Genomic DNA, 53952 nt, shown 5'->3' on the forward strand with positions numbered 1-53952 from the left:
TTCGTCTTTCCGGCCGAAATAGAATCGAGCTTCGCCGAAAAGCGCAACCGACATGTGTGAATGCGATAGGTCACTATACGGGGAGAAGGTGCCGGCAGGCGGATGAGCGGCAGCGCAAACTTTGACAATGGTCGCCCCACATCCTGCCTTGGGACGTCATTCACTAAACCAGCACCAGGCCTTGCCGCATGGCGATGGCGATGGCGTCGGTGCGGTTGGCCGCACCTAGCTTGATCAGGATCGCCGCGACGTGGAACTTGGCCGTATGCACAGAAATGTTCAGGCGCCGCGCGATCACCTTGTTGGGTGCGCCCTCGGCCAAAAGCGCCAGCACTTCGCTCTCGCGCGGCGACAGCACCGGCCGGCCGGCGCTGTCGCCGACCGGCTCCTCGTCGGAGAGATCGTCGTCATGGAAGGCGAAATCGTCATGTCGATCGGACAAGGGGCGGCCCTCGCCCGAGATCCGATAGCCAGCCGCCGCCAGTCGGGCGGCGGCAGCGATCAGCAGATCGTCCACTGCCGACGGCAGCACGGCAAACACGGTATCGGCCGGCCGCTGCTGGCTCGCTCGTTGCGACAGGAGCACCCGAGGTATGACGGGATCGTTGGCCCCGCCTGCCAGGCCGCCTCTTTCCAGGTAAACGCCATCGACGATCGCGACATCCGCTCTGTCGGCGCTATTGCTGCTACCGGCCACAATCGGCAGCAGATCGCCGGTCGCGGCAAGAGCGGTGGACAGGTGCTCGGCGCGCACGACGTCATCGAGCGCGATCAGCACCGTCAGCCGCCGCCCCGTGATCCTGTGACTTGCCATCGATCCTCTCAGTTTAGCGGCTTTTCGCCGATGGTCAGCACGACGTCGCGCCGTTCGCCGCCGCGCACCACGCCGAGCGTCACCGACGCGCCGGCGCTGTCCGGCCCGAGCCTGCGGATCAGCTCGCGCGGGCCGTGCACGGCCTCGCCGTTCCACGACGCGATGATGTCGCCAAGATGCAGGCCGGCCGCCTTTGCCGGGCCGTTGTCGTCGAGGCTCATCACCATCGCGCCATGCGTGTCGCCGTTGCGGATCGGGTGCAGGCCGGCGCCGAGATAGCCGCGCGCGACATGGCCCTTCTCGCGCAGCGTCGCCACCGCCCGTTCGATCGTCTCGTAGGGCATGACCAGCGCCCGCCGGCGCGGCCCGAACAAAAGCATGCCGATCAGTGCGCCCTTGGCGTCGAGCACCGGGCCGCCCTCGAAACGGCCGCCGGCATTGACGGCCAGATTGATCCGCCGGTCGATCGTGCCGCCGCGCATCGAGCGCCAGGCCGGACCGACCTCACCAACCGTTCCGAATGCAGCGAGCAACGCACCGTCGCTATTGCCGACGGCAATGGCCAGATGGCCCGGCCGCGCCGTGCCTGCCTCGGCCAGCGGCGGCACGTCCGGTGCGCCGGTCGGCTTCAGAAGGGCGGTCCCGGTGGATGGATCGCGGCCGACCAGCTCAGCCTTCACCTTGTCGCCCGAAGAAAGCGTCAGCTCGATCTCCTCGCCGGCCTCCACCGCCTCCTCGGCAGCGACAAAATAGCCGTCGCGCCAATGGAAGGCGGTCGCGGTGCGATGCTGATGCGTGGCAAAGCTCGCCGTCGCCGGCGCCGCTGCGGCGGCGATATCGGCGATGGCGTCGGAAAATGCGCTTAGATTAAAGTCGCTCATGTCGGTCTCCTGGGTCTTTTTCGCCTCGGCCCGAAAATCGGCATCGATTTGTCGGAAAGCACGATGCGAGAACTCAAAGTCTTAGAGCGCACTTTGAGCGTCCAATGGACGCTCGTCGCTCTACCCCAGATATCGCTCGGCAGCGCGTTGGCGGGTACTCGCCTGACGGCTAGTTGGGCGTTGGACTGGCCATCTGGTCAGGTCGCGGCCGATCCGGCCGCTCCGCACATATAGGCATCGTTCATCTTGCTCTAAAGACACGGAGCCCTGCCATGTCCCTCCCCGCCCAGCAATTGCAGTTCGACGATGCGCTGCTCGACGATTATTCGGCAACGGTCGCTGATGCCGTGGACCGCATCGGTCCCGCCGTCTGCCGCATCGAGCGCATCGGTGGTGCCGGCGGCCTGGGCTCCGGCTTCGTCATCACACCGGATGGGCTGGTCGTCACCAATTTCCACGTCGTTGGCGATGCCCGCAGCGTCCGTGTTACGATGCCGGACGGCGTCTCCAGAGAGGGCCGTGTTCTCGGCCGCGACCCCGACACCGACATCGCGCTGGTGCGTGCCGACGGCAGCTTCGCCGATATTGCGCCGCTCGGCGATTCCAAGCGCCTGCGGCGCGGCCAGATCGCCATTGCCATCGGCAACCCGCTCGGCTTCGAATGGACCGTCACATCAGGTGTCGTCTCGGCGCTCGGCCGCTCGATGCGTGCTTCCACCGGCCGGCTGATCGACGATGTCATCCAGACCGACGCAGCGCTCAACCCCGGCAATTCCGGCGGACCGCTGGTGTCGTCGGCGGGCGAGGTTATCGGCGTCAACACAGCCATGATCCATGGCGCGCAAGGCATCGCCTTCGCGGTTGCCTCCAACACCGCCAATTTCGTCATTTCCGAGATCATCCGCTTCGGCCGCGTCCGCCGCGCCTTCATCGGTGTCTCGGCCGACACGACAACCCTGCCGCGTCGCGCCGCCCTTTTGTCGCAAGTGTCGAGCAGCACAGCGGTGCGCCTGCGCAGTGTCGAGGCGAACAGCCCGGCCGCCAGAGCAGGCCTGAAAGAGGGCGACATCATCGCCGCCATCGACGGCCGCCCGGTCACCGGCGTCGACGATCTGGTGCGCATGCTCGACGCCGAGCGCATCGGCCGCGAAACGCTGTGCACAGTGGTGCGCCGCTCCGGCATTGCTCAGGTCACGGTGATGCCGGAGGCGCGGGCCTGACAACTATCGCATCGGCCCGAAAATCGAAACCGATTTTCGGAAAGCACGATGCGCAGATCCAAAGTGTTAGAGCGTACTTTGTGCGTCCAAGTGGACGCACGTCGCTCTAACGCGGCGCAAACATCTGGCCAAGCAGCGAAACCAGCAGCACCGCCAGCTCGCCGGTCGGATCGAGGTCCGGATCGAAAATCGTCATGTCCATTCCAGTGCAGCGCGGATCCGCCACCAGCGCCGCGAGGATGGCGACGAGATCGTCGGGATCGATGCCGGGACTGCCCGGTGAATCCACCGCCGGCATCACGGTCTGGTCGAGCGCATCGACGTCGAAATGCACCCAATAGGGCCAGCCGGTTCGCGCCAGCGTGGTCCAGGTCTTTTCCAGGACCTTTGCCGCGCCGAGCTCCCGCACGGCAAAAACATCGATCAGCGTCATCGCGGTCGAATTGATGTCGGGCCAGGCGAAGTCGGGGTCGCGGTTCTCGCGTTCGCCGATCTGAATCACCTGTTCGTCCGCAACAAGCGGGCTCGCGATCTCAGGCCAGTCGGTCAGCAACGGCTCACCACGTCCGGTGGCGAGCGCAAGGTCCATGCCGGCGGCCGAGCCGAGCGAAGCATCGACGTCGTAATTGCCCGGATGGCGGAAATCGCTGTGGCCGTCGACATGGACCAGTGCCAGCGGACCAGATCGCCGTGCGCCAGCCAGCGCGCCAAGCAGGACCGCGCAGTCGCCGCCGACGACCAGCGGGAACTCGCCTCGTCTGAGCGCGCCGGCAACCACTTCGGCGAGTCCGAGATTGAAGCTGCGTAACGCATTGCCGTTGCGCAGGCGGGTGCCAGGCTGCGGTTCCGTGCTATAGGCGGGCCGATCAAGATCAACCACTTTGAGGGGCGAACGCGTCTCGATCAGCCCGGCTTCGGTCAACGCCTGCGGCGCACGCCACGTCCCCGGTATATGATCCGGCCTCAGCGGACGGAGGCCAAGGTTTGAGGGCGCGCGGACAAGGCAGATTTCACGCATGGAATGGGCCCAGGCTGATGAGTTCAGCTTAGACCGCAAAGACGTGGTCGGCCACGCGGCTGGAGGCTTCAGCTGATATCTACAGACAATTCCTGCCAGCCGCTATCCAGCTCAGGCCGCCGCGCCTTCAACAAACTGCTCCAGAAACTCGGCGCTCGGCGGGATCGGCTTGATCACGTCGATCAGCACGCCATTGGGGTCTTTTGTGATGAAATGGCGCTGGCCGAAGGCTTCGTCGCGGAGCGTTCGCAGGATCGGCAGGCCGGCGGCGATGACCCGCTCATAAACCGCATCCGGGTTCTTGACCTCGAAATTGATCAGCAGGCCGGAGGTCCGGCCGCGCCCTTCCTCAGGAATGGTTTCATGATCGCCGTGGACGATGCCGAGATTGACGCGGCGATCTTCGGTCGATTGCAGATGCACATACCAGTCGCTCTCGAACAGCGGCTTGAAGCTGAAATGCGCGACATAGAAGGCCTTCGTGCCGGCAACGTCGCCGGTCATCAGCACCGGGTAATAGCTTGTCGTCTTCATCTTTCCTTCTCCCGTCAAATAACATACAGTCTGCATGCAAATATGCATTAACATACAGGCTGAATGTATGCAACAAAGAACCGCGCGCCGCTCCAACCGCGATCGCACCGAAGCGACGCGCGCCGACCTGATCGCTGCGGCGCGAAAACTGTTCACCGAGAAGTCCTATGCGGAGACCGGCACGCCAGAGATCGTGGCTGCGGCCGGCGTCACCCGCGGCGCGCTCTATCATCACTTTGCCGACAAGCAGGCGCTGTTCGCCGCAGTGGTCGAGCAGGAGGCGGCGGCTGTGGCGGAAGAGATCGAGCGCGCCTCGCCGCCCTCGCTGTTTGCCCGCGATGCGCTGATCGCCGGCTCGGATGCCTATCTTGCCGCCATGCGCGCACCCGGCCGCACCCGGCTGCTGTTGCTCGACGGGCCGGCCGTGCTCGGCCGCGCAGCCATGGACGAGATCGACGACCGCCACGGCAACCGCTCGTTGCGCGAAGGCCTGGTTGCCGCGATGCGCTCGCAGTCCATGATGAGATTGCCGGTGGAAGCGCTGACCGCGCTGCTTGCCGCCGCCTTCGACCGCGCGGCGCTCGCCATCGAAGCAGGCGATTCGACCGAGGACTACCGTGCCGTTCTCATGGCGCTGATTGATGGTCTGTCGCCCCAGGCCCCTGGTTCGGCTCGAACTCGTTGAAACAGCCAAGCTGGCGCTTGAACTGGTCGATCAGCCAGGCCGCAGCCGGCTTCGGGCTACGGTCGGCGCGGTGCATGGCATAAAGCGGCGCGCGGACTTCGCGATACGGCTCCAGATCGAGTTCCACCAGCCGGCCGTTGGCCACATCGTCAGCAATCAACCATCGCGGCAGTCCGCCCCAGCCCAACCCTTCGCGCATCAGCGCATGCTTGGTTCGCATATCCGTAAGTCGCCAGGTGCGGTAGGCATAGACGCCGTAGTCGCGCCCTTTGGTGCGCTCGGACTGGTCGCTGACGACAAGTTGGATGTGTTCGCGCACCTCCTCCAGCGGCACCGGCTTGGGAAGCAGCGCCAGCGGATGGCTTGGCGCGGCCGCCGGCACCATCGACATGAAGCCAATGCGCACAAGATGCGCGTCGACCTCGCCCAGCAGGCCGCCAATACCGAGATCGGCATGTCCATTGACGACATGATCGGGGATCAGCCCGAGCGTGCCGATATGCAGGCGCAGCATCACGGTTGGAAATTGCGCCTCGAACGCCTTCAACACGCGCACCAGCACGGTGGAAGGCAGCGTCGCATCGACCGACAGCGCGACTTCAGCCTCCAAGCCCTGCTTGTGGCTGTCGACGCGAGAGCGGATGCGCTGCAGTACGCCGACCATGCGCCGCGCATCTTCCAGCGTCGCCCGGCCGACATCGGTCAGATGCGGCTCGCGCGTGCCCTCGCGCTCGAACAGTTTCAGCCCAAGCTGCGCCTCGAGATTGGCGATGGCGTAGCTGATGACCGACTGCGCTCGGTTGAGCTTGCGGCCGGCGGCGGAGAAGCTGCCGGTGTCGGCGACGGTGACAAGGATCTGAAGCTGATCGAGCGTCGGGTTTGGCTGCATCGTTCTATCCACTATTTGGATGGAACATACATAAAATATACCGGTTTTTCAAATGGGTCAGCTCGCCCATATAGGTCGGGACAGTTCAGCCAACCCTGGAGACCGCCATGTCCATCCTTCTCGTCACATCCAGTCCGCGCGGCAATGCCTCGCATTCGACCCGCATCGCCACTGAACTTGCGGAAAAGCTGCTCGCCGCTGATCCTTCGGCCAAATTGGTCGCACGCGATCTCGTGGCAAACCCGCTGCCGCACATCGATCCGGACTATTCGACCGGCATCTATACGCCCGCCGAGGCCCGCACCCAGCGCCAGGCCGAGGTCGTCGGCGTTTCCGACGGCGTGCTCGATGAACTGTTTGCGGCCGACACCATTATCCTGGCCACCGGATTCATCAATTTCGGCATCTCGTCGACGCTGAAATCCTGGGTCGACCACGTCTCCCGCACCGGCAAGACTTTCTCTTATGGCGAGAATGGCCCGAAGGGCCTCGTCACCGGCAAGAAGGTCTACATCGTCCTGGCCTCGGGCGGCATCTATTCGGAAGGCGCTGCCGTACAGATGGACCACGCCATCCCTTACCTGCGCAGCGTGCTTGGCTTCATCGGCATGACCGACGTCGAAGTCATCCGCATCGAAGGCGTCGGCATGGGGCCGGATGCGGTCACTGCCGCTCTGGCCAAGGCATCAGCCAAGGTGGATGCCTTGGTGACATCGACAGTAAGCAAACAGGCTGCGGCGGCGTAGGCCGCCAGCCGTCGGCAACTTGAAATCAAAGGCAGGCGCCTGGCAGGGCGCTTGCCTTGTTCGTTTCAAGATGCGCCGGAGATCGATCGGGTCTCACCCGAACATCTTCTCGCCCTGTTCGTCGACCAGCTGAATGCCCTTTTTGATCGAGATGTCGACAGCGTCGTCGAGCCCGGCAAAACGATCGGCGCGGATGAATTTGTGCTCCTTCATCACGCCGTCGATCTCCTTGGAAACCACGCCGCAGGTCTGGTATTGGCCCTCCGCCTTGTACGGCGTGGCGCTGATCAAAAATCCCTTGTGCTCGATCTGCTTTGCCGGTGCAGCACTCTTTGGCTCGCCCGCGTCACCGCCGCCACCGCCGAAAAGACGTTTCAGAAAAGACATGGGCGCGCCCTCCAACGGCTATCATCCTGCATCACATAGCGTGGTGCAGGATGATTTCACTAGCGATCCTTAGGTAAACGGGCAAGACCCGCATCCGGCCTGGAAGTCAGTCGCGCGACAGCGCTTCGAGGGCTTCGGCCGCCCCTTTCAATATCGCGATCGCCTCGGCCTGTTTTTCAGCGGGCGCGTCGACAATGTCGCCGAGGGCTGCGCGTAGCCGCTGGCGCACGGCGCGGAATTCGTCGCGCTTTTTCGAACCGCCGCGGCCGCGACGTCCGCTATCCTCGCCATCGTCGTTCCAGCCGAACCAGTCACGCGCCTTTGCCATCTTGCGGCCGAAACGCTCGAGATGATCGAGCACATGGTCGATCATCTCGCGATTGTCATTGAGATGCGCCTGCCCTGCCTCGGTAATCGAAAACACCTTCTTGTTGCCTTCCGCCGACGAGACGGCATAGCCGGCCTCTTCCAGGAAGGTCAGCGTCGGATAGACCACGCCGGGGCTCGGGCTGTAGACGCCGCTGGTGCGTTCCTCCAGCGCCTTGATGATGTCATAGCCGTGGCGCGGCGCCTCGGCCAGCAGCGACAGCGTGATCAGCTTGAGATCGCCGTCGGCCAGCATACGCCCGGCGCGGAACATGTCGCCCGGCCCGCCGCGCCCGCCGCCCCTCATACCGTGGCCGAATGGGCCGAAGCCGCCGCCACGACCGCCGAACTTGCCGGCCATATGCATGAAAACGCGCTCGGCATGCTCGCCGAAATGATGATGTCCGTGCATTGTCTGCTCCTTGAGTTATGTCTTACGATATATCTCAATTATGCGAATGAGGCCGTTGAGTCAAGATATATCTTACGATGTATCTGAGAACGGTGCCACCAGATTGATTTCGTCACCGAGCTTGGCTAATACCGGTTACCAGCGGCCCTTGCGCCGGTTCCAGGCATAGAGAAGATCGGCGAAGCGATTATAGGCATAGCGCGTCAGCGGCAGCACGGCGCGATTGCCTAACAGCGCGGCCAGCCAGCCCTCGCCCGGCGTTCTTAGCCAGACGGCAATTGCGACGTCGGCGCCGACCAGCAGCCTGCCGTCCGCATCGGTTGCATGCAGCCGGCGGCGGATGTCGTCCAGCGACACGCCGTATCCGGCCAGCGCCGCCGGTTCGGCATTGATGTCGCGAAACGCGATCCGCCCGGCCTTGATCGCCTCGACCAGCCGCCGCTTCTGCCTGACGATGCCGGCATCGCAAACCGGACAACGGGTATTGTACCAGATGGTCAGCAGAGGCTTGGGCATGGGTCTCGATACGCGCGTGGAAGTGCTGTGCTGACTATCCGGGAAACACCTTTGCCCCGCAACATTTCGGGCCAGTCACTTCGGACCAGACACATTCCGCACCAAGCTGGCCAGGCGCCGTCGAGCGGCGCCTGACCGTCCGATGTCCGGCAGCTTGCGCGGGTCTATGGCCGCGCACGCCTCAGCCGAGCGAGGCGACGATTTCGCGATAGGCCAATTCCGGGAACGCCTTGAGCGTCCGCGTCCTCACGTTGCCGCCTGTCGCCAGCATAAGCGAGAAACGAGCGAGCACCGCATCGTCGGGCGCTTCGACGACCGCCACCATATCGCATTCGCCCATGGTGAGATAAAAAGCCTTGAACGAGCCGCCCATGTCTCCCAGCAGCTTCTTGGCGGCATCGAGCCGCTTCGGCGACTCGCGCACATTTCTGGCGCCCTGCTCAGTCCAGTTGATCAGCACGATATAGGTTGTCATGCACACCTCCCTCCGGAGGCCTCGGAGCGCGGCGTCACCGCCGGGGCGGGCATCCGGGTTTGTCGCCCAGAAAATGCATCCGACACCCGATTATCCTCCCGGCCGACACCATCTTCAAGAGCAGTGCGCAGAAACGAAAAAAGGCGCCGGTGGCACCCCTTTTGAGCTATTTGAGCCTGCTTGAGGAATGCAGTTAATGAACAACATCAATTTCGGCCGCAAAAAGCCCGTCAGCCGTGCCGCGCCCGGTCAACATCACCCGAATGCCCTGATGAAGTGTCTTACGAAAGTCGTCCGGGACACCGCATAGGGTGCCGGTCATTGTTGGCATGCCCGCCAGATCGACTCTATTTGGACAGCGAAACGACGGCCCCCCTACGTGATCGACGGAAAATTCGAGTTTCGTATCCTTCCCCATCAGTGCCGCGGCCCAAAGCGGGTATGCAGTTAGGACCGTTGCACGGACAACAATCCCGAAAATGAAAGGCAACAAAAGAACGCCGAAACCGGAAAGAATGAGGGTCTTGGCGGATACGTCCCAGGCTTCCCAGGCTTGAAAGTCGTTTGCGAACTTTCGGCAGCAAAGAACGAATATCAAGCAGCCACCGGATATCGCTACCGATTTCGCTACCAAATCGTGGCCGCTGACGTAGGTTTGCGACGGCACAAATGAATAGCCGAAAATCATGGCTCCAAGTAGAGCCCATGTTTGAATGGTAAGGCCAACCAGACAGAATATAAAAGTACGCAGAAGCCAGCGGCGCAACGGCCATCTCCCTCCTGCATTCTCCACGGAAGCCTAACTTAACTGTCCAGAAAGCTCCGCAGCTTGCGCGAGCGGCTCGGGTGCTTGAGCTTGCGCAGCGCCTTGGCTTCGATCTGGCGGATGCGCTCTCGGGTGACCGAGAACTGCTGGCCGACTTCCTCCAGCGTGTGGTCGGTGTTCATGCCGATGCCGAAGCGCATTCTGAGCACGCGCTCTTCACGCGGGGTGAGCGAAGCAAGCACCCGCGTCGTCGTCTCGCGGAGATTGGCCTGGATCGCCGCGTCGATCGGCAGGATCGCCATCTTGTCCTCGATGAAATCGCCCAGATGCGAATCCTCCTCGTCGCCGACCGGCGTTTCGAGCGAGATCGGTTCCTTGGCGATCTTCAGCACCTTGCGCACTTTTTCCAGCGGCATGGCGAGCTTTTCCGCCAGTTCCTCCGGCGTCGGCTCGCGGCCGATCTCGTGCAGCATCTGGCGCGAGGTGCGCACGATCTTGTTGATCGTCTCGATCATATGCACCGGAATGCGGATAGTGCGCGCCTGGTCGGCGATCGAGCGGGTGATCGCTTGCCGGATCCACCACGTCGCATAGGTCGAGAACTTGTAGCCGCGGCGATATTCGAATTTGTCGACCGCCTTCATCAGGCCGATATTGCCTTCCTGGATCAGATCGAGGAACTGCAGGCCGCGATTGGTGTATTTCTTGGCGATGGAAATGACGAGGCGCAGATTGGCCTCGACCATTTCCTTCTTGGCGATCGCGGCTTCGCGCTCGCCCTTCTGCACCTGGTTGACGATCCTGCGGAATTCCAGGATCGAGATCGCCGTTTCGGTGGCGAGGTTCTGGATCTCGGCGCGCAGGTCGCGGATCGCGTCCTTCTCGTTCTTGGTGAATTCCTTCCAGCCGCGCGAGGTCAGATTGCCGATCGAGCGCGTCCAGTTGGGATCGAGCTCCGAGCCCTGATACTCCTTCAGGAATTCCTCGCGGCGCACGCCATAGCTTTCGGCCAGCCGCAACAGCTTGCCTTCGTTCTGCACCAGGCGTTTGTTGATGTCGTAGAGTTGCTCGACCAATGCCTCGATGCGCGCCGTGTTCAAGGATAGCGACTTCACCGCCTTGATCAGCTGATCCTTCAGCTCCTTCAGCCGGCGGTCCTGGCTGGGCGACAGCGTGCCGGCGGCAGCCAGCCGGTTCTCGACCTGCTGGTCCTGCAGCTTGCGCAACTTCTTGTAGGTGTCGGCGATGACGTCGAGCGTCTCCATCACCTGCGGGCGCAGCTCCGCTTCCATCGCCGCCAGCGACAGGCTGGCTTCGTCCTCGTCTTCCTCGTCGTCATCAGTCAGACCGCGCGTGTCGCCGCCGACATTGGTGATGTCGTCCTCGTCCTCGCGCGAACGGCGCGGCTTGTCGTCGGTCTTGGCTTCCTCGATCCGCTCGACCACCGGCGCCTGCTTGGCCTCCGGTCCGGCATAGGTCGCTTCGAGGTCGATGATCTCGCGCAAGAGGATCTTCGATTCGTTGAGCTCGTCACGCCAGATGATGATGGCCTGGAAGGTCAGCGGGCTTTCGCACAGGCCCGCGATCATCGTCTCGCGGCCAGCCTCGATGCGCTTGGCAATCGCGATTTCGCCCTCGCGCGACAGAAGCTCGACCGAGCCCATCTCGCGCAGATACATGCGAACCGGATCGTCGGTGCGATCGGTCGGCTCTTTCTTGGTGGTCGTCGCAGCAACGGCGGTACCGGTCTGCTCGGCCAGTTCGTTGGCGTCTTCCTCGGCGTCGGCAGCCGCGTCGGCGGCTTCGGGCTCCTCGCCCTGCTCGTCGTCCTCGACCACGTTGATGCCCATGTCGGAGAGCATGGCCATCGTGTCCTCGATCTGCTCGGAGGTGACTTCCTCCGAGGGCAACACCGAATTCAGTTCGTCCATGGTGACATAGCCGCGCTTCTTGGCGGCCTTGATCATCTTCTTGACAGCATCGTCGGAAAGGTCGAGCAGAGGGCCATCGGTGGCGCCTTCACGTTCGGTCTCGACCTCTTCCTTTTCTTTTGTCGCCATTCTTTATTTTCTCCAAGCGGCCAGGTATCTAGCCGCATAAGTATCAAGCCGCGTAAGCTGCCGTACCGGTTTATCAGATGCGCTCGCGCTAGAACGCGTTTCCCCGGGCCAGTAACTGCATCTCTCGTTAAGTCCAGATTAACCCTGGTATCTGTGGCAGGCTGACTGCCTGTCCAGTGACCGGTACCTCACATCGCTGCATTTCCGTCGACGCCGGCGCGGGTTAACGTTTCGAATCGTCCTGATTCCGTCATTCTGCCAGAAGGTCAAGCGCCTCTCGCATGATTCGCATGAAAAAAGCGAATCAATTACCCGACTTAAAGCGCCGCGGCTGATTCGGCGCACAAGCACGGTCTGCACTTTCACTCTTTCGTAAGCTTCGACCTACACCCGCCCGGCCCTGCCCGAAGACACGCCGAACCCTTCGATCAGCGCCTCCGTTGCCTGCACATCACGAAATTGCGCCTGGATCTCGACGAGATGCCGGTAATTTTCGTCCGTGGGATCGCTGGCGAGCGCCGCTTCTGCCTGTTTCAGCTCCTTATGTAATGTGCGCGCGCTGCGCTGCAAGTGGAGCGCCTGGCTGAAGGCGTCGCGGGCATCGTCAAGTCCGGCTGTTTCCAGCGCCGGCCATTGCCGCGCCCGTTTGATCAGCGCCACCACGCGCGCCCAGATCTCGCCGCAGCCGGCACGTTCGATCGTCGCGATCACCGCGTTGCGGTCGTTGGCCATGTCATGCGCCATCGCATCGAGGATCGCCGCGTGCAATCGCTTCAGATCGGTGTTGGCGAGGTCGAGGAACTCGACATGCGCGAAATTCTCGTCGATCAGCGCCGGATGATTGACAAGAGCTGCGATGATCGTCGCCTCGCGCACCGACATCCCCTCGCTGCCGCGCTTGACCAGCGCCGAGCGGCCAAGGCTTTCGGTGATCGCGGTGCGTCCACCGGCATTGCCGCCGCGTGCGAACTGCCCGCCAGCAGCTGAGCCCTTGCCCTGAAAGCGCCCACCGGACCGCCCATCTTGGCGCCCCCCTTGATAGGTTTGGCGCGCGCCGCGCTGGGCGCCGAAAAAGCTTAGCACTCGCTCGCGCATTTCCTGTTGGTAGTGATAGCGCAAGCTCTCGTCGCGGATGCGGCTGGTCAGTTCGCGCAGCGTTTTTTCCAGTTCCGCCCGTCGTTCCGGCGTGTCGAAGATGCCGCCGGCCGTTTCGCGCATCCACAAAAGGTCGGCGAGCGGCCGCGCCTCGGAAAGCACGGCGCCAAACGCGTCCGGCCCTTCGGCCTTGACCAGATCGTCGGGGTCCTTGCCTTCGGGCAGAAGCGCAAAACGCACCGAGCGGCCTGCCTGGACCGCCGGCAGCGCCATGTCGGCGGCGCGCCATGCCGCCTTCAGTCCGGCCTGGTCGCCATCGAAGCACAGCACCGGCTCGCCAGCCATACGCCACAGCAGTTCAAGCTGGTTTTCGGTCAGCGCGGTGCCGAGCGGCGCCACGACATTTTCGAAACCGGCCTGCGCCAGCGCGATCACGTCCATATAGCCCTCGACGGCAATCACCGTGCCGCCCTTGGCCAGCGCCCCCTTTCCCAGCGCCCCCTTTCCCAGCGCTTGGCGCGCTCGGGCGAAATTATAGAGCACGTTGCCCTTGTGGAAGAGCTCGGTGTCGGGCGAATTCATGTATTTGGCGAGCGCATCGGCTGCCAGCGCCCGCCCGCCAAAGGCGATTATCTTGCCTCTGGAGTCCGGGATCGGGAACATGATGCGGTCGCGGAACCAATCGTAGGAAACCGGAACGCCGTCGCCATGGCGCACCAGCCCGCATGCCTCGATATCGGCCTTGGGCACGCCCTTGGCGGCAAGATGCTCCTTCAGCGCATTGCGACTGTCGGGCGCATAGCCGAGCCGGAACGACTGCTGCGTCGCCGCCGTCAGCCCGCGGTCGCGCAGATAGGCGCGGGCTTTTGCGCCTTCCGGTCCCTGCAGCCGCTCCTGGAAGAAGGCGGTCGCCATTTCCATGACTTCGGTCAGGCTGGCGCGTTCCTTTTCGCGCCGTTCCTCCTGGGCATCGCGCAACGGCATCGGCACCCCGGCCATGTCGGCGATCTTCTCGACCGCTTCGGGAAAGCTCATTCCGTCGAGTTCGGTGAGGAATTTGAAGTGGTCGCCCGAAACCGAGCAGCCGAAGCAATGATAGCGTCCCTTCTTGTCCTCGCAGTGAAAGGACGGGCTCTTCTCGCCATGGAAGGGACAGCACGCCCAATAGTCGCCGCGCGGCGCGTTGGTCTTCTTCCTGTCCCACGCCACGCGCTGGCCGATCACCGAGGAAATCGGCACGCGGTCGCGTATCTCGTCGAGGAAGGCAGGTGGAAAGCGCATCGGAAACGGCTCGTTTGCGTCCATATAATCATGCCGGCGAAACCCGACGACTCCTAATGCGAACCATACCCGGTTTTCACAGGGCAAAAAGAAGGCGGCCGTTGCAAGCCGCCTTCCTTCCTGTCCGGCATTGCGCCGGTCGACGTTTGACGGTCAGTGCGCGGCAATCGCGCCGAAGATGATGCCGGAGACGACGCTGACCAAGAGATAGTCGTTGCCGACGCGGATCCATTGCTGGCCACGGCCCGGACGACGCAGGCCATAGTGGCGATAGTCGCGGACCGGCTGGTGGCGCCTCCAACTCGAATATCTCTGGCCGTTGCGCCAATGGTTCCTCTTGACGACGACTTTCTTCTTCACCACGACGCGCGTCTTGACGTGCCTGTCCGGCTTCTTCCAGTCGACCTGGCTGTAGGTCGACTGCGGTGCATTCGGCGCGTTCAGCGGCGCTGCCTGGCCCTGCAGGGACGTCGCAGCCAGCATGGAGACGGCGATTGCGGAAAGAATGATACGTTTCATGACGGGGTACTCCTTGGTTGTCGATGCCCAAGCAATAGAGCCCGAAAAATGAACCGAAACTGAACACACGGATTACATTTTAGTAATGATTTCAAATATTTATGATAGCTAATTCAACACTCAGCTCAAACCTGACCTGAAGCGGTCGTCGGCACTTGACCGCGCGACCATCAAGAAGCCGGCCGGCGATGCAACCATTTTGCGATCCATCCATTTCCGACACGCCCTGTCGCGCAACAGCCGGCCGAATTGGGCAAAATTTATTATCCGGCTAAAAGTAATCGGAGTAGTATCGACCTTTGCAATGTCCTTGATTCGCCCCCTCTTTTGCCTCTTTGCCGTCACGGCTCCCATATTGCTGGTGGCTGTCGGAATGCGAGCCTGACATGAGCGGTTCGGTCGTTTTGCTGCATCTTGCCGGCGCGGTGGCGCTGATGCTGTTTGCCACCCGCCTGGTGAAGACAGGTGTCGAGCGCGCCTATGGCGATGTGCTGCGCCACAAGCTGCGCGCCACCATGCGCAATCCTTTCATGGCGGTTCTGGCCGGCTGCGGGCTGGCGATCGCCCTGCAAAGCTCCACCGCCGTCACCTTGCTGGTCGGGTCCTTCGCCGGCGCAGGCATCGTCAGCGGTATATCGGGCCAGCTTGCCGTGCGCGGCGCCGAGATCGGCTCGGCGCTGGTGGTCAAGCTGCTCACCTTCGACCTGTCGCTGCTGGTGCCGGTCTGTCTCGTCGCCGGCACCGTCATGTTCATGGCCACCGAGCGGCGCGACTGGCGCCAGTTCGGCCGCATCCTGGTCGGCATCGGCCTGCTGGTGTTGTCGCTGGAAATGATCGGCCAGGCCTCGGAGCCACTGCGCCAGAGCACGCTGATGCCGGTCGTCGTCGATTACTTCTCCAGCGATCCGGTCACCGCCTATCTGCTGGCGGCGCTGGTCACCTGGCTGTTCCATTCCTCGATCGCCGCGGTCCTTTTGATGGTGACGCTCGCCGGCCGCGGCTTCATCCCGCCCGAACTCGGCATCGTGCTGGTGCTCGGCGTCAATCTGGGTTCGTCGATCATCGCGCCGCTGCTCACCCGCAATGCGGAGCCTGGCGTGCGTGTCGTACCGATCGGCAATCTCCTGATGCGCGGCATGGGCTCGTTGGCCATGCTGATCCTGTTCCTGTGGTTGAAACCGTCGGTCGCCTTTCTCGGCGCCACCGTGCCCGACCAGATCGTCAACGCCCATATCCTCTTCAACATCCTGATCCTGGTTGCCGGCCTGCCATTGGCCGGCCTCGTCTACCGCGTTTCGGAAAAGATCGTGGCGCTCGGCACCAAACCGGCGCCGGCAGAAGCGCTCGACGTCGTCGAGTTGTCCGCGCTCAACGACAGCGCCCTCGATGTGCCGAGCCAGGCGCTGGCCAACGCCACCCGTGAGGTGGTGCGGGTCTGCGAGACGGTCGAGATCATGCTGAAGCGCATCATCGAGCTCTATGAAAGCGCCGACGCCGACAAGATCAAGGCGCTGGCCGCGCTCGACGACCGCGTCGACAAGAAACATGCGTCGATAAAGCTCTATCTGGCCAAGGTCACCAGGAACCCGCTGAGCGAGGACGAGGCGCTGCGTTGCCAGGAGTTGATCGGCGCCTGCGTCAAGCTCGAACAGGTCGGCGACATCATCGTGCGCAACATGCTGGTGCATGTCAGGAAGAAGCTCGAGCGCGGGCTGGCGTTCACGCCCGAGGGTTGGCGCGAGCTTAGCGCCTTCCACGCTTCGGTGCTCGCCAACGCGCGGCTTGCCTTCAACGTGCTGGTCTCGCGCGATCCGGAGACCGCCCGCCAGCTGGTGCTGGAAAAGGATCGGCTGCGCGACCGCGAGAAGGAGACCAGCGCCAGCCATTTCGTGCGGCTGCGCGACGGCACCGCCAAGAGCGTCGAGACCAGTTCCATCCATCTCGACACCATCCGCGACCTGAAGCAGATCAACTCGCTGCTCGCCTCGATGGCCTACCCCGTGCTCGAGGAACGCGGCCTGCTCACCGGCTCGCGGCTGAAAGCCGGATAGATTGGGCCCAGCGCGGGAATTGCCTGGAGCCGGCGCGCGAAAATTAGTCTTTGCTAACCCTCCCGTCTGTCGGCTAGAGCATTTTTCAGCCAACCGTCTTCGCATGGCGTCCGACCACACGCGTCAAGCAAAGACCTGGAGCGCGTTTTGGTCCCACCAGAACGCAAGGCGCTCTAAGGATCGGTTCAAATCCGCCGGGAGAAAAGTCGATGGATACCCATTCGCGCAGTTTCGCCAAGGCGCTTTCCTGGCGCGTCACCGGCACGGTCGACACGATAATCATTTCGCTCATCGTGACAGGCAGCATCAAGCTCGCTGCGGCCATCGGCGTGACCGAGGTCATCACCAAATCGCTGCTCTACTATTTTCACGAGCGAGCGTGGCTGAAAATCCCCTACGGAAGGAAGACGACGACCGTCTAGTCTTGTGCGGCCGGAGCCTAGCTGAACCGATGAAGAAAACCTAAAGCGGCGTCGAGAATTTCTGGATTGCCCGCCGCTCTCGTTCGTGGTTTGAGCCATCTCATTCAAGGATCGCCTTCCCGCGCCATGCTTCCCCTCATCGCCCTGTTCATCGCTGCGTTCGCATTCGGCACCACCGAGTTCGTCATCGCCGGCGTACTGCCGCAGGTGGCGGAAGGCCTTGGCGTCTCCATCCCGACGGCCGGCTATCTCGTCTCCGGCTACGCCGGCGGCATCGCGATCGGCGGACCGCTGTTGACGCTCGCTACCAAGACAATCTCCCGCAAGGCGTTGCTGCTTGGCCTTGCCGCAGCCTTCGCCATCGGCCAGGCCGCCTGCGCCCTTGCGCCCGACTTCGCCTCCATGTTGCTGTTGCGGATTGCAGTGGCCGTGGCGCACGGCGCCTATTTCGGCGTCGCGATGGTGGTTGCGGTCAGCCTGGTCCGCCAGGATCAGCGTGGAATGGCCGTGGCGCTCATCCTGTCGGGCCTCACGGTCTCCAATGTCATCGGCGTGCCGGCCGGCACGGCGATCGGCAATATTTGGGGGTGGCGCGCGACGTTCTGGGTGATGTGCGCGCTTGGTGTGGTTTCCATCGCCGCCATGGCCGCCCTCCTGCCGCGCCGGACGGGATCGTCGCGCCGGCCCGTCAGTTTCGGCAGCGAGGTCCGCGTGCTCGCACGCCAGCAGGTTTGGACGTCGCTAATCCTCATGCTGATGCTGATGATCGGCCAGTTCGGCCTGTTCACCTACATCACGCCGACGCTGCTTGAAGTCACCGGCCTCGGCGAGGGCCTGGTGCCCTGGGTGCTGCTACTCAACGGTGTCGGCGCGACGATCGGCGTCTTTCTTGGCGGACGACTCGCCGACTGGAAACTGATGCCATCGCTCATCACCATGCTTTTCATGCAGGCGGTGACACTTGCCGTCATTTACGCCGCCAGCCCGTACCCGGTGCCGATGGTCGTTGCGATCACTATCTGGGGTGGTCTCAGCTTTGCCATCGGCACCCCGATCCAGACCCGTATCCTGACCTGGACGGCGGACGCCTCCAATCTCGCCTCATCGCTTATCCCGGCCGGCTTCAATGTCGGCATCGCGCTGGCCGCCTCGCTCGGCGCCGCCATGCTCAATGCCGGTTATGGCTATCGCAGCCTGCCGGTGGTTGGCGCCATGGCCATGCTGGTCGCCGTGGCGGTAGCGCTCGCCTCACATATCTGGGAGTGGCGCCGAAACACGATGCCGCCGCTGCCGGCCGCTGCCGAATAGTCGGCAGGCGCTACAGGTCGATGCGATAGCGCAGGCTTTCGGCGCCGCCATAGGCAGCGTCCTCGAAGAATCGCCCAACGAGCCGTCCGCCATTGGCCAGGACCACCTTCTGCGAGGCGAGATTACCCGGCTTGGCGGTGATCTCGACGAAGGGCAGGCCGAGCGCCCTCGCCTCGCCGAGCATCAGCCTCACTGCCTCTGTCGCATGGCCGCGCCGCCGCTTCCATGGCACTACGGCATAGCCGATGTGGCCGAGCACATGTGGCGGCAGCTCGGCGGTGCCGCGCTGCCAGCGAAGGCCGATCGAGCCGGCGATTTCGCCGTCCCAGATCCAGCGCCGGAATCCCGGCAGGCGCGGCACTTTCGTCCCATCAGGCAAGGTGATCGGACCGCCCTTGGCATCGGGGTCGTCGAGATCGGCGAGGAAGGCCGTTGGATTCTTTTCGATGGCCGCAAGCTGCTCGCGCGTCGCCTCCATCAGCCGCACATTGTCCGGCGACCAGCCACGCTCAAGGGCGGCCTTGTACGACGGCAGATGTTCAAGCGCCGGTTTGACGAGTTCAACCATGACGTACGATCGCTCCGCTGCCGCCCTCGGATTCTGAAGTTGATCTTCAGGGGCGGCTTTCTAAAATCAAGTGTCATCGATTGGGTCCACCTACTTTGGAGTGAACACAATGGCCGACCACAGGTCCGAGAAGTCGGCGAAGGCCGCCGCCGAGCGGGGCGCGGCAACCAAACCGCGCAAGACGACGCCGAAGCCGCAGTCCGGCAAGGAAGCGAAGCCGGCACTCCTTGCAGGCGGCAACCCCCAGATCGCCAAGGCCGAAGGCGACGCTCCCGTGCAGGCCTACATCGCGGCCATGCCGGGCTGGAAAAGCGACGTCGGGCGCCGTCTCGACGCAACCATCGCGCGCACCGTCCCCGGCGTGCACAAGGCCGTCAAATGGAACTCGCCATTTTACGGCATCGAGGGCCAGGGCTGGTTCCTGTCGTTCCATGTCTTTACCCGCTACGTCAAAGTGACCTTCTTCCGGGGCACGTCGCTGCGTCCTGTCCCTCTCGGCGAGTCCAAGCACAAGGACGTGCGCTACCTCGACATTTATGAGGACCAGCTCGACGAAGCTCAATTTGCCGCCTGGGTGAAGCAAGCCAGCCAATTGCCCGGCGAGCGAATGTGAGATGCATCGCGAATTAGCCAAGGGCGTCCGCAAGCACCTCATTCAAGCGGGTGAACGCGGCGGTCTCGTCTGGCGCATGAGCCGGATTAACTTCTGTAATGGTCAGGCCGCGCCATTGCTGCAGGGCGGTCAACTGCCTTAGCGCGAAGGCGGCCTGCTCCAGTTTGAGACCGTCGCAACGGCGCACATTCTCCGCAATCGGGAATTCGATAAAGGAGAGTACATCGACATCGAAGTGAATAAGCACGCAGTCAAAGCGCGCCGCCCATTCGGTTGCGCGCGCGGCCGCCGCCTCGATATCAATCAAAGCTTCCTCACGCGATATGACCTTGATCGCATTATCCCTGATCGCGGCGGCTTCAGGCGCAGTGATATTCTCGACGCCGAAATAGAGGAGTTGCTGAGGCACGAGCATCGGACGCGTTGGGCCGAGCCCGGCGAGCGAAGGCTCGCATCCAGGAATATCGAGCAGATGAGCGATACCAGTCCAGTCCAAGGCGCCGTCGCTCGTGTCAGGTGTGTTGAGATCGGCGTCGAAGTCTATGTAGACGAGTCCGATCCGCGCTCCGGCCGCGTTCGCTCCAGCGACCGTTCCCAGTTCCACAGTACAGTCGCCGCCCAAAACAAGCACGTCTTCCTGCGCCGAAATCGCCGTCGCCACGTGGCTTGCGACCAAGTCACAAGCCCCGCGCACGGCCTCCAGGTTCATGGCCTGCGGCCGCGAAGAATCCGGCCGCCAGCGGAACGATGCAACATCGCCATGATCCCTGATGGTTCTGCCTCGGCTGGCGAGCCCCTCTGCGAGCCCATGCCGCCGAAAGGCCGCGGGGGCTTGTTCCTGCCCTGGCGAATAGGCGCCGGCGCTGGTGGCGGCGCCGAAAATGTTCAACAAACGCGCCGCCAAATCGAAGCTCCGTTTTTCGTATGATCCTGGTTGCAAAACGGGTCTGGAGCGACGAAGGTTCCTCCTCGACGTCGAGAGTTTGTTGCCCGCGCCGGAACGGCAAACGGCTCGTCGTATCGATGCCGTCGTGAGACGCCAGACGCCGACGTGCACAAAGCCACTGGGACCAATCATGACCAAAGCGACAACAGCCATGAAGAAGGGCGGCTCGACGGAGGGAGCAGGAGGAGACACTCCCTCTCAGTTGATAGATGCGAGAATCAACGAGCTGAGCGATTGGCGGGGCGAGATGCTCGCTCGGATCCGAACCCTCATCAAGCAGGTCGATCCCGAAGTGGTCGAGGCGTGGAAGTGGAGAGGGGTTCCAGTGTGGGAACACGCCGGAATTATCTGCACCGGTGAGACCTACAAGAATGTCGTGAAAATGACCTTCGCCAAGGGCGCCTCGCTGGAGGACCCTTCTGGCCTCTTCAACTCCAGCCTCGAAGGCAACACCAGGCGCGCCATCGACATCCATGAGGGCGACACGATCGATGACGAGGCGCTGAAGGCGCTCATTCGCGCCGCCGTGGCACTGAACCTGTCGGTGCGAGCTGCCGCCCGCCCCGCCCGCTCTCAGAAACCGAAGAGCGCCTGAGAATCAATCATATGCGGCCCAGGGCTGGTGCCTCGCTGTCGCCTCCTCCAATGCCTTACGAGCTCGCTGCAGCGGCAAAATCCTACTGCAGCAGTCCCTTGACGATGCCGCTCGCCTTGGAGAAATCCATCTGGCCGGCGTATTTCTCCTTGAGCACGGCCATAACCTTGGCCATGTCCTTGACGCCGCTGGCGCCGGTCTCGGCGATGGCGGCGCGGATCGCCGTTTCGGTCTCGGCCTGGCCCAGTTGTGTCGGCAGGAAATCGCGGATGATGGCCATCTCGTCGCGCTCCTGCGCGGCAAGCTCCGGCCGCTTGCCGTCGTCGAAAGCCTTGGCCGACTCCTCGCGCTGCTTCACCATCTTGGCCAGTATCTGCAGGATCTCGTCGTCGCTGGCCGGCTCCTTGCCGGCGCCGCGATTGGCGATGTCGCGATCGTGAATGGCCGCCTGGATCAACCGCAATGTCGGCAGCCGGCGCTTGTCCTGCGCCTTCATCGCGCTCTTCAGGGATTCGGCGATTTTGCCGCGCATGATGCTTTCTCCTTCGAATGCGACGGACAATAGCCGTGCCGAAAGCCCAAGGCAAATTCGACGCCGCCCGGCAAACCGCTGATATTGTTCGACGAAATAAATCGCGCCTGCGGGCGTAGCGTCATTGACCGCTCTGGCGCCTTCCCCTATGTACTGGGCCTTGCATGAACTGAGTTTTTGTTGCGCGCGCTGGCTGCGAAATCGCCGCTGCGCGCGGTTTGCTGCGCAGAATGGTTCGCCGGACCGATTGAAGGACGCAGCCTTTAGGAGTGCCGCCATGGCAACGATGACCGCCGCGTCGACCCCCCCTTGGGCCACCGAGAAGCCGACCGCCTTGCTGGTGCTGGCCGACGGCACCGTCATCGAGGGCCGCGGCCTTGGCGCCACTGGCTCCGCCGTCGCCGAAGTCTGCTTCAACACCGCGCTGACAGGCTATCAGGAAATCCTCACCGACCCGTCCTATGCCGGCCAGATCGTCACCTTCACCTTTCCGCATATCGGCAATATCGGCACCAATGACGAGGACATCGAGGATCTCAACCCGGTTGCCCGCGCCGGCGCAGTCGGCGCCGTGTTCAAGGCCGACGTCACCAATCCATCCAGCTATCGCGCCGCTTCTGGTCTCGACCAATGGCTGAAGAAACGTGGCATCGTGGCGCTTTCGGGCATCGACACCCGGGCGCTGACCGCGCTGATCCGCGAAAAGGGCATGCCCAACGCCGTCATCGCGCACGCGCCCGACGGCATCTTCGACATCGAGGAGCTGAAACGCCGCGCCGCTGCCTGGTCCGGCCTGATCGGGCTTGACCTGGCCAAGGACGTCACTTCCGGCCAGTCCTCGGTCTGGCGCGAGACGCCGTGGGTCTGGGACGAGGGCTTTGGCGAACAGACCGATCCGTCCATGCATGTCGTCGCCATCGACTACGGCGTAAAACGCAACATATTGCGCCTGCTTGCCGGCCTGGGCGCCAAGGTCACCGTAGTGCCGGCCAACACCGGCGCCGAGGATATCCTCGCCATGCGGCCCGACGGCATCTTTCTCTCCAACGGTCCCGGCGACCCGGAAGCCACCGGCGACTATGCCGTTCCGGTCATCCAGGACTTGCTGAAGACCGACATCCCGGTCTTCGGCATCTGCCTCGGCCACCAGATGCTGGCGCTGGCGCTTGGCGGCAAGACCGCCAAAATGCATCAAGGCCATCACGGCGCCAATCATCCGGTCAAGGATCACACCACCGGCAAGGTTGAGATCGTCTCGATGAACCACGGCTTTGCCGTCGATGCCGGCTCGTTGCCCACGGGCGTCGAAGAAACCCATGTCTCGCTGTTCGACGGCTCGAACTGCGGCATCACCCTGACCGGCAGGCCGGTGTTTTCGGTCCAGCACCATCCCGAAGCCTCGCCGGGCCCGCAGGACTCGCATTATCTGTTCCGCCGCTTCGTCAATCTCATCCGCGAAAAGCGCGGCGAGCCGGCGCTGGCAGAGCGCTGACTATCTGTACGCGAGAAGTCTCGGCAATAATATCGCTTAACTTTCGGCGATAAATCTGCGATATCATCACCGTGAAGACGATTATCCTCTCGGTATCGGCGGCTCGCGATCTCGACAACCTGCCGACAGATGTCCGCGAGCAGGTCTCCGAAGGCCTGATCTCCTATGCCGTCAGCGGGCGGGGAGATATCAAGCGCCTTGCCGGCAGGGACGGCTACAGACTGCGGATCGGTCGCTACCGGATCATATTCGATGAAGACCGCACGACGATCCTCGCGATCTACATCGGCAAACGAGAAACGACAACCTACCGTCGGTGATAGCAGGACAGGACATCATGAACGCCCCCCAAATCATAACGACGCCAACTGGCGAAGAACTTGTCGTTATCCCAAAAGCGGACTACGAGGCTCTGTTGCACGCGGCCGAAGAGGCTCTTGAAGACGCTGCCGATGTGGCGATCTACGACGAGCGAAAGGCTGATCTCAAAACGGAAAAACCCCTGCCCGCGGACGTGACAATGGAAATTTTGCGGGGCTCCAGCCGGCTCAAGGCGCTGCGCAACTGGCGGCGGCTGACGCAGGCCGAATTGGCGGCCACGATCGGCGTCAGCCAGGGTTTCCTGTCGGATCTTGAGTCCAATCGCCGAAAACCATCGGCGCAGACCAGGGCGCTGCTGACGAAGGCACTGGATATTCCGCGGCAGTGGATTGAACCCTAGGGCATGCCCCAATGCATGTCGCGCAAAGCATGCCCTCGGGCCTGACCCCGGGTGTGACCCGAGGGTGCGCAGCGGTTTTGCGATAACGAGATGCATCAAAACCAGAACTTAAAGCGCGTCGCATGAATCCGTTCAAACGCGACACGCTTTAGGCCACCGTCGCGGTCCTGACATCTTTCACCGCGGCCGGTCTTTCGACCCTAAGCACGAAAGCCACCAGCGACAGGGCGAGAAAGATACCGCCGAGCACAAAGGGCGCGCCGCCGAACGTCACCGGCGCGCTCGGCCCGGTGAACCAGGCGAAGATTCCCGTATAAAGCAGCGGCGTTATGATGCTGGTGATCGAAAACACGCTGGTCATCGCACCTTGCAATTCGCCCTGCGCGGAGGGCGGCACCTTGGCTGCCGCCAGGCTCCGCAGCGGCGGATCGGCCAGCGCCTCGAGGCAGGTCGCCACGATCACCGCATAGATCATCCAGCCCTTCCACGCCGCGGCATAGCCGAAGGCGGCGAGCGCGGTAAAAGCAAGACCGATGGCGGCGGTCCGCCATTCGCCGAGCCGTGGAATGACGCGCGGCAGGACAAAACCCATCACCAATGCCCCGCCGAGGCCGAAGACGCCGAGCGAGAAGCCGATCTGCTGTTCGCTCCAGCCGTAGCGGTAGCTGCCGACGAACGACCACACGGCAGGGTACATCATGTGGCCGAGCGTCATCAGGAAGAACACCAGCCCGATCCAGCCGATCCCCTTGTAATTGCGCATCTGCTTCAGGGCGCCGAGAGGATTGGCGCGGCGCCATTCGAAGCGGCGCCGGTGATGCTGCTCGAGCGTTTCCGGCAGGAAGAACCAGCCGACGATGAAGTTGATCAGAGCAAGCACCGCCGCGCCCCAGAACGGCACGCGCGGCCCGAATTCGCCGAGCAACCCGCCCAGCACCGGGCCGATGACGAAACCGACCCCGAAGGCGATGCCAAGCAGGCCGAAATTCTTCGCCCTGTTCTCGTCGGTGCTGACATCGGCGATGAAGGCGGAGGCGGTCGAATAGCTGGCGCCGCTGATGCCGGCCAGCACCCGGCCGATGAACAGGACCCAATAGGACCAGGCCACCGCGCAGATCAGATTGTCGACGGCGAAGGTCAGCACCGAGGCCAGCAGGATCGGACGACGGCCGAAGCGGTCGCTGAGATTGCCGACCAGCGGCGCGAACAGGAACTGCATGGCCGCATAGACGAAGAACAGCCAGCCGCCTTCGATCGCCGCTTCGCTGACCCCGACGCCGGTCAGTTCCTGCAGATAGGCCGGCAGCACCGGCATGATGATGCCGATGCCGGTGATGTCGAGCAGCAGCGTGGTGAAAACAAGCGCAAGGCCCCGCCTGGCGGTTTTGGCTTCGATCATGGCGGTATCGACTCCTGGAGCCGCCTCGCAGCGACGGCGGAAAGCTCGTTATAGGCGAGCAAGCCCCACAGAACAATAAGGGAACAGGCCAGGAATTTTCACATGAGCGCGGCTGCACCGCCGCCGCTTTCAACGCCATTTCAACGAGAGCCCAAACACCTCAGATCGGGGTGTTGAAGGTATCGCAGTCCGACAGCTTGCCGCTCTTGTAGCCGCGTGCCAGCCAGGTTTGACGCTGCTGCGAGGTGCCATGGTTGAAGCTTTCCGGCACGACATAGCCCTGCATCTTTTTCTGCATCGTGTCGTCGCCGATCTGCTGGGCGGCGTTCAGCGCCTCGTCCATGTCGCCCTGTTCCAGAATGCCTTTCTGCCCGGTGAAATGCGCCCAGACGCCGGCAAAGCAATCCGCCTGGAGCTCGACCTGCACCGACATTTGGTTGGCCTCGGCCTCGCCCATCTGCTGCCGCATCTGGTTGAACTTGGGCAGGATGCCGGTGAGGTTCTGGACATGGTGGCCGACCTCATGCGCGATCACATAGGCCTGGGCAAAATCGCCCGAAGCGCCGAATTGCTGGTCGAGCTGCTGGAAGAAGGTGGTGTCGAGATAGACCTTGCGGTCGCCGGGGCAGTAGAACGGGCCGGCCGCGGACGAGGCGAAGCCGCAAGCCGAACGGATTTGGCCGCTGAACAGGACCAACTTGGGGTCCTCGTAGGTCAGGCCCTCGGCCTGGAAAATGCCGGTCCAGGTGTCCTCGGTCTCGGCCAGGACGGTCGAAACGAACTGCTTCATCTCGTCGGAGGCGGGCGCCCCGGTGCCACCGCCCTGTTCTCCGCTGTTGTCGGTGATCTGACCGCCGCCACCCGGCACCAAGCCGCCACCGGCCAGGATCTGAAGCGGGTCGATGCCGATGGCCTTCAGCCCGAAATAGAGGACCACGAGAATGATGATGGTCGACAGCGACATTCCGCCGCCGGAGCGGCCGCCGATCGGGATGCGGAGACGGCCGGGGCCGCCGCGCGGCAGGTTGAGCCCGCCGCCCTGGCCGCGTTGGTCCTCGACGTTGTCACTTTGACGACGACCTTTCCAGAGCATGGCAACTCCCCGCGATGCACGTACCGGTATCTTGCCGATCTCATGGCCCGATCCGACCCAACAAACAATTATCCCAATGGTTGCGCCAAGTCACAGTATTTTTCGCATCAAGGGGCCGCCGGTTCTGGGGTCAGTCCCTGCACGACACCCGCGGCTGAGAGCCCTGCCGGCGCTTTTTTTTGGTCTTGGACTTGTCGGTCACGCTCAGATCTTCTGCTTGGTGCCCGCGCTCTTGCCGTCAGAGCTTTTCGAGCGCTCCTCGAAGCGGGCCCCGCCCTTCTTGAGCGGGCGTCCAGTATCCGCTTCGGTCTTGCGTTCGTCCTTCGCCGCAGCCTGCTTCAATCCCTTGGCCGCTTGCTTGCCCTTCGCTGTCGGTGCCTGTTCAACGCCCATCGTATCCTCCTCGGTCTCGCGCCAATTGCTGGCACGATCTCAAACGCCGCGGCAGCGCGGCGGTTCCGGCAGGACTGTCGGCCGCGTCAGCATCTTGGCCACCGTCGGCTGGGCGACGCCGAGCCGCGCCGCGATGTCGACCTGGCGGGCCTAGTTGCCGTTCTCGATCAGGTCGGCGACAAGCTGCACGACAATTCGGTCAATCGCGCTATCTTCTCACGCGACATGACCAGAATTGCCGAAGCCCGAAAATTCTACGCGCGACTGATGGCTGCCAATGCAGGTTCGGCCGATCCGCGTCTCGAGGACGTGTTCGCCGCGGTGCCGCGCGAAGCTTTTCTCGGGCCCGGCCCGTGGACGGTCGTCGCCGGCAACGGCAAGGTAGAAACGCCGAGCGCCGATCCTGTTCACATCTATCAGAACGTGCTGGTGTCACTCGACACCGAAAAGGGCATCAACAATGGCGAGCCGTTCCTGCATGCCATGTGGATCGGCAAGGTGGCGCCAAAACCCGGCGAGGTCGTCACTCATGTCGGCGCCGGCACCGGCTATTACACAGCTCTGCTGGCGAAACTGGTTTCGCCGGGCGGCGCAGTCACCGCCTTCGAACTGGATTCCGGTCTCGCCGACCGTGCAAGAAAGAATCTCGAAGCCTATGGCAATGTGACCGTCATCCATGGCGATGCGGTCGTCGGCGGCCTGCCACCGTCCGACATCATCTATGTCAATGCCGGCGTTGCGGCACCCGCAGCCGAATGGCTGAAGGCGCAGAAGCCCGGCGGCCGCATGGTCTTTCCGTGGCGTCCGGCCGAGCGCATTGGCCTCGCGGTGATGGTGACACGCACGGATAAGGGCTTTGCCTGCGATCCGTTCATGCGATCATGGTTTATCCCTTGCATCGGCGCCTCGGCGGCCTCGACGAAAATTCACCGTGACAAGGCGGCACGCAGCCGCAAGATCTGGCTGACGGCCGACAAGGCACCGGACCGCACCGCCACCGCCGTCATCGGCGACGTCTGGTTCTCGTCGCAAAGTGTTGGCGGCAGGCGGTCGCAATGACGTCGCCGCGTCGAGGCGTCCCGTGCTTGCCGCTCGACATGCGCCGGAGCCCAGAAATTTTCCGGCCCTGTCGGGCAGGCGTCCGCTCGCACGTCCTTTGGCCGAAATCCGGCGGCAACGGCTCGGATGATTAAAGGAGAATCCAATGAGGAAGATCACCACTGCGACATTCGTCAGCCTCGACGGCGTCATGCAGGCGCCCGGTGGGCCGCAAGAAGACCCGGTCGGCGGCTTCGAATTCGGTGGCTGGACGTTCCATTACTGGGACGACGTCGGGGGCGCCTTTATTGGTGAGACCTTCGCAAAACCCTTCGCGCTGCTCCTCGGCCGCAAGACCTACGACATCTTCGCCGCGCATTGGCCGTACCAGAAAGACGATCCGATCGCCGACCGTTTCAACGCCGTCACCAAATATGTGGCCACCCACCGGCCCGACACGCTGTCGTGGCAAAACAGCCAGTCGCTTGGCGACGATGCCGTGGCTACCCTGCGCCAGCTCAAGCAGGAGGACGGGCCGGACCTGCTCATCCAGGGATCGAGCGAACTCATCCAGACCTTGCTCGCCAACGACCTGATCGACGAGATTAGCCTGCTGACCTTCCCGCTGGTGCTGGGCAAGGGCAAGCGGCTGTTTGGCAGCGGCGCAATCCCGGCGGCTTTCAAGCTGAACCGCTCACAGGCATCGACCACCGGCGTCATCATAGCGAGCTATGAACGTGCCGGTGAGATCAAGACTGGATCGTTCGCCCAGCAACAGCCATCCGAAGCCGAGATCGAGAGGCGCCGGACCTGGAAGTAGTGTGGGGTTGCAGGACCTGGGTTCCTTGCTCGGCTAGATGTGAGTGGGGGGAGAGGAGCCCAAATTCTGCCTGGCAGCGCGATCAGGACAGCGCCACGCTTCTGCGATCTCCCTTTACTCCGCCGGCATGGCCACCGCCCGGGCGGCCCGGTGGCCGGCCAGCATGACGCCAAGACCCAGGATCGGGAACACCGCTGCGACCAGGCCGAGATCAGCCGGCGCGCCATAGCGCAGCACCGCGCCGCCGACGACGGCGCCCAGCGCCACGCCGAGATAGAGCGCCGAAGCGTTGAGCGACAGCACGATGGGCGCTGCGTCGGGCGCCAGCCTGATGATGCGGCTGGCCTGCGCCGGCGGGAAGGCCCAGCCGACGATGCCCCACGGCACCATCATGGCCATCAGCGCCGGCCCGGCGATGCTGTGCGGCAGGAGGGCCGGAATGACCGAAAGCATCACCAGCATGACGGCACTCAGCGCCAGCGACCAGCTGACGGTGCGCGTCGCGCCGAAGCGGTCGGCGGCCTGCCCGCCGGCAATGTTGCCGATGACGGCGCCGACGCCGAAGGCAAGCAGCATGCCGGGCAGCGCGATCGGGCTCAAGCCGCCACCTTCGATGGCTAGCGGCGCGACAAAGGCAAAGACCGTGAAGGCGCCGGTGAGCGCCAAAAGTGTAGTCAGCAGGATCGACGGCACGCCGGGGCGAAGCGTTGCGGCCAGCCGCTGCCTGAGCGGCAGCTTGGTGCCGACGATGCCGCGCGGCAGCCGGTACCACAGGATTGCGCCGGCCAGTGCGCCGAGCCCGGCGATGGCAAAGAACGTGCCGCGCCAGCCGGCAACCGTCGCGACAAGCGCGCCGAGCGGTGCGCCGACCGCCACCGCCACCGTAGTGCCGCCGACGACGACGGCAATGGCGCGGGCGCGGTGATGATCATCGACAAGCGCCACGGCCGTCCCCTGCGCCGTCGCCGCAAACAGGCCGGACGACAGCGCCATGACGATGCGCGCGATCAGCAGCAGTTCGAAGGAGGAACTGAGCGCCGCTGCCAGGTTGCCCAGCACGAAAAACACCAGCGTCCACAAGATGACGCGTCGCCGGTCCCATTCGCCGGTCAGCGTCGCCAGGATCGGCGCGCCGAGCGCATAGGCGAGCGCGAAGGCGGTGATCAGCGTGCCGGCGAGTGGAACGGAGATGGCGGCATCGGCCGCGATGTCGGGCAGCAGGCTTGAAATGACGAAGCCTTCGGTCGCGATCGTGAATGATCCGAGCGCAAGCCAGAAGAGGCGCTTGTCCATAGTGAAATCCTTAGTTCAAAAGTTATTGAACAATTGTACATAATGGCGCATGTTGTCAATGAGCCGTCCGAGAATAACCGAACCCTGCTGACAGCCCCATGTCAGGACAAGGTAGCGGGAGGTGGAAACTGAGGGCATCCACCAGGAGGAGATGCGTTGAAATCGGCCCTGATTGCGCTTAGTTCTCCGGCATGACGCTGCCCCACCCCACCGCCGACCAGATCAGCCTGCCGAACGTGCTTGCCGTGCTCGGCGATCCCACCCGGCTGGCCATCGTGCGCTATCTCGCCAGCAAGGAGGGCGTGCCGCTGAATTGCAGCCAGTTCCTCGATCTCGGCTCAAAGACCAATCTCAGTTACCACCTGGCCAAATTGCGCGAGGCTGGCGTCACCCGCACCGAGGTCGTCGGCACCAGCCGGCTGATCACGCTGCGCCGCGACGATCTCAATGCCCGCTTTCCCGGCCTGCTCGATAGCGTCATTGCCGCTGCCGTCGACGACCCGGCACTGCCCGCGGTCGGCGCCTCCGAGATCGAAGTCCGCGCCTGAGGCCGTAACTCGCCCCCGTGTAGCAGGCAGGGCAATCGCATTTTGGAATCTTGCGAAGGTGGCCCCCACCCTAACCCTCCCCACAAGGGGCAGGGAACGCCGCGCGGCGGACACGCCAACGTCACCGCTGAATGCCACGCCAATTTTTGCAGAACTTGACGCACACAACCAACTATTCAGCGCCAGCGGAAGTCTCCCTCCCCCTTGTGGGGAGGGTTAGGGGTGGGGGTACATCGTAGAGCGAAAGCCTCGGCTTTCCAGCTGCGATAGCCCTGGTGTAACAGAGGAGAGCAACCAAAGTCCTGCCAGGTCCGCCCTTCCCGACGCGTCATTCGTCGACCCAACGGAGCTTCCCATGCGCATTGCCGTTCTCGCCGATATCCACGGCAACATCCTCGCCCTGGACGCCGTGCTCGACGATCTGCGGCAGCGCGGTGGTGCTGACCTCATCGTCAATCTCGGCGATTGCGTCTCCGGCCCGCTCTGGCCGCGCGAAACCATGGAGCGGCTTGAAGCGCTCGCCCTGCCGACAGTTCGCGGCAACCACGACCGCCGCGTCGCCCGCGATACCGCGGATGAAGCCATGTGGCCGTCCGACCGCTATGCGCAGGAACGGCTGACATCGGTCCAGCGCGAGGCACTGTTGGCCTTGCCCCTCACGCTGGAGATCGCCCCAGCCGTGACCGCCTTTCATGCCCGACCCGACCATGACGAAAAATACCTGACCGATACGATGGCCGACGGCCGGCTGGCGCGCGCGCCGCTGGTCGCCATCAAGCGGCGGCTGGCCGCGCTCGATCCCGCTTGCCGCATCGTGCTGTGTGGCCACAGCCACCGCAGCGAACTGATCCGTATCCCCGACGGCCCGGTGGTCTTCAATCCGGGCAGCATCGGCTGCCCCGCTTATGGCGACGACACGCCACCGGCGCATGTCTCCGAGCAAGGCTCTCCGCATGCACGCTACGGCATCGTCGAATTGGGTGGGCCGGGCCGCTCCGACCGCTTCGAAGCCATCGCCGTCGACTATGACCATGAGGCGGCAGCGCGGCAGGCCGAACAGGCGGGACGGCCGGAATGGGCCTACGCGCTGCGCACCGGATTTATGTCCGACTGAACGCAACGCGTTCATGTCCGGCTGAACGCAACGCGTTCATGCCGCACGCTGAGCTTGCTCGTGCCGCGGACCGAACACCATTCCCCAGCCGCATTTTCCGGCTTACATAGCGCCATGTCGTCGCTTATAAAATCGTCCTGGAATGCGGTGGCGATTCGGTGCCTGGCCGCGCCTTCGGAAATGCTTCTATCGCCCACGGCCAAAATGATGAGGCGCACAGTTACGCTCCGGACGACGCTGCTGATTGCCGCCCCTCTCCTGCTGACGGCGCTGCTGCCGGCCAGGGCCGAGGAGGCGCCTTTCGTCTCCATCGTGACCGACCTTGCTCCGGGCGATCTCCTGAACGTCCGCGCCTCGGCATCGGCGATGGGCAAGATCAAGGCTCGGCTGCCGAATGGCACGAGCGTCAACAATCTCGGCTGCAACGACGTCAATGGCTATCGTTGGTGCAAGGTCGCAGAAATTGACAACCCGCAACTGGCGGGATGGGCTCCCGCGCGCTACCTGAACCCCGAGAATCCGGCGGCAGTTGCGGAGGTGGATATCGAAGCGACCGGTGAAAGCACGGCCGTTGCAGCCGGCGACTCGAACCCGGCAACTGCAGATCAGCCGCCGCCGGACCTGACGGCGCGCCTGGATGCGACCGGTCGCGAACCCACGATGACTGCCGTTGAGGCAATCGGCAGAGTGGCCATCGAGGATGCTTACCGCCTGGCGCTTTTTGCCAGCGAAAATCCTTCGGCCGGCGAGGCGCAGGCGCCCGCGGCAGCGGACAAGCCCATCCGCAATCGCGCCGCCAATGCGGCGCCTCCGGCCAACGCACAAACCGTTGCGCGGCTGCAGCCGCCAGGGCGGCCCGCGCCGGCGCTGGGTGCCCGCAACGAGATTCCTTGTGCGCGCCATGTCGGCCAGCCGATGACCAGTTGCAAGGCAGGCGTTGCCCACACGGGCGACAAAGCCGAGATCACCGTGACCTGGCCCGATGGCGGCACCCGGGTCATCAGATTCCAGGCCGGTCGGCCCGCCGGCTCGAACGCATCAGGCGAGTTCCGCTACACCCGCGAGGGCAGCCTGAACATGATCCGTGTCGGCGTTTCCGAACGCTTCGAGATCACGGATCAGTTGGCGCTGGGGGATTGGTGGCTAAGGGGAATAGGGCAGTAGGGCAGTAGGGCAATATGTTTAAAGGGCGCTCGAACTACTGCCCTACTGCCCTACTGCCCTACTGCCCTACTGCCCTACTGCCCTACTGCCCTACTGCCCTACTGCCCTACTCGCATTTTAGGGGGTTACATCCGGCAAAACTCTTCCCTATAAGGCCCTCCTAGCCTGATACCAGAATCGCGAGCACAACCGGCCGGGTCTTCCCGTCCGGTTTTTCGTGCAAGCCGCCTGCCGAACGGACCCTCGATATGCCAAGACGCACCGACATCAAGTCGATCCTGATCATCGGGGCCGGCCCCATTGTCATCGGTCAGGCCTGCGAATTCGACTATTCCGGCACCCAGGCCTGCAAGGCGCTCAAGGAAGAGGGTTTTCGCGTCATCCTGGTCAATTCCAACCCGGCCACCATCATGACCGACCCGGAACTGGCCGACGCCACCTATATCGAGCCGATCACGCCGGAAGTGGTGGCCAAGATCATCGCCAAGGAGCGGCCGGACGCGCTGCTGCCGACCATGGGCGGCCAGACCGCGCTCAACACCGCCCTGTCGCTGCGCCGCATGGGCGTGCTCGAACGCTACAATGTCGAGATGATCGGTGCCGACGCCACGGCAATAGACAAGGCCGAGGACCGGGCGCTGTTTCGCGAGGCGATGAAGAAGATCGGCCTGGAAACGCCGAAATCGATGCTGGCCAACGCCACCGACGTCAAGAATGCCGACCGCAAGACGCACGAGGCCGAACGCGCCGCGCTGAAGGCCGAGAAGCCCGAAAACCTCGACGCCGCGCTCGACGCGCTCGAAACGCGCTGGAACCTCGGCGAGGGCGACCGCAAGCAGCGCTACATCAGCCATGGCATGGCGATCGCCGCACAGGCGCTCGACCATGTCGGCCTGCCCGCCATCATCCGCCCGTCCTTCACCATGGGCGGCACCGGCGGCGGCATCGCCTACAACCGCGCCGAATTCTACGAGATCGTCCAGTCCGGCCTCGACGCCTCGCCGACCACCGAAGTGCTGATCGAGGAAAGCGTGCTCGGCTGGAAGGAGTACGAGATGGAGGTTGTCCGCGACAAGGCCGACAACTGCATCATCGTCTGCTCGATCGAGAACATCGACCCGATGGGCGTGCACACCGGCGATTCGATCACCGTCGCCCCTGCCCTGACCTTGACCGACAAAGAGTACCAGATGATGCGCAACGCCTCGATCGCGGTGCTGCGCGAGATCGGCGTCGAGACCGGCGGCTCCAACGTGCAGTTCGCCGTCAACCCCGCCGACGGCCGCCTGGTGGTGATCGAGATGAACCCGCGCGTCTCGCGCTCGTCGGCTCTCGCCTCCAAGGCGACCGGCTTTCCGATCGCCAAGATCGCGGCGAAGCTCGCCGTCGGCTACACGCTGGACGAGTTGGAGAACGACATCACCGGCGGCGCGACGCCGGCCTCGTTCGAGCCGTCGATCGATTACGTCGTCACCAAAATCCCGCGCTTTGCCTTCGAGAAATTCCCTGGCGCCGAGCCGGTGCTGACCACGGCGATGAAGTCGGTCGGCGAGGTCATGGCCATCGGCCGCACTTTTCAGGAATCGCTGCAGAAGGCTTTGCGTGGGCTTGAAACCGGCCTGACGGGTCTGGACGAGATCGAGATCCCCGGCATCGCGCACGGCGCGGCCAGCCACGCCGACGACCGCAACGCCATTCGCGCTGCCCTCGGCACGCCGACGCCCGACCGGCTGCGCATGGTGGCGCAGGCGATCCGCATGGGCACCTCTCTGGAAGATGTGCACGCCATGTGCAAGATCGACCCGTGGTTCCTCGAACAGATCGCCGGCATCCTCAACATGGAAGCCCGCATTCGCGAGCACGGCATTCCCGAAGACGCCGCCAATCTGCGGATGCTGAAGGCGATGGGTTTCTCCGATGCCCGCCTCGCGTCCCTGGTCAGGAAAGACGTCGAAGAGGTTCAAAAGATACGCGAAAAGCTCGACGTTCATCCGGTTTACAAGCGCATTGATACTTGCGCCGCCGAGTTCGCCTCGCCGACCGCCTACATGTACTCGACCTATGAGGTGCCCTTCGCCGGCGCGCTCGCCAACGAGGCGCAAGTCTCGTCGCGAAAAAAAGTCGTCATCCTCGGCGGCGGCCCGAACCGCATCGGCCAGGGCATCGAGTTCGACTATTGCTGCTGCCACGCCGCCTTTGCGCTGCGCGACGCCGGCTTCGAGGCGATCATGGTCAACTGCAACCCGGAGACCGTGTCGACCGACTACGACACCTCGGACCGGCTCTATTTCGAGCCGCTGACGCCGGAGGACGTTTTGGAGATACTGCGCGCCGAGCAGGCGTCGGGCGAGCTGGTCGGCGTCATCGTCCAATTCGGCGGCCAGACGCCGCTGAAGCTGGCGGATGCGCTGGAGAAGGCCGGCATCCCGATCCTCGGCACTTCGCCCGACATGATCGATCTCGCCGAAGACCGCGACCGCTTCCAGAAGTTGTTGCACAAGCTCGGCCTCAGCCAGCCGAAGAACGGCATCGCCTATTCGGTCGAGCAGGCCCGCCTCGTCGCCGGCGAGCTCGGCTTCCCGCTGGTGGTGCGCCCGTCCTATGTGCTCGGCGGCCGCGCCATGCAGATCATCCACGACGAGAGCATGCTGCAATCCTATCTGCTCGACACCGTGCCCGGCCTGGTGCCGGAGGACATCAAGCAGAAATACCCCAACGACAAGACAGGCCAGATCAACACACTGCTGGGCAAGAACCCGCTGCTGTTCGACACCTATCTCTCGGGCGCCATCGAGGTTGATGTCGACTGCCTGTGCGACGGCAAGTCGACCTTCGTCTCCGGCATATTGGAACACATCGAGGAGGCCGGCATCCATTCGGGCGACAGCGCCTGCTCGCTGCCGGTGCACTCGCTGCCGTCGGAGCTCGTCGACGAATTGGAGCGCCAGACGGCCGCACTTGCCCGCGCACTCAATGTCGGCGGCCTGATGAACGTGCAGTACGCGATCAAGGACGGCACCGTCTATGTGCTGGAGGTCAACCCGCGCGCGTCGCGCACCGTGCCCTTCGTCGCCAAGACCATCGGCCGGCCCATCGCAAAGATCGCCGCCCGCATCATGGCCGGCGAGAGCCTGGAAGACGCCTTCGCTCATTACGGCGCCATGCCCGACCCCAGAAATCCCGGCCACATCGCGGTCAAGGAAGCGGTGTTCCCCTTCGCCCGCTTCCCCGGCGTTGACATCTTGCTCGGCCCGGAAATGCGCTCGACCGGCGAGGTCATGGGCCTCGACCGTGACTTCGCGCTGGCTTTCGCCAAGAGCCAGTTAGGAGCGGGTGTTGATCTCCCCCGCGCCGGCACGCTGTTCGTTTCGGTGCGCGACGAGGACAAGAAGGGCATCCTGCCGGCGGTCAAGCGTCTCGCCGGCCAGGGTTTCAAGGTAATGGCCACCTCGGGCACCGCCCGCTTCCTCGCCGAGAACGGCGTCGCTGCCGAGAAAATAAACAAGGTGCTGGAAGGCCGCCCGCACATCGAGGACGCCATCCGCAATCGCCAGGTGCAGATCGTCTTCAACACCACGGACGGCCAGAAGGCGGTGTCGGACTCAAAATCGCTGCGCCGCGCCACGCTGATGCAGAAGGTGCCGTATTACACGACGCTCTCGGGCGCTGCGGCAGTGGCGGAGGCGATCGCGGCGCTGCGGGCGGGGAACCTGGAAGTGCGCCCGCTGCAGGAGTATTTTGCCTAGGCGATTAGCCAATCTCCCCCAAGTGGGGGAGATGGCCGGCAGGCCAGAGGGGGGCGCTGTCCCGCGCACGTTGCGGCCATCGCACCGATCTGCACGTCAGCCGAGGAAACAAGGTCATGCAAGACCTTGACGAAAGGTCGCCCTCTGCCCGGCCCCGCCAAATCGGTCATCGCCTCCGCTCGCCTCAGTTAAGAAACCCAATAAACCGCCCGGCGAACAGCACCGACGTCCACAGCACCAGCGAGAGCACAGCCAGGATAGTGACGGTACCGCCGGGCGGCTCGTCGCCGCCTTTTGCGTGGCGCATGAAGGTGAGAAAATTGGCGACGGCGAGGAGTATGAGCGTCATCTTGGTGAGAAAAATCGGCATCGCCGCATACTCTCTCGCCCTGACTGAAAAGAGCAGCGACCCGGTGACAAGCGCGCCGGCGAACGCGGTAAATGCGGTGCGGCGCAGCAGCGTGACGAACGGCACGTACGGCAGCGAGCGGAAGGCGCCGAGGATCCTTAGGTCCATAAGCCAGACGCTGGTCAGCAGCGCGCCGATCGACATGATATGCAGCGCATTGACTATGGGATAGGCGACGAAGGAGGCTTTTAGCCCCCTTACGATGGCGAGTTGCTCGATGCCGGCGAGGTACCAGTCCATTCAAGCCGGCGGCACGCGGTCGGGGTAGACGTCATAAGCCTTGCCGTTGACGATGACGCGGGCTGCTTTCATCCACTTCTCGGTCTCGTCGCGCGAGCGGTGGCCGATCGCGGTCACCTCGTCGCCGACCTTGGCGACCTCCTCGGTGAAGCCGGCGGCAATGGTACGGGACGGCGGCGCCAAATCCACCCGCCAGGCCTCTCCGTCGGCGTCGACATCCAATGTGGCGTGCGGATTGCCGATATAGATGGCTGTGATCTTGCCCCGGAGCTCAAAAAACCCATCCTGGGTCCACGACCAGCCGTGATGGGCGTAAGCTGCGGTGCCAGCGGCAAGGATCACTGCCGCTGCCAGCGTGACGCTCCAAATCCCGTTGAAAGGTGACTGCATCGCTCGCCTCCTCGGCTCATCCCGCCAATCGAGAGTAGGTCACGGCGCGGCAACGTCAAATCACATCGATGCGAAGGGCATCGGCCACGCGATCGATTGTCGAAGCCGGCGCGCCGCCCCTGAACCCCCTGCCGGGCACCACACGTCAAACATTCCGCAGCAGGCGCCGCCGGCGAAGCTGCCGATCTCCCCCCTTGCGGGGGAGATGCCCGGCAGGGCAGAGGGGGGTACTGTCCCTCCGACCTGTCAACCGATTATAGCCACGCCCTCAGGCTGTTTCCGGTTGGGAATGGGTTCTGTCCTGCCGGACATCTCCCCCGCAAGGGGGGAGATTGGATGCCGCGCTGGCTTTCGCCAACCACCAACGCTGAAAGGCAGGGCGGTGAGGGGCAGCGCCAACCCGAAGCGTTTGCCCTGCGGAATGAACGGTCCGGTCTTGCTTATGACATCCATGCACGCCATGTTCGGCCCCTACCGCCGCTCTTCTTCTCCACCGGATGAAGGTCGGAGACTCACACCTGAACGAGGCAGATTATGAGCAGTATGAGAGACCGTCAGGAAGGCTTCGAAAAGAAGTTTGCGATGGACGAGGACACGAAGTTCAGGGCCATGGCGCGCCGCAACAAGCTGCTCGGCCTATGGGCCGCCGAAAAGCTCGGCAAGTCAGGCGAGGACGCCGACGCCTATGCGAAAGAGGTGGTGCGCGCAGACTTCGAAGAGGCCGGGGACGACGACGTATTGCGCAAAATACGCGCCGATTTCGACGCGGCGGGCGTCGCCCAGACGGATGTTCAGATTCGCGGCGTCATGAACGACCTGCTGGCGACGGCGGTCGAGCAGATCAAAAACAGCTGAGAGAGCGCCAACTTAAAGCGTGTCGCGACGCGCTTTAAGTTCTCGTTTATGCGTTTCCCAAAACCGCTGCGCATCTCGGGTCAGGCCCAGGGTCAGGCCCGAGGGGCATGCGTTTGGGTGACGACATGCATTAGCTGTGGGCTGCCACCAGATCCTTTAGGCGCTCTTCGTGCATCCGCAGCGTTGGTAGCGTCTTCTTGGCGAATTCCTTCAGCGCCGGGTCTTCACCCGACTGCGCATAGGTTGAAAACAGCGCCAACGCCTGCTTGTGCGCCTCGGTCTGCAGGAGGATGTATTTCGCCTGGAATTCATCGCCATCGAGCTTCTTGAGCTGGTCCAGCATCGCCTGGTCTTTCGGCAGCAAAGCCGGGCCGCTCGCTGTCACCGAGGCCGTGATCTGGCTCTGTTCGAGAGCTGCCTTGAAATCCTCGCCAGCCTTGGTGTGATCCCTGACCATCAGCGAGGCGAAATCCTTCACGTCGGCGGCGACATTCTTTTGTTCGGCCAGCTTGCTGCTTTCAATCTCGAACCGGTTGGCGCTGGGGACGGTTCTGGAGAAGGTCTCGGTGTCGATCTTGGTTTGGCCGACAGCAGGTATATCGGCCGGCGTGGCGGATTGGGCTAGGGCCGCCGGCGCGCCGGCAAGCAAGGCGACCATGGCAAGCGTGAGATTTGTTTTCACAGGAAATCTCCGGGTTTGTGATCCTCGGAGAGTCCAACGCGACACCAGCGGCGAAGTTGCGCGACGGGACAGGAATGAGGTGTCGGCGATCCTGCCAACACCCCCGCTCGGCGCCGATACGCCGGAAATATGCTTGGCAAAGCTCAGTGGCAGCACGCGGCGTCATATTGCAGCTGCTCGTCCCAGTTCGGCCGGCCCTCCGGTGTGAAATCCATCAGGTTCCACAAGGGCTCGCAAGTGCCGATGGCGCGCGGGTCCTGACCGGGTTCGGACGGCGCGAAGCCAAGCTCCGAGCTCCAGAAATGCCGGATGCCGTCGGCGTCGCGATGGAATACCGAAAGCATCGGCAACTGCGCGCCGTCGTCGGCCTCGGCGTGGTAGTCGCGCTTGAAGCTGTTGCCGGCCGACGAGAGCAGCCGCATGTTCGTCCAGCCGCGATCGCGGCCAAGCGTGATCAGGTTTTCAAGCGCGGTCTTGCCCACAACCGCGAAATTGAAGCCGGCGGCCTCGAGATGGCCGATGGCGCCGTCGAACTGGTCGAGCAGCGCCGTGCAGGACGGGCATGGCTGGTCGGCCCGCGCGAGCTTGGCCGTGCCGCCGCTTGTCGCCACGTCGCGCGTCTCCTGCGGGTGGCGCGGAAACATCATCGAGTAGACGATCAGCGTGTCCTTGCCGGGTGAAAACAGCTCCGACAGTTTTATGCGGGCCGGCTTGCCGTCGGCGCCAAGCCCGTCGAACACATAATCCTGAGGCACCAGCCCGCCCGGCGGCAGTGCACGGCGGGCGACGGCCACATCCTCCATGGCGCGGCGCAGCTCGATTTCCTTTTGCAGCAGCGTTTCGCGGGCGGCGCGATATTCAGCGGATTCGTTGGGAAAGGTGATCATCGTCATCTCCATCAGCCGTGCTTGTGGCGGCGCGCGCCCTATGCGGCAGCGCACCTTGCCTCTCAAGGACGCATCGCGAAGCAGGGTTCCGACATTTTGCACGCCTAACTCGGCGATAAGGCCTTAACGGCTCCGCCTTAGCCAGCGACAGAGGCTACTGCGGCGGCACTGGGCAGCTCGTATCGCCCTCCTGGCAGTTGAGATAGCCCTGAAAATCCTTCAGCCTGATGTTGGTGAGGCTCGCCTTGCAGCCGGCTATGACCATCGGATACATGCTGCCTGCCATATCGGTCGGGCCACCCTGGAAAGCGCATTCGGCATCGCGAAAAGCGACCCAGGCGCGCTGCGCGCCGACCAGCAGCTTCTTCGTCGCAGCGTCGTCCTTCAGCCTGCCCTCGATCTGCCTGTAGGCGTGGTTGAGCTTCTTGTCGGCTTCGGTGAACGACTTGCCGGCGCATTCGTTCATGGTCGCCTGGTCCTGTGCGTCGGCGCAATCGTCGGCGCGCGCGACGCCCGCAAGAAGCGGAAGGGCGAGGATCACCAGACCGGTTTTGGCCAGACCCGGTTTGAAAAGTAAAAGCCGCATCGTGTTTCTCCGGTTTCGGTCGAGACCCCGCCCGCGGCACGAAAGCCGCAGGATCGCAGCTTAACTTCTGAACGGTTGCCGGCAAGATGCAGCCTGCCGCCTTGGTGGACACTTCGTTTCCGCACAATGCTCGCTGATCGGCTTCGCCAACCGCAGCTCACCCCGCCCAGTCGACTTCGAACATCCCCAGCCGCTCGTAAAGCCTGACCGCGGCAGCATTCTCAACCGTGTTGGTTTTGAGATCGACATGCGCAGCGCCGCGTGCGTGAAAGGTGGTGAAGACGTGCCACATCAGCGCTTCGGCGATGCCTCGGCCGCGCGCCTCGGGGTGGACGGCAAGGTCTTTGACGAACGCCCTCGTCCAGCACAATGCCGCGCCTGCCAGCCGACCCTTGCTGTCGATGACCAGGAAACACAAGGCAGGGTCGAATTCCGCGTCGCTTGAAATGCGCGGCCACCATTCGTCGAACGGCCCGTCGGCGCCGTCGTCGAAGACGGTGGTCAGCAGCGTATGCAAAGCCAGCGCGTCGGCGGCCTCAAAACCGCGCATGACGAAACCTTCCGGCCAGCGCGGCGGGGCGAGCGTGTCGTCGAGGATCTTGCGCAGCCTTATGTCGTTCGGCGCCGGCGGGCGCGGCTCAAGCATGGTGTTCAATGCCTGTCGCGCAAAAGTGCGCAGCGGTTTTGCGATAACGACATGCATAAAAACAAGAACTAAAAGCGTGTCGCATGTATCCGTTCACACGCGACGCGCTTTTAGGCGTCGGGCTGCAGGCGACGCCGACTGCGGTCGCGGCCCAGGCCGGTTTGTTCCAGCATGCCCTTGCGCTTGGCGTCGTAATAATAGCCGCTCTGGTAGAGCCGATCGGCGCGCTTGGCGTTGCCGCCGGCCACCAGCCAGGCGCCACGCAGATATTTCACCGCATATTTCAGATTGGTCTCGGCGTCGAACAACCCGCTCGCCGGCCCGTCATAGCCCATGCCGCGCGCCGTCGCATGCTTGATCTGCATCAGCCCCCAGTGGCCGCGATTGTAGGCCTTGGGATTGAAGGTGCTCTCGCGCTTGACGACGCGGCGGACCAGATCGACCGGAACCTGATAAAGGACGGCATATTTCTCGATCAGCCGCTCGATCTCGCCGCGCGGTCCCGCGGAATACTGTTTGGCAGGGCTGGTCGAAAGCAGGGCAGACGGATTCTCAGGCAGGGTGTAGGCGACCTGCTGGACGCCTGGCATCGTCTTGCCTGTCTCGCCGGTGACCGGCATCGCAACGGCGGCGGTCGCATAGACAGGCGCTGTGCCGGCTGGCGCGGCATCGGCCGTCATGACTGAAGGCGCAGTTGCGGCCAACGGGGTCGGGCCGGCAAAGGCCGCTGGCTGGGCGGGGGTCGCGGCGGGGTCGACGGCCAGCGCCGCGGTCTGGACAGGCGTGACGCCGGACGATTCCGGCAGCACCGAAACCGTGTCGGGCAGCGCCAGCGCATAGCCGGCGTCGCTACCAGCTGCGGCGGTTTCAGTCAGGGAAGGCACGGCCTTGGTCTGCGCGGTCGAAGTGCAGCCGCTGAGACCGGCCGCAGCGAGCATCACGCCGATCGCGGAAAAGATGATTTTTGCTGGCAAGCCGCGCTCGGGTCCGGTTCGTCTGTTAAGAAGTCCTTACACCAGCGGCTTTCCCCCGGCAATCCGCAGCCAGTTGGGATTTCCAATGGTTTTCGGTGGCAACAGACCCCTGAGAATGCGATATCTCGTTCTCGATATGTACTGGATTGCCGTTCGTTCCTTCGGACAGGAGCACATCATGGAAGACACCTCTCAAGCCATCGCCGGCCACGCCGTCTTCGAAACAGTGATCGGCTTCATCGGCATCGCCTGGAGCGAGGCCGGGCTGACGAGGCTTTGCCTGCCCCAGCGCAGCCGCGACGCGGTGGAACGGCGGTTGCTGCGCCATGCCGGCAACGCCGCTTCGAGCGCCCGACCGCAATGGGTTGCCGAGCTGATCGCGTCGATAAAGGCCTATGCCGCCGGCGAGGACGTGGATTTCTCCGGTGTGCCGGTCGATCTCACCGGTGTCGACGATTTCCGCCTCGCAATCTACGACGCGGCGCGCAAGCTCGCCTATGGCGAGACCACCACCTATGGCGAACTGGCCAGGCGCGCCGGCCATGCCGGGCTGGCGCGAGAGACGGGCGCCGCGCTCGGCGCCAACCCGGTGCCGCTGGTCATCCCTTGCCACCGCATTCTTGCCGCCGGCGGCAAGATCGGCGGTTTTTCAGCGCCAGGCGGCTCGACCACCAAGGAGAAGATGCTGACGATGGAAGGCGTGCGCGTCGGTCCGCCGTCGCCGGCGCAGGTCTCTTTTGGATTTTGAGGCCGACATTGCTAGTCTGGAAAGATGCGCCGGCGGAAATGCCGGTCTGTTTCCACGCGCTTGCACTTGTAGACGATGCAGGAGTTGGTATCGGCGCTCGGCACCGAAGCGCGTGCCCTGACCTCGCCCATGTTGCAGAAACTCTGGCTCCGCACATAACGGTCGTAGAGCGGCAGCCCCGGCGTGCGCGTCGACTGATAACGCAGGATGACGGCGCCTTCGCGTGCGATCGTCGCGCGCACCGTGCCGCAGCTCATGCGGCTCGGGTCATAGCGCGAGATCGCCTGCGCCTCGGCGGCCATCAGCGTCAGACAGGCGGCAAACAGGACAGTTTTCATGGTCCTCTCCCCAAACAGGACCGGACGCTCGGAGGCGGCACGATCCTTCCCCGCAGCGTGCGCGATAGGCCATGCGACCCCGCGCAACGCCCGACGTTCAACGCTTTCACGCGATTGGGGCGGCCATTGGGCAGTGCCGCATCAGCGCCTTTTTTTGCGCAGTCTTGTTTTTTGCGGAGAAGCGGACTATATGAGGTCCATTGATATTTCGGCCGATCGATCCGGGCCTCGCGATATTCGCGTTTGCTGACGTCTATCTCCAAAATCTCGATACAAACCGGCTGGACTTCGGTTCAGTCAAGCTAAAGCAAACGTATAAGGACTATCGAAATGGCAACAGGTACGGTCAAGTGGTTTAATTCCACCAAGGGTTTCGGCTTCATCCAGCCTGACAGCGGCGGCGCGGACGTTTTCGTCCACATCTCCGCAGTCGAGCGCGCTGGGCTGTCGACCCTGGTCGAAGGCCAGAAGATCAACTTCGAGATCGAGCAGGACCGCCGCACTGGCAAGTCGTCCGCTGGATCTCTGAGCAAGGCAGCCTGATTTTGCGAATGGCGCGCGCCGGGCGATAGCTCGGGGCGCGCGGCAAGTCACGGATGTACTGACGGTCGCGCGAGAAGCGCGCCGGAGCGGAAAGAACCCGACAAGCCGAAGCAGCAGATTGCTGCCGGCCCGGCCAAAGCGCTCCCGATCAGGCTACCAAGCATGGGAAGGCGGGATTTTGTCCCGCCTTTTTGCTGTCCGGATTTCCGGATGAAACAGCTACCTTGGCCTTATTGTGCCAATCATGGTATTTTTAGGCGATGAGCAAGCTTGAACAGATTGAGAAATCCGTCGCCGAACTGAGCCCTGAGGAACTGAAGGCATTTGCCGCCTGGTTCGAGGCACTGACAGCGGAGATGTGGGATCGGCAGATCGAAGCCGACGCCAAGGCTGGCAGGCTGGATAAACTTGCCGAGCAGGCCTTGGCCGACCATCGCGCCGGCCGGACCCGGTCTTTGTGAATCATGTCGCCACTCCCTTATTTTGGGAGGCTTATGCAAAACTGCCCTCGTCGATCAGAGCAAAGGCGGACAAACGTTTCGCCAAGCTGCGTTCTGATCCCCCTCCTGAAGTAGCCGTAAGGACAGAACTACCCCAGCCACTCCATCGGCACATGCCCAGGATCTGTCTCGACCCGTTTCAGCCAGGCCGCCACCGCCGGGTAGGCGTCGAGCTGAAAACCGCCCATCTCGGCCGTATGCGTATAGGCGTAGAGCGCGATGTCGGCGACGCTCAATGCCTCGCCGGCAAAGAACGCACTGCCCGCCAGATGCTTGTTCATCACGCCGAGCGCCTTGTTACCGCGCTCCAGCGTCAGCGCCAGCCGTTCCGGCGTCGCGTCCCTGGCCCGTTCGGGAAAGGTCAGCAGCGCCTTGCGCACCGCGATATAGGGTTCGTGGCTGTACTGCTCGAAGAACAGCCATTGATAGGCCAGTGCCCGCTCGTATCTGTCGGCCGGCAGCAACCGCGTGCCTTCGGCGAGATAGAGCAGAATGGCGTTGGATTCGGCAAGCCGCCGGCCGTCGTCGAGCTCGAGCAGCGGCACCATGGCGTTCGGGTTCTTGGCGACATAGTCTGGCTTGCGCGTGTCGCCGGTGTGCGAGCTGACCTCGACATTGGTGAAAGGGATGCCGAGCTTGGCCATCAACAGGCGCGGCTTGTAGCAATTGCCGCTGTCGATCATTCCATAGAGTATGGTCATTCTTGCTCCCATCGCCGCTCCCATCGGCGGAGCCGCCTTTACCGGCAATTATCCTGGCAGCGACGGCTTCATCCAGTGATTTGTTTTGGCGCAACCATCAGCGCCGCTGATGGATCACCCAAACAACGGCACGACGTTGTTGGCCATGCCAAGCAGCCTGTCGATGGGCAGCGGCTCCTCGTCGAAGACCGTGCCGGCCAGCGCCGGCCGGGCAAGGTAAAATCCCTGCATCAGGTCAACGCCGCCGTCCAGCGCGACGCGCAGATGCGTGGCTTGCTCAATGCCTTCGACCAGCACTTTGGCGCCGCGGTCATGCAGCGCGGAGACCAGCGGCCGGAAAAACCGTTCGGCGGCGGCATGGCGGCAGAATTCCGCGAACCAGGTGCCGTCGATCTTGACGATGTCGGGCTGGACAAGGGCGACCCGCTCTTCCGTGGAATGCCCGGTGCCGAAATCGTCGATGGCGATACGGATGCCGTCACGCCGCATCTCGCGCGCCAGGCTGACGAGCACCTTGTCTTCGGCCGCCTGTTCGGTGATCTCGCAGACCAGCATGCTGGGGTGCAGGTCGAACTCGGCGAGACGCCTGGTCATCAGCCTGATTTCTGCCAGCGCTCGCCCGGGGTTATCGTTGATCAGCGGATTGTAGTTGAAGAACAGGTCGAGCCCGCCGACGCCGATGTTGCGGAAATTCCGCAGGTGCAGCACCCGGCACATCGTCTCTACGAACAGGCGATCCGCCACGGGGATGCCCTCGAAGAATACGCGCGGCGCGACCGGCCTGCCGGCGCGGTGCGGCTCGATCAGGCCTTCGACGGCGACGGCCTTCAAAAACCTCCCGCGCGGCGCGAAGATCGGCTGGTAGGCGCTCCTCAGCCGGAACGCGCCATAGACGCCATATTCGATCCCGACTTCGTCGGCAAAGATTGCCTCGCCGACATTGCGCCGCCTGTCGGGCCGCCCGGTCATGGCACCACCTTGCGCCCGAAAGCCCGTTTCGGCCGCGGCGAAGGCGAGACGGTCGCAGGCGCCGCGCCGGCGTCAGGCGCCGTCACCGGCATCTGCCTTTCCTTGCCGAAGACTTGGCTTTCCTTGCCGAAGACTTGGCTTTCGTTGCCGAAGACGTGAAAGCTGGTCGGTGCAAGCTCCGGGCGCGCCAGCGCAAATCCCTGCACCATCGAGGCTCCCGATTTCTCGGCCAGTTCAAGCTGCCAGCCCTCCTCGATGCCCTCGAACACGGTGCGGATGCCTTGCTGTTCGAAACTTGCCACCATGGCGGTCAGCAGCGCGAAGCCGGCGCCGGACTCCATCAGTTGCATGATCCAGTTGGCGTCGAATTTGACGATGTCAGGCCTGAGCTCCTTGATCCGGTTGATGTCGGACTCTTCGGCGCCGTAGTCGTCGACCGCGATGCGAAACCCGTTGGCCCTGAGCGCCTCGACGAAATTGTAGAGCGTTTCCTGCGACGCCGACTTTTGCTCGGTCACCTCGCAGACGACGCGGTTCGCATCGATCCCGGCCTCATGCAGCACCAGCCGCATGTCGCGTAGCGCGCTGTCGGCGATGCTGCGATCGGTGAACACCGACGGATCGAAGTTGATGAAAATGAATGCCTCCTGCGGCAGGCAGGCGCCGGCGTTCAAAAGGTGCAGCGTCCTTGTCAGCGCCTCAATATGCAGGCGGTCGACCGTCGGACAGGCGTTGAAAAAACTCACCGGCGTCTGCGGCTCGGCGTCGCGGAACGGCCTGATCAGGCCCTCGAATCCGGTGATGGACAATTTGCCGTTGCTGAAGGCAAAAATCGGCTGGAACGCGCTTTGCAGCGTATAATTGCCCCAGACACCGCTGGCGGTGCCGTCGTCGTGACGGACGATATGGGCAAGCCCGAAGCTGCGCGACACGGTTCCTCCCGTTGCGAGACTGGTGGAATGGGTCGTGATCCAGCCACCCCGGGTTTTACCGCGTGTAAGTGAATTTATTGTTGCCAGATTTGCCGGGGGATTTGAGGTCTGGCTCATCCGACAATGCTTGCGCTTGGCGGGATGATGCGACATGAGAGACGCCGCGGTCGGACGCACCGCCAAGCCTACAAGGAGACAACGCCGTCATGGCCTTTCTTGCCGACGCCCTTTCCCGCGTAAAGCCTTCCGCGACCATCGCAGTGACGCAGAAAGCGCGCGAGCTGAAAAACGCCGGCCGTGACGTGATCGGGCTGGGTGCCGGCGAACCGGACTTCGACACGCCGGACAATATCAAGAACGCTGCGATCGAGGCCATCCGCCGCGGCGAAACGAAATATCCTCCAGTTTCCGGCATCGTGCCGCTGCGCGAGGCAATCGCCCAAAAATTCAAGCGAGAGAACAATCTCGATTACCGGCCGGAGCAGACCATCGTCGGCACCGGCGGCAAGCAGATCCTGTTCAATGCCTTCATGGCGTCGCTGAACCCCGGCGACGAGGTCATCATTCCGAGGCCGTACTGGGTCAGCTATCCCGAGATGGTAGCGATCTGCGGCGGCACCCCGGCATTTGCCGACACCTCCATCGACAACGGCTTCAAGCTGACGGCGGCGGCGTTGCAAAAGGCGATCACGCCGCGCACCAAATGGCTGTTGATGAACTCACCGTCGAACCCGTCGGGCGCCGCCTACAGCGAGGCTGAGTTGCGCGCTCTGGCCGACGTGCTGCTAGAACACCCCAATGTCTGGGTGCTGACCGACGACATGTACGAGCACCTGATCTACGGCGATTTCGTCTTCACGACCATCGCCGAGGTCGAGCCGAAGCTTTATGAGCGCACCCTGACCATGAACGGCGTGTCGAAGGCCTATGCGATGACTGGCTGGCGCATCGGCTACGCGGCCGGGCCGCTGGCGCTGATCAAGGCGATGGACATGATCCAGGGCCAGCAGACCTCCGGCGCCTGCACCATTGCCCAGTGGGCATCGGTCGAGGCGCTGAACGGTCCGCAGGATTTCATTGCGAAAAACAAGGCGATTTTCCAGGCTCGGCGCGATCTCGTCGTGTCGATGCTCAATCAGGCGCGCGGCATCACATGTCCGTCTCCCGAAGGGGCTTTCTACGTCTATCCGTCCTGTTCCCAGTTGATCGGCAAGAAGACCAAAGCCGGCAAGCTGATCGACAGCGACGAAGCCTTCTGCTCGGAACTGCTCGAGGCCGAGGGCGTGGCGGTCGTGTTCGGTTCGGCATTCGGCCTCGGCCCGAACTTCCGCATCTCCTATGCCACGTCGGAGGCGTTGCTCGAAGAGGCCTGCGCCCGCATCCAGCGCTTCACCGCCTCGCTGACCTGATCAATCGCATCTCGAACACCAAAACCCGGCTCGCAATCGGGTTTTGGCGGTCGGCGCCAGCCTCATCCCTGGCGACTGTGATTGGTTTCGCGCGCCGAACGAGCCTCGGCCGGCGCCAGAATGGCGGCCAGAAGCCCGGCCGTGACGAACGAAACGATGGCGGCCGTCAGCATCGCCGCATGGAAGCCCCCGGCATAGGCGGCTGCGAACAGATCGCGCAGGCCGTCCTTGCCCATCGCCGCATCGGCTGCGAAATCGTGCCTTGAAACCGCGGCGCGGGCCACCGCTCCGGCATTGGTGACACCGGCATTTTCAAGATGCGCCGTCAGCAGGGCTGTTGCCCGCATGCTCATCAAGGCGCCGAGCAGGGCGATGCCGATGGCGGTGCCGCTCTGGCGGGTTGCGTTGATCACCGCCGACACCATGCCCGAACGCTCGCGCGGCGCAAACGACATCGCGGCAGCGCTGCCGGTCGGGATGGACAGCGCATTGCCGAGACCGCCGACGGCAAACAGCAGGCCGATCGTCACATAGGGTGTCGAGGGTCCAACCCAGCACATGCCCAGCATGGAAAGACCGCTCGAAAGATAGCCCGATGTCATCAGCGCCGAGTGTCCGTAGCGCTGACTGAGCCTGCCGATCGCCGGCGACACGACCATTTGGACAAGGAACAGCGGTGCCATGCACAGGCCGGCCTGTGTCGGCGACCAGCCCTGTGCCTGCTGCAGGAACATCGAATAGAGGAAGACGCTGGTGTAGGAGGTGAGGCCGAGCGCGAACGAGGCGACATTGGCGACGGCGAAGCGAACGTCGCGGAACAGGCCAAGCGGCAGCATCGGCCGCGCCGTGCGTGCCTCGAAGACAAGGAATGCCACCAGGCCGGCGAAGCCGACGACAAGGGCGATAACAGCCTCTCGATCGCCCCAACCTTTTTCGCCTGCCGATATCAGGCCGAAGGTCAAGGCGCCCAGCCACAGAATGCTGAGCGCCAGGCCGACAAGGTCGAGATGGGCATGCTCGGGGTGTGAAGTCTCTACGATCGAAGCCGCACCGAGCGCGATCGTGGCCAGGCCGAGCGGCAGGTTGATCAGGAAAATGCTCTGCCATCCGGCGGTTTCGACCAGGATGCCGCCGACGACCGGGCCGGTGAGCAGCGAGACAGCTGCGAACGATGCCCAGCCTCCGATAACGCCGGCACGCTCGCGACCGTCGGGAAATGCCTGCGTCAGAATCGACAGCGCACCCGGAATGATCAGCGATCCGGCTATCCCTTGCACCACCCGGCCCACCAGCAGCACCGGCAGGTTGGGCGCGATTGCACATATGGCAGAACCAGCCACGAAGATGCCGATGCCTGCCAGCCAGGAGCGCTTGCGCCCGTAGCGGTCGCCGATCAGGCCTGCCGACAGCATGAAGGCCGACAGGCAAAGCGTGTAGGCGTCGATCACCCATTGCAGCCCGGCGAAATCGATGCCGAGCGCAATCTGGATCGTCGGCAGGGCGACGTTGACGATGCTGATGTCGAGCAGTGCGACGAATGTGCCGAGATAGACGGCGGCAACAAGAGGCAAGCGACGGTTCGACATGAAACCCAAACCTGAGCGTGGAATCACCTACAATGATCAAACGCGACCATTGATCAGACGCGACGCGCTTTTAGGTCCGATCAACGCCGCCATACTGCTCGTCGGTCACCGTCTCCAGCCAGTCGGCATGGACGCCGTCGAGCGCCTCCTGCATGGCGATATGCGCCATCGCCGATTTTGGACCGGCGCCGTGCCAATGCTTTTCGTCAGGCGCAAACGAGATGACGTCGCCGGCCCTGATTGCCTGTATCGGCTCGCCCCAGCTTTGCGCCAGGCCGGCGCCTGACACCACATAGAGCGTCTGGCCCAGCGGATGCGTATGCCAGTGGGTACGCGAGCCGGGCTCGAAACCGACCATGATGGCGCGTAGCCGCGCCGGCGCTTCCTTCTCGATGATCGGCGTCTGCCACACGCGGCCGGTGAAGTACTTTTCCGGCGCAATGACGGTCGGCACGCTGCCGCAAGCAGTGATCTTCATCGTCGCAAAGTCCTCAGGCTGATGGCGGATCGGTCGGCGACGATCCGCTCCTTTTTCTCGCAGGAAGCGGCACTTTCATCCGATAACCATTATGGCGCAACCGCTTTTGCTGCCGTTCGGCGGCCTGTCACGGCATTGACGGAAAGCCCAGACCCGCAATCGACGCTTCGCCGATCATGGCTCAACATCCGCGACATCAGGCGATCCCCCGATTCTCAAATCACCCGATTCTCAAATCACTTGCCCTCCCGCCTAACCCGTGGGACGATGCCTTTGGGTAGGCGGCAAACTGAAAAAGCCCCGCCCGCGACGGTCGACAGGCCGGCCGCCGCTCCCAGGGAAACGCCTGAGTGGAGGTCAGTCATGGGAACTCGCGCCGGAGGACGACGCACGGGACCGAAATGCATTGCCATCGTCGGTCCCTTTGCAAGCGGTAAGACGACACTTCTCGAAGCCATATTGGCCCGTACGGGCGCCATCCCCCGCCAGAATCCGGTCTCCTCGGGAAACACAGTTTCCGATCATTCGCCCGAGGCACGCGCCCACGCCATGAGCGTTGAGGCGACGTTTGCCACCACCGACTTCATGGGCGAGCAACTCACCTTCGTCGATTGTCCCGGCTCCATCGAATTCTCCTTCGAGGCAGAGCCGGTTCTGGCCGCCTGCGACATCGCCGTGGTCGTCGCCGAAGCCGACGAGAAGAAGATCCCTGCCCTGCAGCTGATCATGCGCAAGCTCGATGATCTCGGCGTGCCGCGCATCATGTTCCTCAACAAGGTCGACAAGGCGATATCAGGCGTGCGCGACACGCTGAAGATGTTGCAGCCGGCGAGCTCGGTGCCTTTACTGCTGCGCCAGATCCCGCTGCGTAAGGACGGCGTGGTGATCGGCTCGATCGATCTGGCGCTGGAGCGCGCCTACATCTATCGCGAATATGCCGAAAGCGAAATCGCCCAGATCCCCAGCGACGACAAGGCGCGCGAGCTCGAAGCGCGCTTTTCCATGCTGGAGACGCTCGCCGACCATGATGATCAACTGATGGAGCAGCTGCTCGACGAAATCGAGCCGCCCAAGGACGCCATCTTCGACGACCTGGCCGCCGACTTGCGCGATGGTGCCGTGACGCCGGTGCTGATCGGCACCGCCGAGAAGGGCAATGGTGTGCTGCGGCTGCTAAAAACGATCCGCCACGACGCGCCTGATGTTGAGGCAACACACAAGCGCCTCGACGCACCTGACGGCAATGCGACCGTGGTCCAGGTGATGAAGACCATCCACACCGCGCATGGCGGCAAACTGTCGATCTCGCGCATCCTGTCCGGCCAGCTTGCCGACGCCTCCGAGCTCTTCCTTTCGAACGGCGCGACGGCAAAGGTCTCCGGCATCTACAGAATGCTCGGCAAGGACCAGACCAAGCTCACCTCGGCCCCGGCCGGCGACACGGTCGCGCTCGGCAAGATGGACGAGGTCACGACCGGTCAGACCTTGAGCTCGCTCAAGGGCGGCATCAACCCCTTGGTCACGCTGACGCCGCCGCAACCGGTCTTCGCCTTTGCGTTGCGACCGAAGGAACGCAAGGACGAGGTCAAGATGTCGGCGGCCATCCAGCGCCTTGCCGAGGAAGATCCCTCACTCAGCGTGCGCCACAATCAGGATTCGGCCGAAACCGTGCTGTCGGGCCATGGCGAAATGCATCTGCGTGTCGTGCGCGAGCGGCTGGAGGGCAAGAACCAGATTCCAGTCGAAGGCCATCCGCCGGCCGTGCCTTACCGCGAGACGATCCGCAAAGCGGCGCAGCAGCGTGGCCGTCACAAGAAGCAGTCGGGCGGCCATGGCCAGTTCGGCGACGTGGTGATCGAGATCAAGCCGCTGCCGCGCGGCTCCGGTTTCCAGTTCACCGACACCATCACCGGCGGCGCCGTGCCGAAAACCTATATCCAGTCGGTCGAGGCCGGCGTGCGCGATTATCTGAAATCGGGCCCGCTCGGCTTTCCGGTGGTCGACGTCGCCGTCAACCTGTCCGACGGCTCCTATCATTCCGTCGATTCGTCGGACATGGCCTTCCAGATGGCGGCAAAGCTGGCGATGAAGGAAGGCATGGCCGCCTGCTCGCCGGTGCTGCTTGAACCGATCATGAAGGTGGAAATCGTCACGCCGTCCGACGCGACATCGAAAATCATCGCCCTGATCCCGCAGCGGCGCGGCCAAATCCTCGGCTATGATGCGCGGCCCGGCTGGCCGGGATGGGATGTCGTCGAGGCGACCATGCCGCAGGCCGAGATCGGCGATCTGATCATCGAGCTGCGTTCGGCCACCGCGGGCGTGGCCAGCTACCGTGCCAGCTTCGACCATATGGCCGAACTCACCGGCCGCCTGGCCGACGAGGCGTTGAACGCCAATGGCAAGGCTGCCTGACACTTGAACTTGGCGACAGTCAGGCTGCAGAACACAAGGAAACGGCGTCCGGAAATGATCCGGACGCCGTTCTCTTGCGGACCGTCTTCGTGGGAGGCGAAATGGCAGGTCCGCCGCACATGCCGCCAACGCTTGACAGCCTCAGCGGAAGAATAGTTCGGACGCGGTAGCCGCCTGAGCCCGGATCGTCCGAGTGATGCCCCCATCTCCCGCACGAACCACACCGCGTCCTATGATCTGCTTAGTCGATGCTGCGCGCCTGCGACATGTTACCTGAGGTTACATGTCACTGTTACATGACAATTTCGGTCGGCTTTGCGTCAGCGCCGGCAGGGTTCGGGATACAAAAAAGCCGGATCAACGAAGATCCGGCTGAGTTTGATTGGAAGTGCCTGTTAAGGCTAACCTCCAGAGGGGAACACTCGAGGGCGCTAATGGGAGGAGAACGCGCCCAGGAGATGATCCATATATGTGCTCATCATGCCCAAGAAACAAGCATCTATTTTGCAACACTCGCATGCAAAATGACACAGGCTGTGGTCTAAGTCGTTGCTTGGCCTCGTAGGACCAGAAGAATCGCGAAATGCGGTGCGCAGCCAGTCAAGAATCATTGCGAAATGGCGAAACAGCGCCGATTTTCGGTCCAGAACGCAGAAAACAACGAATGATGGCGAATCAGGCAGCGCGCGTTTATTTTTGCGGCAGCCATTATTTTTGGGGCAGACATGCATCGGCCCGAAAATCGCGACCAAGGAAGCCCCGATGAGGACCCGTCAGGCGATCGCCGGCAGCGCGCTGTTCTTCATCGCAGCGCCCGGTGTAGTCGCGGGATTGCTGCCCTGGCTGTTGGCCGATCGCTATCGTCTGCCATGGTCGACCCTGCCCGGCCTGGTCCCGGTCGGCTGGTTACTGATTGTCGTTGCAACGGCATTGCTGCTTCATGCCTTCGCCCGTTTTGCTCTCGAGGGCCTCGGTACGCCCGCTCCGGTCGCGCCAACCGAGCGACTGGTTGTCGGCGGCATCTACCGCCATGTCCGCAACCCGATGTATGTGGCCGTGCTGGCGATCATCCTTGGCCAGGCGCTGCTGTTTTCGAGCGCGGCTCTCGTCGCCTATGCCGCTATCGCCGCCGTCGCCATGGTCT

At 63.3% G+C, this 53952-nt stretch carries 58 protein-coding genes and 1 pseudogene (1 of these 59 only partly in view); 24 read left to right on the forward strand and 35 right to left on the reverse strand.

What is annotated here, in order from left to right:
- Positions 1-163: 163 nt before the first annotated feature.
- Positions 164-814 carry a helix-turn-helix transcriptional regulator gene (locus tag AC0L17_RS25385; RefSeq protein WP_473517822.1) on the reverse strand — a complete coding sequence of 217 codons (651 nt, stop codon included), beginning with the start codon at positions 812-814 and terminating at the stop codon, positions 164-166.
- An 8-nt stretch (positions 815-822) separates the two neighbouring features.
- Positions 823-1695 carry a S1C family serine protease gene (locus AC0L17_RS25390; protein ID WP_473517823.1) on the reverse strand — a complete coding sequence of 291 codons (873 nt, stop codon included), beginning with the start codon at positions 1693-1695 and terminating at the stop codon, positions 823-825.
- 272 nt (positions 1696-1967) lie between these two features.
- Here AC0L17_RS25390 and AC0L17_RS25395 point away from each other — a divergent pair, with 272 nt between their 5' ends.
- Positions 1968-2915, forward strand: coding sequence for a S1C family serine protease (locus tag AC0L17_RS25395; protein WP_473517824.1), 948 nt, complete (start codon positions 1968-1970; stop codon positions 2913-2915).
- 106 nt (positions 2916-3021) lie between these two features.
- On the opposite strand, the gene AC0L17_RS25400 is transcribed toward AC0L17_RS25395, so the two are convergent.
- Positions 3022-3933 carry an arginase family protein gene (locus tag AC0L17_RS25400; protein ID WP_473517825.1) on the reverse strand — a complete coding sequence of 304 codons (912 nt, stop codon included), beginning with the start codon at positions 3931-3933 and terminating at the stop codon, positions 3022-3024.
- A 111-nt stretch (positions 3934-4044) separates the two neighbouring features.
- Entirely contained in the window at positions 4045-4467 is a 423-nt protein-coding gene (locus tag AC0L17_RS25405; protein WP_473517826.1) for a VOC family protein, read from the reverse strand.
- A 67-nt stretch (positions 4468-4534) separates the two neighbouring features.
- Here AC0L17_RS25405 and AC0L17_RS25410 point away from each other — a divergent pair, with 67 nt between their 5' ends.
- Complete coding sequence (locus AC0L17_RS25410; protein ID WP_473517827.1) at positions 4535-5152, forward strand: TetR/AcrR family transcriptional regulator; 618 nt, start codon at positions 4535-4537, stop codon at positions 5150-5152.
- On the opposite strand, the gene AC0L17_RS25415 is transcribed toward AC0L17_RS25410, so the two are convergent.
- Complete coding sequence (locus tag AC0L17_RS25415) at positions 5094-6041, reverse strand: LysR family transcriptional regulator (protein ID WP_128170293.1); 948 nt, start codon at positions 6039-6041, stop codon at positions 5094-5096. The genes AC0L17_RS25410 and AC0L17_RS25415 overlap by 59 nt on opposite strands.
- A gap of 107 nt (positions 6042-6148) precedes the next feature.
- On the opposite strand from AC0L17_RS25415, the gene AC0L17_RS25420 reads away from it, so the two are divergent.
- Complete coding sequence (locus AC0L17_RS25420) at positions 6149-6787, forward strand: FMN-dependent NADH-azoreductase (protein WP_023799745.1); 639 nt, start codon at positions 6149-6151, stop codon at positions 6785-6787.
- Between the two features lie 93 nt (positions 6788-6880).
- On the opposite strand, the gene AC0L17_RS25425 is transcribed toward AC0L17_RS25420, so the two are convergent.
- From AC0L17_RS25425 to AC0L17_RS25460, 8 genes are all read right to left on the reverse strand, one after another.
- A complete protein-coding gene (locus AC0L17_RS25425) occupies positions 6881-7174 on the reverse strand; it encodes an HlyU family transcriptional regulator (protein WP_065009209.1) in 294 nt (97 codons plus the stop codon).
- A 106-nt stretch (positions 7175-7280) separates the two neighbouring features.
- Positions 7281-7952 (reverse strand): PadR family transcriptional regulator, encoded by a 672-nt coding sequence (locus tag AC0L17_RS25430; protein WP_473517828.1) that lies wholly within the window; start codon positions 7950-7952, stop codon positions 7281-7283.
- A gap of 135 nt (positions 7953-8087) precedes the next feature.
- Positions 8088-8468: a thiol-disulfide oxidoreductase DCC family protein gene (locus AC0L17_RS25435; protein WP_473517829.1), complete on the reverse strand. Its 381-nt coding sequence runs from the start codon at positions 8466-8468 to the stop codon at positions 8088-8090.
- Between the two features lie 181 nt (positions 8469-8649).
- Positions 8650-8943, reverse strand: coding sequence for a GYD domain-containing protein (locus AC0L17_RS25440; protein ID WP_091595053.1), 294 nt, complete (start codon positions 8941-8943; stop codon positions 8650-8652).
- 193 nt (positions 8944-9136) lie between these two features.
- A complete protein-coding gene (locus tag AC0L17_RS25445; protein WP_473517830.1) occupies positions 9137-9709 on the reverse strand; it encodes a hypothetical protein in 573 nt (190 codons plus the stop codon).
- Positions 9710-9747: 38 nt separating this feature from the next.
- Positions 9748-11769, reverse strand: a complete 2022-nt coding sequence (rpoD, locus tag AC0L17_RS25450; RefSeq protein ID WP_023799750.1) for an RNA polymerase sigma factor RpoD — start codon at positions 11767-11769, stop codon at positions 9748-9750.
- A 384-nt stretch (positions 11770-12153) separates the two neighbouring features.
- Positions 12154-14145 (reverse strand): DNA primase, encoded by a 1992-nt coding sequence (gene dnaG, locus AC0L17_RS25455; protein ID WP_473517831.1) that lies wholly within the window; start codon positions 14143-14145, stop codon positions 12154-12156.
- Between the two features lie 153 nt (positions 14146-14298).
- Positions 14299-14664 (reverse strand): RcnB family protein, encoded by a 366-nt coding sequence (locus AC0L17_RS25460; protein WP_473517832.1) that lies wholly within the window; start codon positions 14662-14664, stop codon positions 14299-14301.
- 386 nt (positions 14665-15050) lie between these two features.
- On the opposite strand from AC0L17_RS25460, the gene AC0L17_RS25465 reads away from it, so the two are divergent.
- The 3 genes from AC0L17_RS25465 to AC0L17_RS25475 all read left to right on the forward strand — a co-directional run bounded on the left by AC0L17_RS25465 (position 15051) and on the right by AC0L17_RS25475 (position 18445).
- Positions 15051-16715 carry a Na/Pi cotransporter family protein gene (locus AC0L17_RS25465; RefSeq protein ID WP_473517833.1) on the forward strand — a complete coding sequence of 555 codons (1665 nt, stop codon included), beginning with the start codon at positions 15051-15053 and terminating at the stop codon, positions 16713-16715.
- A 209-nt stretch (positions 16716-16924) separates the two neighbouring features.
- The gene (locus tag AC0L17_RS25470; RefSeq protein WP_023799755.1) at positions 16925-17137 is read left to right on the forward strand and encodes a DUF2061 domain-containing protein; all 213 of its coding nucleotides are present in this window, start codon (positions 16925-16927) and stop codon (positions 17135-17137) included.
- A gap of 126 nt (positions 17138-17263) precedes the next feature.
- The gene (locus AC0L17_RS25475) at positions 17264-18445 is read left to right on the forward strand and encodes an MFS transporter (protein ID WP_473517834.1); all 1182 of its coding nucleotides are present in this window, start codon (positions 17264-17266) and stop codon (positions 18443-18445) included.
- A 10-nt stretch (positions 18446-18455) separates the two neighbouring features.
- Here AC0L17_RS25475 and AC0L17_RS25480 read toward each other — a convergent pair whose 3' ends face one another.
- Complete coding sequence (locus tag AC0L17_RS25480) at positions 18456-19013, reverse strand: GNAT family N-acetyltransferase (RefSeq protein ID WP_287233012.1); 558 nt, start codon at positions 19011-19013, stop codon at positions 18456-18458.
- Between the two features lie 109 nt (positions 19014-19122).
- Here AC0L17_RS25480 and AC0L17_RS25485 point away from each other — a divergent pair, with 109 nt between their 5' ends.
- A complete protein-coding gene (locus tag AC0L17_RS25485; protein ID WP_473517835.1) occupies positions 19123-19626 on the forward strand; it encodes a DUF1801 domain-containing protein in 504 nt (167 codons plus the stop codon).
- 13 nt (positions 19627-19639) lie between these two features.
- Here AC0L17_RS25485 and AC0L17_RS25490 read toward each other — a convergent pair whose 3' ends face one another.
- Positions 19640-20515, reverse strand: coding sequence for an arginase family protein (locus tag AC0L17_RS25490; RefSeq protein ID WP_473517836.1), 876 nt, complete (start codon positions 20513-20515; stop codon positions 19640-19642).
- A 187-nt stretch (positions 20516-20702) separates the two neighbouring features.
- Between AC0L17_RS25490 and AC0L17_RS25495 the strand changes: the two genes are divergently transcribed.
- Positions 20703-21167 carry a DUF1801 domain-containing protein gene (locus AC0L17_RS25495; RefSeq protein ID WP_473511461.1) on the forward strand — a complete coding sequence of 155 codons (465 nt, stop codon included), beginning with the start codon at positions 20703-20705 and terminating at the stop codon, positions 21165-21167.
- 82 nt (positions 21168-21249) lie between these two features.
- Here the strand turns inward: AC0L17_RS25495 and AC0L17_RS25500 are convergent, their stop codons facing one another.
- Positions 21250-21699, reverse strand: coding sequence for a GatB/YqeY domain-containing protein (locus AC0L17_RS25500; protein ID WP_473517837.1), 450 nt, complete (start codon positions 21697-21699; stop codon positions 21250-21252).
- A 277-nt stretch (positions 21700-21976) separates the two neighbouring features.
- Here AC0L17_RS25500 and carA point away from each other — a divergent pair, with 277 nt between their 5' ends.
- The 3 genes from carA to AC0L17_RS25515 all read left to right on the forward strand — a co-directional run bounded on the left by carA (position 21977) and on the right by AC0L17_RS25515 (position 23912).
- Positions 21977-23191, forward strand: a complete 1215-nt coding sequence (carA, locus tag AC0L17_RS25505; RefSeq protein ID WP_473517838.1) for a glutamine-hydrolyzing carbamoyl-phosphate synthase small subunit — start codon at positions 21977-21979, stop codon at positions 23189-23191.
- A 71-nt stretch (positions 23192-23262) separates the two neighbouring features.
- Complete coding sequence (locus tag AC0L17_RS25510; protein ID WP_027151153.1) at positions 23263-23511, forward strand: type II toxin-antitoxin system RelE family toxin; 249 nt, start codon at positions 23263-23265, stop codon at positions 23509-23511.
- 17 nt (positions 23512-23528) lie between these two features.
- Complete coding sequence (locus tag AC0L17_RS25515) at positions 23529-23912, forward strand: helix-turn-helix domain-containing protein (RefSeq protein WP_473517839.1); 384 nt, start codon at positions 23529-23531, stop codon at positions 23910-23912.
- Between the two features lie 148 nt (positions 23913-24060).
- Here AC0L17_RS25515 and AC0L17_RS25520 read toward each other — a convergent pair whose 3' ends face one another.
- The 4 genes and pseudogenes from AC0L17_RS25520 to AC0L17_RS25535 all read right to left on the reverse strand — a co-directional run.
- Entirely contained in the window at positions 24061-25311 is a 1251-nt protein-coding gene (locus AC0L17_RS25520) for a TCR/Tet family MFS transporter (RefSeq protein ID WP_473517840.1), read from the reverse strand.
- A gap of 160 nt (positions 25312-25471) precedes the next feature.
- Positions 25472-26404 carry a KPN_02809 family neutral zinc metallopeptidase gene (gene ypfJ / locus AC0L17_RS25525; RefSeq protein WP_091595030.1) on the reverse strand — a complete coding sequence of 311 codons (933 nt, stop codon included), beginning with the start codon at positions 26402-26404 and terminating at the stop codon, positions 25472-25474.
- Between the two features lie 204 nt (positions 26405-26608).
- Positions 26609-26797: a hypothetical protein gene (locus AC0L17_RS25530; RefSeq protein WP_023799765.1), complete on the reverse strand. Its 189-nt coding sequence runs from the start codon at positions 26795-26797 to the stop codon at positions 26609-26611.
- 81 nt (positions 26798-26878) lie between these two features.
- Positions 26879-26986 (reverse strand): annotated as a pseudogene (locus AC0L17_RS25535) (manganese-binding transcriptional regulator MntR); the annotation flags it as partial.
- A 78-nt stretch (positions 26987-27064) separates the two neighbouring features.
- Here AC0L17_RS25535 and AC0L17_RS25540 point away from each other — a divergent pair.
- Positions 27065-27856 carry a protein-L-isoaspartate O-methyltransferase family protein gene (locus AC0L17_RS25540; protein ID WP_473517841.1) on the forward strand — a complete coding sequence of 264 codons (792 nt, stop codon included), beginning with the start codon at positions 27065-27067 and terminating at the stop codon, positions 27854-27856.
- A 145-nt stretch (positions 27857-28001) separates the two neighbouring features.
- The gene (locus AC0L17_RS25545; protein ID WP_473517842.1) at positions 28002-28655 is read left to right on the forward strand and encodes a dihydrofolate reductase family protein; all 654 of its coding nucleotides are present in this window, start codon (positions 28002-28004) and stop codon (positions 28653-28655) included.
- A 114-nt stretch (positions 28656-28769) separates the two neighbouring features.
- Here AC0L17_RS25545 and AC0L17_RS25550 read toward each other — a convergent pair whose 3' ends face one another.
- Positions 28770-29948, reverse strand: coding sequence for an MFS transporter (locus AC0L17_RS25550; RefSeq protein ID WP_473517843.1), 1179 nt, complete (start codon positions 29946-29948; stop codon positions 28770-28772).
- Positions 29949-30139: 191 nt separating this feature from the next.
- On the opposite strand from AC0L17_RS25550, the gene AC0L17_RS25555 reads away from it, so the two are divergent.
- Both AC0L17_RS25555 and AC0L17_RS25560 read left to right on the forward strand, forming a co-directional pair.
- A complete protein-coding gene (locus AC0L17_RS25555) occupies positions 30140-30496 on the forward strand; it encodes an ArsR/SmtB family transcription factor (protein WP_027151146.1) in 357 nt (118 codons plus the stop codon).
- Between the two features lie 355 nt (positions 30497-30851).
- Positions 30852-31610: a metallophosphoesterase family protein gene (locus AC0L17_RS25560; RefSeq protein ID WP_473517844.1), complete on the forward strand. Its 759-nt coding sequence runs from the start codon at positions 30852-30854 to the stop codon at positions 31608-31610.
- Between the two features lie 11 nt (positions 31611-31621).
- On the opposite strand, the gene AC0L17_RS25565 is transcribed toward AC0L17_RS25560, so the two are convergent.
- The gene (locus AC0L17_RS25565) at positions 31622-31921 is read right to left on the reverse strand and encodes a hypothetical protein (protein ID WP_473517882.1); all 300 of its coding nucleotides are present in this window, start codon (positions 31919-31921) and stop codon (positions 31622-31624) included.
- Between AC0L17_RS25565 and AC0L17_RS25570 the strand changes: the two genes are divergently transcribed.
- Complete coding sequence (locus tag AC0L17_RS25570) at positions 31818-32774, forward strand: SH3 domain-containing protein (RefSeq protein WP_473517845.1); 957 nt, start codon at positions 31818-31820, stop codon at positions 32772-32774. The genes AC0L17_RS25565 and AC0L17_RS25570 overlap by 104 nt on opposite strands.
- Positions 32775-33022: 248 nt before the next feature.
- A complete protein-coding gene (gene carB / locus AC0L17_RS25575; protein ID WP_091595024.1) occupies positions 33023-36520 on the forward strand; it encodes a carbamoyl-phosphate synthase large subunit in 3498 nt (1165 codons plus the stop codon).
- 184 nt (positions 36521-36704) lie between these two features.
- Here the strand turns inward: carB and AC0L17_RS25580 are convergent, their stop codons facing one another.
- Both AC0L17_RS25580 and AC0L17_RS25585 read right to left on the reverse strand, forming a co-directional pair.
- Entirely contained in the window at positions 36705-37169 is a 465-nt protein-coding gene (locus AC0L17_RS25580; protein WP_473517846.1) for a hypothetical protein, read from the reverse strand.
- Positions 37170-37559: a DUF6152 family protein gene (locus AC0L17_RS25585; protein ID WP_473517847.1), complete on the reverse strand. Its 390-nt coding sequence runs from the start codon at positions 37557-37559 to the stop codon at positions 37170-37172. It lies immediately after the preceding gene.
- Between the two features lie 534 nt (positions 37560-38093).
- Here AC0L17_RS25585 and AC0L17_RS25590 point away from each other — a divergent pair.
- Entirely contained in the window at positions 38094-38414 is a 321-nt protein-coding gene (locus AC0L17_RS25590; RefSeq protein WP_287347017.1) for a DUF1476 domain-containing protein, read from the forward strand.
- 130 nt (positions 38415-38544) lie between these two features.
- Here the strand turns inward: AC0L17_RS25590 and AC0L17_RS25595 are convergent, their stop codons facing one another.
- From AC0L17_RS25595 to AC0L17_RS25615, 5 genes are all read right to left on the reverse strand, one after another.
- Entirely contained in the window at positions 38545-39096 is a 552-nt protein-coding gene (locus AC0L17_RS25595; RefSeq protein ID WP_473517848.1) for a DUF4142 domain-containing protein, read from the reverse strand.
- A 143-nt stretch (positions 39097-39239) separates the two neighbouring features.
- Positions 39240-39983: a DUF899 family protein gene (locus AC0L17_RS25600; protein WP_473517849.1), complete on the reverse strand. Its 744-nt coding sequence runs from the start codon at positions 39981-39983 to the stop codon at positions 39240-39242.
- A 154-nt stretch (positions 39984-40137) separates the two neighbouring features.
- Entirely contained in the window at positions 40138-40569 is a 432-nt protein-coding gene (locus tag AC0L17_RS25605; protein ID WP_128176341.1) for a lysozyme inhibitor LprI family protein, read from the reverse strand.
- Between the two features lie 157 nt (positions 40570-40726).
- Entirely contained in the window at positions 40727-41215 is a 489-nt protein-coding gene (locus AC0L17_RS25610; RefSeq protein ID WP_473517850.1) for a GNAT family N-acetyltransferase, read from the reverse strand.
- A 110-nt stretch (positions 41216-41325) separates the two neighbouring features.
- The gene (locus AC0L17_RS25615; RefSeq protein ID WP_473517851.1) at positions 41326-42189 is read right to left on the reverse strand and encodes a transglycosylase SLT domain-containing protein; all 864 of its coding nucleotides are present in this window, start codon (positions 42187-42189) and stop codon (positions 41326-41328) included.
- Between the two features lie 178 nt (positions 42190-42367).
- Between AC0L17_RS25615 and AC0L17_RS25620 the strand changes: the two genes are divergently transcribed.
- Complete coding sequence (locus AC0L17_RS25620) at positions 42368-42937, forward strand: methylated-DNA--[protein]-cysteine S-methyltransferase (RefSeq protein ID WP_473517852.1); 570 nt, start codon at positions 42368-42370, stop codon at positions 42935-42937.
- Positions 42938-42948: 11 nt separating this feature from the next.
- Here AC0L17_RS25620 and AC0L17_RS25625 read toward each other — a convergent pair whose 3' ends face one another.
- Positions 42949-43275 (reverse strand): hypothetical protein, encoded by a 327-nt coding sequence (locus tag AC0L17_RS25625; protein WP_287253656.1) that lies wholly within the window; start codon positions 43273-43275, stop codon positions 42949-42951.
- Positions 43276-43605: 330 nt separating this feature from the next.
- Here AC0L17_RS25625 and AC0L17_RS25630 point away from each other — a divergent pair, with 330 nt between their 5' ends.
- Together AC0L17_RS25630 and AC0L17_RS25635 are read left to right on the forward strand one after the other, a co-directional pair.
- Complete coding sequence (locus AC0L17_RS25630) at positions 43606-43818, forward strand: cold-shock protein (protein ID WP_023678332.1); 213 nt, start codon at positions 43606-43608, stop codon at positions 43816-43818.
- 260 nt (positions 43819-44078) lie between these two features.
- Positions 44079-44279 carry a hypothetical protein gene (locus AC0L17_RS25635; RefSeq protein ID WP_473517853.1) on the forward strand — a complete coding sequence of 67 codons (201 nt, stop codon included), beginning with the start codon at positions 44079-44081 and terminating at the stop codon, positions 44277-44279.
- A gap of 128 nt (positions 44280-44407) precedes the next feature.
- On the opposite strand, the gene AC0L17_RS25640 is transcribed toward AC0L17_RS25635, so the two are convergent.
- The 3 genes from AC0L17_RS25640 to AC0L17_RS25650 all read right to left on the reverse strand — a co-directional run bounded on the left by AC0L17_RS25640 (position 44408) and on the right by AC0L17_RS25650 (position 46920).
- Positions 44408-45019 (reverse strand): glutathione S-transferase family protein, encoded by a 612-nt coding sequence (locus AC0L17_RS25640; protein ID WP_473517854.1) that lies wholly within the window; start codon positions 45017-45019, stop codon positions 44408-44410.
- Positions 45020-45133: 114 nt separating this feature from the next.
- Entirely contained in the window at positions 45134-45988 is an 855-nt protein-coding gene (locus AC0L17_RS25645) for an EAL domain-containing protein (protein ID WP_473517855.1), read from the reverse strand.
- Complete coding sequence (locus tag AC0L17_RS25650; RefSeq protein ID WP_473517856.1) at positions 45985-46920, reverse strand: EAL domain-containing protein; 936 nt, start codon at positions 46918-46920, stop codon at positions 45985-45987. The genes AC0L17_RS25645 and AC0L17_RS25650 overlap by 4 nt, the downstream gene beginning before the upstream one ends.
- A 206-nt stretch (positions 46921-47126) precedes the next feature.
- Between AC0L17_RS25650 and AC0L17_RS25655 the strand changes: the two genes are divergently transcribed.
- Positions 47127-48329, forward strand: coding sequence for a pyridoxal phosphate-dependent aminotransferase (locus AC0L17_RS25655; protein ID WP_473517857.1), 1203 nt, complete (start codon positions 47127-47129; stop codon positions 48327-48329).
- 62 nt (positions 48330-48391) lie between these two features.
- Here AC0L17_RS25655 and AC0L17_RS25660 read toward each other — a convergent pair whose 3' ends face one another.
- Together AC0L17_RS25660 and AC0L17_RS25665 are read right to left on the reverse strand one after the other, a co-directional pair.
- A complete protein-coding gene (locus AC0L17_RS25660) occupies positions 48392-49915 on the reverse strand; it encodes a DHA2 family efflux MFS transporter permease subunit (RefSeq protein WP_473517858.1) in 1524 nt (507 codons plus the stop codon).
- Positions 49916-49985: 70 nt separating this feature from the next.
- Positions 49986-50393, reverse strand: a complete 408-nt coding sequence (locus AC0L17_RS25665; RefSeq protein ID WP_473517859.1) for a (R)-mandelonitrile lyase — start codon at positions 50391-50393, stop codon at positions 49986-49988.
- A gap of 363 nt (positions 50394-50756) precedes the next feature.
- Between AC0L17_RS25665 and AC0L17_RS25670 the strand changes: the two genes are divergently transcribed.
- Both AC0L17_RS25670 and AC0L17_RS25675 read left to right on the forward strand, forming a co-directional pair.
- Positions 50757-52808, forward strand: coding sequence for an elongation factor G (locus tag AC0L17_RS25670; RefSeq protein WP_473517860.1), 2052 nt, complete (start codon positions 50757-50759; stop codon positions 52806-52808).
- A gap of 762 nt (positions 52809-53570) precedes the next feature.
- On the forward strand, positions 53571-53952 hold the 5' portion of the coding sequence (locus AC0L17_RS25675) for a methyltransferase family protein (RefSeq protein ID WP_473517861.1). Its footprint extends 119 nt past the window's final position; only the first 382 of its 501 coding nucleotides appear in the window; it begins with the start codon at positions 53571-53573; the stop codon falls past the right edge of the window.

The sequence above is a fragment of the Mesorhizobium sp. WSM4829 genome (genome assembly GCF_055811475.1).

Excerpts from the sequence above, each read along its gene's own strand:
- AC0L17_RS25425 (WP_065009209.1), bottom strand. The coding sequence starts at position 7,174 with ATGTCTTTTCTGAAACGTCTTTTCGGCGGTGGCGGCGGTGACGCGGGC.
- ypfJ (WP_091595030.1), bottom strand. The coding sequence starts at position 26,404 with ATGCTCTGGAAAGGTCGTCGTCAAAGTGACAACGTCGAGGACCAACGC.
- AC0L17_RS25550 (WP_473517843.1), bottom strand. The coding sequence starts at position 29,948 with ATGGACAAGCGCCTCTTCTGGCTTGCGCTCGGATCATTCACGATCGCG.
- AC0L17_RS25440 (WP_091595053.1), bottom strand. The coding sequence starts at position 8,943 with ATGACAACCTATATCGTGCTGATCAACTGGACTGAGCAGGGCGCCAGA.
- AC0L17_RS25400 (WP_473517825.1), bottom strand. The coding sequence starts at position 3,933 with ATGCGTGAAATCTGCCTTGTCCGCGCGCCCTCAAACCTTGGCCTCCGT.
- AC0L17_RS25630 (WP_023678332.1), top strand. The coding sequence starts at position 43,606 with ATGGCAACAGGTACGGTCAAGTGGTTTAATTCCACCAAGGGTTTCGGC.
- AC0L17_RS25540 (WP_473517841.1), top strand. The coding sequence starts at position 27,065 with ATGGCTGCCAATGCAGGTTCGGCCGATCCGCGTCTCGAGGACGTGTTC.
- AC0L17_RS25600 (WP_473517849.1), bottom strand. The coding sequence starts at position 39,983 with ATGATCACCTTTCCCAACGAATCCGCTGAATATCGCGCCGCCCGCGAA.
- AC0L17_RS25520 (WP_473517840.1), bottom strand. The coding sequence starts at position 25,311 with ATGATCGAAGCCAAAACCGCCAGGCGGGGCCTTGCGCTTGTTTTCACC.
- AC0L17_RS25485 (WP_473517835.1), top strand. The coding sequence starts at position 19,123 with ATGGCCGACCACAGGTCCGAGAAGTCGGCGAAGGCCGCCGCCGAGCGG.
- AC0L17_RS25465 (WP_473517833.1), top strand. The coding sequence starts at position 15,051 with ATGAGCGGTTCGGTCGTTTTGCTGCATCTTGCCGGCGCGGTGGCGCTG.
- AC0L17_RS25385 (WP_473517822.1), bottom strand. The coding sequence starts at position 814 with ATGGCAAGTCACAGGATCACGGGGCGGCGGCTGACGGTGCTGATCGCG.
- dnaG (WP_473517831.1), bottom strand. The coding sequence starts at position 14,145 with ATGCGCTTTCCACCTGCCTTCCTCGACGAGATACGCGACCGCGTGCCG.
- carB (WP_091595024.1), top strand. The coding sequence starts at position 33,023 with ATGCCAAGACGCACCGACATCAAGTCGATCCTGATCATCGGGGCCGGC.
- AC0L17_RS25390 (WP_473517823.1), bottom strand. The coding sequence starts at position 1,695 with ATGAGCGACTTTAATCTAAGCGCATTTTCCGACGCCATCGCCGATATC.
- AC0L17_RS25570 (WP_473517845.1), top strand. The coding sequence starts at position 31,818 with ATGAGGCGCACAGTTACGCTCCGGACGACGCTGCTGATTGCCGCCCCT.
- AC0L17_RS25415 (WP_128170293.1), bottom strand. The coding sequence starts at position 6,041 with ATGCAGCCAAACCCGACGCTCGATCAGCTTCAGATCCTTGTCACCGTC.
- AC0L17_RS25460 (WP_473517832.1), bottom strand. The coding sequence starts at position 14,664 with ATGAAACGTATCATTCTTTCCGCAATCGCCGTCTCCATGCTGGCTGCG.
- AC0L17_RS25660 (WP_473517858.1), bottom strand. The coding sequence starts at position 49,915 with ATGTCGAACCGTCGCTTGCCTCTTGTTGCCGCCGTCTATCTCGGCACA.
- AC0L17_RS25470 (WP_023799755.1), top strand. The coding sequence starts at position 16,925 with ATGGATACCCATTCGCGCAGTTTCGCCAAGGCGCTTTCCTGGCGCGTC.
- AC0L17_RS25430 (WP_473517828.1), bottom strand. The coding sequence starts at position 7,952 with ATGCACGGACATCATCATTTCGGCGAGCATGCCGAGCGCGTTTTCATG.
- AC0L17_RS25555 (WP_027151146.1), top strand. The coding sequence starts at position 30,140 with ATGACGCTGCCCCACCCCACCGCCGACCAGATCAGCCTGCCGAACGTG.
- AC0L17_RS25565 (WP_473517882.1), bottom strand. The coding sequence starts at position 31,921 with ATGGAGACGAAAGGCGCCTCCTCGGCCCTGGCCGGCAGCAGCGCCGTC.
- AC0L17_RS25515 (WP_473517839.1), top strand. The coding sequence starts at position 23,529 with ATGAACGCCCCCCAAATCATAACGACGCCAACTGGCGAAGAACTTGTC.
- AC0L17_RS25670 (WP_473517860.1), top strand. The coding sequence starts at position 50,757 with ATGGGAACTCGCGCCGGAGGACGACGCACGGGACCGAAATGCATTGCC.
- AC0L17_RS25610 (WP_473517850.1), bottom strand. The coding sequence starts at position 41,215 with ATGCTTGAGCCGCGCCCGCCGGCGCCGAACGACATAAGGCTGCGCAAG.
- AC0L17_RS25655 (WP_473517857.1), top strand. The coding sequence starts at position 47,127 with ATGGCCTTTCTTGCCGACGCCCTTTCCCGCGTAAAGCCTTCCGCGACC.
- AC0L17_RS25435 (WP_473517829.1), bottom strand. The coding sequence starts at position 8,468 with ATGCCCAAGCCTCTGCTGACCATCTGGTACAATACCCGTTGTCCGGTT.
- AC0L17_RS25590 (WP_287347017.1), top strand. The coding sequence starts at position 38,094 with ATGAGCAGTATGAGAGACCGTCAGGAAGGCTTCGAAAAGAAGTTTGCG.
- AC0L17_RS25395 (WP_473517824.1), top strand. The coding sequence starts at position 1,968 with ATGTCCCTCCCCGCCCAGCAATTGCAGTTCGACGATGCGCTGCTCGAC.
- AC0L17_RS25620 (WP_473517852.1), top strand. The coding sequence starts at position 42,368 with ATGGAAGACACCTCTCAAGCCATCGCCGGCCACGCCGTCTTCGAAACA.
- AC0L17_RS25645 (WP_473517855.1), bottom strand. The coding sequence starts at position 45,988 with ATGACCGGGCGGCCCGACAGGCGGCGCAATGTCGGCGAGGCAATCTTT.
- AC0L17_RS25500 (WP_473517837.1), bottom strand. The coding sequence starts at position 21,699 with ATGCGCGGCAAAATCGCCGAATCCCTGAAGAGCGCGATGAAGGCGCAG.
- AC0L17_RS25605 (WP_128176341.1), bottom strand. The coding sequence starts at position 40,569 with ATGCGGCTTTTACTTTTCAAACCGGGTCTGGCCAAAACCGGTCTGGTG.
- AC0L17_RS25580 (WP_473517846.1), bottom strand. The coding sequence starts at position 37,169 with ATGGACTGGTACCTCGCCGGCATCGAGCAACTCGCCATCGTAAGGGGG.
- AC0L17_RS25530 (WP_023799765.1), bottom strand. The coding sequence starts at position 26,797 with ATGGGCGTTGAACAGGCACCGACAGCGAAGGGCAAGCAAGCGGCCAAG.
- AC0L17_RS25625 (WP_287253656.1), bottom strand. The coding sequence starts at position 43,275 with ATGAAAACTGTCCTGTTTGCCGCCTGTCTGACGCTGATGGCCGCCGAG.
- AC0L17_RS25545 (WP_473517842.1), top strand. The coding sequence starts at position 28,002 with ATGAGGAAGATCACCACTGCGACATTCGTCAGCCTCGACGGCGTCATG.
- AC0L17_RS25585 (WP_473517847.1), bottom strand. The coding sequence starts at position 37,559 with ATGCAGTCACCTTTCAACGGGATTTGGAGCGTCACGCTGGCAGCGGCA.
- AC0L17_RS25420 (WP_023799745.1), top strand. The coding sequence starts at position 6,149 with ATGTCCATCCTTCTCGTCACATCCAGTCCGCGCGGCAATGCCTCGCAT.
- carA (WP_473517838.1), top strand. The coding sequence starts at position 21,977 with ATGGCAACGATGACCGCCGCGTCGACCCCCCCTTGGGCCACCGAGAAG.
- AC0L17_RS25665 (WP_473517859.1), bottom strand. The coding sequence starts at position 50,393 with ATGAAGATCACTGCTTGCGGCAGCGTGCCGACCGTCATTGCGCCGGAA.
- AC0L17_RS25495 (WP_473511461.1), top strand. The coding sequence starts at position 20,703 with ATGACCAAAGCGACAACAGCCATGAAGAAGGGCGGCTCGACGGAGGGA.
- AC0L17_RS25560 (WP_473517844.1), top strand. The coding sequence starts at position 30,852 with ATGCGCATTGCCGTTCTCGCCGATATCCACGGCAACATCCTCGCCCTG.
- AC0L17_RS25635 (WP_473517853.1), top strand. The coding sequence starts at position 44,079 with ATGAGCAAGCTTGAACAGATTGAGAAATCCGTCGCCGAACTGAGCCCT.
- rpoD (WP_023799750.1), bottom strand. The coding sequence starts at position 11,769 with ATGGCGACAAAAGAAAAGGAAGAGGTCGAGACCGAACGTGAAGGCGCC.
- AC0L17_RS25475 (WP_473517834.1), top strand. The coding sequence starts at position 17,264 with ATGCTTCCCCTCATCGCCCTGTTCATCGCTGCGTTCGCATTCGGCACC.
- AC0L17_RS25640 (WP_473517854.1), bottom strand. The coding sequence starts at position 45,019 with ATGACCATACTCTATGGAATGATCGACAGCGGCAATTGCTACAAGCCG.
- AC0L17_RS25410 (WP_473517827.1), top strand. The coding sequence starts at position 4,535 with ATGCAACAAAGAACCGCGCGCCGCTCCAACCGCGATCGCACCGAAGCG.
- AC0L17_RS25405 (WP_473517826.1), bottom strand. The coding sequence starts at position 4,467 with ATGAAGACGACAAGCTATTACCCGGTGCTGATGACCGGCGACGTTGCC.
- AC0L17_RS25480 (WP_287233012.1), bottom strand. The coding sequence starts at position 19,013 with ATGGTTGAACTCGTCAAACCGGCGCTTGAACATCTGCCGTCGTACAAG.